52 protein-coding genes (1 of these 52 running past the window's edge) are annotated in these 57,671 nt (G+C 63.9%); 17 read left to right on the top strand and 35 right to left on the bottom strand.

Translation table 11 applies throughout. The annotated features are described in order from the left end of the window. On the top strand, positions 1-802 hold the 3' portion of the coding sequence (locus tag M9890_03555; GenBank protein MCO5176039.1) for a DEAD/DEAH box helicase. It extends 2,132 nt beyond the left edge of the window; only the last 802 of its 2,934 coding nucleotides appear in the window; the start codon falls outside the window, past its left edge; its stop codon occupies positions 800-802. A 13-nt stretch (positions 803-815) separates the two neighbouring features. Here M9890_03555 and M9890_03550 read toward each other — a convergent pair whose 3' ends face one another. Genes M9890_03550 through M9890_03540 form a run of 3 tightly spaced genes read right to left on the bottom strand, consistent with a single transcriptional unit; the run spans position 816 to position 3,731 of the window. After that, positions 816-1,388, bottom strand: a complete 573-nt coding sequence (locus M9890_03550; protein ID MCO5176038.1) for a flavin reductase family protein — start codon at positions 1,386-1,388, stop codon at positions 816-818. Further along, positions 1,378-2,559, bottom strand: coding sequence for a glycosyltransferase family 4 protein (locus M9890_03545; protein ID MCO5176037.1), 1,182 nt, complete (start codon positions 2,557-2,559; stop codon positions 1,378-1,380). Before M9890_03545 ends, M9890_03550 begins: the two co-directional genes overlap by 11 nt. Next, positions 2,547-3,731, bottom strand: coding sequence for a glycosyltransferase family 4 protein (locus M9890_03540; protein MCO5176036.1), 1,185 nt, complete (start codon positions 3,729-3,731; stop codon positions 2,547-2,549). Before M9890_03540 ends, M9890_03545 begins: the two co-directional genes overlap by 13 nt. Before the next feature lie 110 nt (positions 3,732-3,841). On the opposite strand from M9890_03540, the gene trxA reads away from it, so the two are divergent. Further along, on the top strand, positions 3,842-4,165 hold the full coding sequence (trxA, locus tag M9890_03535; protein ID MCO5176035.1) for a thioredoxin: 324 nt from the start codon (positions 3,842-3,844) through the stop codon (positions 4,163-4,165). 64 nt (positions 4,166-4,229) lie between these two features. On the opposite strand, the gene M9890_03530 is transcribed toward trxA, so the two are convergent. The 16 genes from M9890_03530 to mraZ all read right to left on the bottom strand — a co-directional run bounded on the left by M9890_03530 (position 4,230) and on the right by mraZ (position 22,362). Next, entirely contained in the window at positions 4,230-5,285 is a 1,056-nt protein-coding gene (locus tag M9890_03530) for a hypothetical protein (protein ID MCO5176034.1), read from the bottom strand. 680 nt (positions 5,286-5,965) lie between these two features. Next, complete coding sequence (nrdR, locus tag M9890_03525; GenBank protein MCO5176033.1) at positions 5,966-6,442, bottom strand: transcriptional regulator NrdR; 477 nt, start codon at positions 6,440-6,442, stop codon at positions 5,966-5,968. Positions 6,443-6,550: 108 nt separating this feature from the next. Further along, on the bottom strand, positions 6,551-7,660 hold the full coding sequence (gene ftsZ, locus M9890_03520; GenBank protein MCO5176032.1) for a cell division protein FtsZ: 1,110 nt from the start codon (positions 7,658-7,660) through the stop codon (positions 6,551-6,553). A gap of 81 nt (positions 7,661-7,741) precedes the next feature. Beyond that, positions 7,742-9,082: a cell division protein FtsA gene (ftsA, locus tag M9890_03515; GenBank protein MCO5176031.1), complete on the bottom strand. Its 1,341-nt coding sequence runs from the start codon at positions 9,080-9,082 to the stop codon at positions 7,742-7,744. Between the two features lie 135 nt (positions 9,083-9,217). After that, positions 9,218-9,967: an FtsQ-type POTRA domain-containing protein gene (locus tag M9890_03510; protein MCO5176030.1), complete on the bottom strand. Its 750-nt coding sequence runs from the start codon at positions 9,965-9,967 to the stop codon at positions 9,218-9,220. Next, entirely contained in the window at positions 9,954-11,084 is a 1,131-nt protein-coding gene (locus M9890_03505; GenBank protein MCO5176029.1) for a D-alanine--D-alanine ligase, read from the bottom strand. Before M9890_03505 ends, M9890_03510 begins: the two co-directional genes overlap by 14 nt. Beyond that, positions 11,081-12,049 (bottom strand): UDP-N-acetylmuramate dehydrogenase, encoded by a 969-nt coding sequence (murB, locus tag M9890_03500; protein MCO5176028.1) that lies wholly within the window; start codon positions 12,047-12,049, stop codon positions 11,081-11,083. The genes M9890_03505 and murB overlap by 4 nt, the downstream gene beginning before the upstream one ends. Positions 12,050-12,099: 50 nt before the next feature. Further along, entirely contained in the window at positions 12,100-13,500 is a 1,401-nt protein-coding gene (gene murC / locus M9890_03495) for a UDP-N-acetylmuramate--L-alanine ligase (GenBank protein ID MCO5176027.1), read from the bottom strand. After that, positions 13,497-14,837 (bottom strand): putative lipid II flippase FtsW, encoded by a 1,341-nt coding sequence (ftsW, locus tag M9890_03490; GenBank protein ID MCO5176026.1) that lies wholly within the window; start codon positions 14,835-14,837, stop codon positions 13,497-13,499. Before ftsW ends, murC begins: the two co-directional genes overlap by 4 nt. Beyond that, positions 14,834-16,246: a UDP-N-acetylmuramoyl-L-alanine--D-glutamate ligase gene (gene murD, locus M9890_03485; protein MCO5176025.1), complete on the bottom strand. Its 1,413-nt coding sequence runs from the start codon at positions 16,244-16,246 to the stop codon at positions 14,834-14,836. Before murD ends, ftsW begins: the two co-directional genes overlap by 4 nt. Then, positions 16,243-17,301: a phospho-N-acetylmuramoyl-pentapeptide-transferase gene (gene mraY / locus M9890_03480; GenBank protein ID MCO5176024.1), complete on the bottom strand. Its 1,059-nt coding sequence runs from the start codon at positions 17,299-17,301 to the stop codon at positions 16,243-16,245. Before mraY ends, murD begins: the two co-directional genes overlap by 4 nt. After that, positions 17,298-18,695, bottom strand: a complete 1,398-nt coding sequence (locus tag M9890_03475; protein MCO5176023.1) for a UDP-N-acetylmuramoyl-tripeptide--D-alanyl-D-alanine ligase — start codon at positions 18,693-18,695, stop codon at positions 17,298-17,300. The genes mraY and M9890_03475 overlap by 4 nt, the downstream gene beginning before the upstream one ends. After that, positions 18,692-20,407, bottom strand: a complete 1,716-nt coding sequence (locus M9890_03470) for a penicillin-binding transpeptidase domain-containing protein (GenBank protein ID MCO5176022.1) — start codon at positions 20,405-20,407, stop codon at positions 18,692-18,694. The genes M9890_03475 and M9890_03470 overlap by 4 nt, the downstream gene beginning before the upstream one ends. Next, positions 20,404-20,571, bottom strand: a complete 168-nt coding sequence (locus M9890_03465) for a hypothetical protein (GenBank protein MCO5176021.1) — start codon at positions 20,569-20,571, stop codon at positions 20,404-20,406. Before M9890_03465 ends, M9890_03470 begins: the two co-directional genes overlap by 4 nt. Before the next feature lie 303 nt (positions 20,572-20,874). Then, on the bottom strand, positions 20,875-21,822 hold the full coding sequence (gene rsmH, locus M9890_03460) for a 16S rRNA (cytosine(1402)-N(4))-methyltransferase RsmH (protein ID MCO5176020.1): 948 nt from the start codon (positions 21,820-21,822) through the stop codon (positions 20,875-20,877). A gap of 111 nt (positions 21,823-21,933) precedes the next feature. Continuing rightward, on the bottom strand, positions 21,934-22,362 hold the full coding sequence (gene mraZ, locus M9890_03455) for a division/cell wall cluster transcriptional repressor MraZ (GenBank protein MCO5176019.1): 429 nt from the start codon (positions 22,360-22,362) through the stop codon (positions 21,934-21,936). A 342-nt stretch (positions 22,363-22,704) separates the two neighbouring features. On the opposite strand from mraZ, the gene M9890_03450 reads away from it, so the two are divergent. Further along, positions 22,705-22,950, top strand: a complete 246-nt coding sequence (locus M9890_03450) for a hypothetical protein (protein ID MCO5176018.1) — start codon at positions 22,705-22,707, stop codon at positions 22,948-22,950. A gap of 28 nt (positions 22,951-22,978) precedes the next feature. On the opposite strand, the gene M9890_03445 is transcribed toward M9890_03450, so the two are convergent. The 8 genes from M9890_03445 to M9890_03410 form a co-directional block, all read right to left on the bottom strand. Continuing rightward, entirely contained in the window at positions 22,979-24,721 is a 1,743-nt protein-coding gene (locus M9890_03445) for a carbamoyl phosphate synthase (protein MCO5176017.1), read from the bottom strand. A gap of 148 nt (positions 24,722-24,869) precedes the next feature. Then, a complete protein-coding gene (locus tag M9890_03440) occupies positions 24,870-25,040 on the bottom strand; it encodes a hypothetical protein (GenBank protein MCO5176016.1) in 171 nt (56 codons plus the stop codon). Then, positions 25,037-26,605 carry an acyl-CoA carboxylase subunit beta gene (locus M9890_03435; protein MCO5176015.1) on the bottom strand — a complete coding sequence of 523 codons (1,569 nt, stop codon included), beginning with the start codon at positions 26,603-26,605 and terminating at the stop codon, positions 25,037-25,039. The genes M9890_03440 and M9890_03435 overlap by 4 nt, the downstream gene beginning before the upstream one ends. Before the next feature lie 55 nt (positions 26,606-26,660). Beyond that, a complete protein-coding gene (locus M9890_03430) occupies positions 26,661-27,272 on the bottom strand; it encodes a hypothetical protein (protein ID MCO5176014.1) in 612 nt (203 codons plus the stop codon). A 64-nt stretch (positions 27,273-27,336) separates the two neighbouring features. Then, positions 27,337-29,955, bottom strand: a complete 2,619-nt coding sequence (locus tag M9890_03425) for a hypothetical protein (protein ID MCO5176013.1) — start codon at positions 29,953-29,955, stop codon at positions 27,337-27,339. Positions 29,956-30,096: 141 nt separating this feature from the next. Continuing rightward, entirely contained in the window at positions 30,097-31,914 is a 1,818-nt protein-coding gene (gene pepF / locus M9890_03420; GenBank protein MCO5176012.1) for an oligoendopeptidase F, read from the bottom strand. A 73-nt stretch (positions 31,915-31,987) separates the two neighbouring features. After that, complete coding sequence (locus M9890_03415) at positions 31,988-33,088, bottom strand: alanine racemase (protein MCO5176011.1); 1,101 nt, start codon at positions 33,086-33,088, stop codon at positions 31,988-31,990. A gap of 68 nt (positions 33,089-33,156) precedes the next feature. Then, positions 33,157-34,290, bottom strand: a complete 1,134-nt coding sequence (locus tag M9890_03410) for a Gfo/Idh/MocA family oxidoreductase (GenBank protein MCO5176010.1) — start codon at positions 34,288-34,290, stop codon at positions 33,157-33,159. A gap of 144 nt (positions 34,291-34,434) precedes the next feature. Between M9890_03410 and M9890_03405 the strand changes: the two genes are divergently transcribed. Then, a complete protein-coding gene (locus M9890_03405; protein MCO5176009.1) occupies positions 34,435-34,797 on the top strand; it encodes a PspC domain-containing protein in 363 nt (120 codons plus the stop codon). A gap of 1 nt (position 34,798) precedes the next feature. Here the strand turns inward: M9890_03405 and purN are convergent, their stop codons facing one another. After that, positions 34,799-35,428 (bottom strand): phosphoribosylglycinamide formyltransferase, encoded by a 630-nt coding sequence (gene purN, locus M9890_03400; protein MCO5176008.1) that lies wholly within the window; start codon positions 35,426-35,428, stop codon positions 34,799-34,801. Positions 35,429-35,496: 68 nt separating this feature from the next. Here purN and M9890_03395 point away from each other — a divergent pair, with 68 nt between their 5' ends. Continuing rightward, the gene (locus M9890_03395; protein ID MCO5176007.1) at positions 35,497-35,925 is read left to right on the top strand and encodes a RusA family crossover junction endodeoxyribonuclease; all 429 of its coding nucleotides are present in this window, start codon (positions 35,497-35,499) and stop codon (positions 35,923-35,925) included. A gap of 15 nt (positions 35,926-35,940) precedes the next feature. On the opposite strand, the gene M9890_03390 is transcribed toward M9890_03395, so the two are convergent. Next, positions 35,941-37,623 (bottom strand): cellulase family glycosylhydrolase, encoded by a 1,683-nt coding sequence (locus tag M9890_03390; GenBank protein MCO5176006.1) that lies wholly within the window; start codon positions 37,621-37,623, stop codon positions 35,941-35,943. A gap of 156 nt (positions 37,624-37,779) precedes the next feature. Between M9890_03390 and apbC the strand changes: the two genes are divergently transcribed. The 4 genes from apbC (at position 37,780) to M9890_03370 (ending at position 42,942) form a co-directional block, all read left to right on the top strand. Next, entirely contained in the window at positions 37,780-38,871 is a 1,092-nt protein-coding gene (apbC, locus tag M9890_03385) for an iron-sulfur cluster carrier protein ApbC (protein ID MCO5176005.1), read from the top strand. Positions 38,872-39,022: 151 nt separating this feature from the next. Then, the gene (locus tag M9890_03380) at positions 39,023-39,958 is read left to right on the top strand and encodes a fumarylacetoacetate hydrolase family protein (protein ID MCO5176004.1); all 936 of its coding nucleotides are present in this window, start codon (positions 39,023-39,025) and stop codon (positions 39,956-39,958) included. Beyond that, the gene (locus tag M9890_03375) at positions 39,955-41,232 is read left to right on the top strand and encodes a fumarylacetoacetate hydrolase family protein (protein ID MCO5176003.1); all 1,278 of its coding nucleotides are present in this window, start codon (positions 39,955-39,957) and stop codon (positions 41,230-41,232) included. Before M9890_03380 ends, M9890_03375 begins: the two co-directional genes overlap by 4 nt. 1,149 nt (positions 41,233-42,381) lie before the next feature. Next, positions 42,382-42,942: a CAP domain-containing protein gene (locus M9890_03370; protein MCO5176002.1), complete on the top strand. Its 561-nt coding sequence runs from the start codon at positions 42,382-42,384 to the stop codon at positions 42,940-42,942. A 313-nt stretch (positions 42,943-43,255) separates the two neighbouring features. On the opposite strand, the gene M9890_03365 is transcribed toward M9890_03370, so the two are convergent. Beyond that, a complete protein-coding gene (locus M9890_03365; protein MCO5176001.1) occupies positions 43,256-44,515 on the bottom strand; it encodes a hypothetical protein in 1,260 nt (419 codons plus the stop codon). Between the two features lie 297 nt (positions 44,516-44,812). On the opposite strand from M9890_03365, the gene M9890_03360 reads away from it, so the two are divergent. Beyond that, a complete protein-coding gene (locus M9890_03360; GenBank protein MCO5176000.1) occupies positions 44,813-45,298 on the top strand; it encodes a hypothetical protein in 486 nt (161 codons plus the stop codon). 4 nt (positions 45,299-45,302) lie between these two features. Further along, entirely contained in the window at positions 45,303-45,779 is a 477-nt protein-coding gene (locus M9890_03355; GenBank protein MCO5175999.1) for a hypothetical protein, read from the top strand. 7 nt (positions 45,780-45,786) lie between these two features. Here the strand turns inward: M9890_03355 and M9890_03350 are convergent, their stop codons facing one another. After that, positions 45,787-45,999 (bottom strand): hypothetical protein, encoded by a 213-nt coding sequence (locus M9890_03350; protein MCO5175998.1) that lies wholly within the window; start codon positions 45,997-45,999, stop codon positions 45,787-45,789. Between the two features lie 83 nt (positions 46,000-46,082). Here M9890_03350 and hisIE point away from each other — a divergent pair, with 83 nt between their 5' ends. The 6 genes from hisIE (at position 46,083) to M9890_03320 (ending at position 51,806) form a co-directional block, all read left to right on the top strand. Beyond that, the gene (hisIE, locus tag M9890_03345) at positions 46,083-46,760 is read left to right on the top strand and encodes a bifunctional phosphoribosyl-AMP cyclohydrolase/phosphoribosyl-ATP diphosphatase HisIE (GenBank protein MCO5175997.1); all 678 of its coding nucleotides are present in this window, start codon (positions 46,083-46,085) and stop codon (positions 46,758-46,760) included. Next, positions 46,757-47,431 (top strand): HAD family hydrolase, encoded by a 675-nt coding sequence (locus tag M9890_03340; GenBank protein ID MCO5175996.1) that lies wholly within the window; start codon positions 46,757-46,759, stop codon positions 47,429-47,431. The genes hisIE and M9890_03340 overlap by 4 nt, the downstream gene beginning before the upstream one ends. Before the next feature lie 420 nt (positions 47,432-47,851). Then, positions 47,852-48,604 (top strand): hypothetical protein, encoded by a 753-nt coding sequence (locus M9890_03335; GenBank protein MCO5175995.1) that lies wholly within the window; start codon positions 47,852-47,854, stop codon positions 48,602-48,604. Continuing rightward, positions 48,595-50,655 carry a ScyD/ScyE family protein gene (locus M9890_03330; GenBank protein ID MCO5175994.1) on the top strand — a complete coding sequence of 687 codons (2,061 nt, stop codon included), beginning with the start codon at positions 48,595-48,597 and terminating at the stop codon, positions 50,653-50,655. The genes M9890_03335 and M9890_03330 overlap by 10 nt, the downstream gene beginning before the upstream one ends. Positions 50,656-50,806: 151 nt before the next feature. Beyond that, entirely contained in the window at positions 50,807-51,007 is a 201-nt protein-coding gene (locus M9890_03325) for a hypothetical protein (protein ID MCO5175993.1), read from the top strand. Positions 51,008-51,026: 19 nt separating this feature from the next. Next, a complete protein-coding gene (locus M9890_03320) occupies positions 51,027-51,806 on the top strand; it encodes a sugar phosphate nucleotidyltransferase (GenBank protein ID MCO5175992.1) in 780 nt (259 codons plus the stop codon). A gap of 40 nt (positions 51,807-51,846) precedes the next feature. Here the strand turns inward: M9890_03320 and M9890_03315 are convergent, their stop codons facing one another. The 4 genes from M9890_03315 to M9890_03300 all read right to left on the bottom strand — a co-directional run. Then, positions 51,847-53,472: a long-chain fatty acid--CoA ligase gene (locus M9890_03315; GenBank protein MCO5175991.1), complete on the bottom strand. Its 1,626-nt coding sequence runs from the start codon at positions 53,470-53,472 to the stop codon at positions 51,847-51,849. A 54-nt stretch (positions 53,473-53,526) separates the two neighbouring features. Further along, complete coding sequence (locus M9890_03310) at positions 53,527-54,699, bottom strand: thiolase family protein (protein ID MCO5175990.1); 1,173 nt, start codon at positions 54,697-54,699, stop codon at positions 53,527-53,529. A gap of 18 nt (positions 54,700-54,717) precedes the next feature. Beyond that, positions 54,718-57,024, bottom strand: coding sequence for a 3-hydroxyacyl-CoA dehydrogenase/enoyl-CoA hydratase family protein (locus M9890_03305; protein ID MCO5175989.1), 2,307 nt, complete (start codon positions 57,022-57,024; stop codon positions 54,718-54,720). Between the two features lie 172 nt (positions 57,025-57,196). After that, positions 57,197-57,671: acyl-CoA dehydrogenase (locus M9890_03300; GenBank protein MCO5175988.1), on the bottom strand; the 475-nt coding region annotated here is incomplete at its 5' end.

Raw genomic sequence — 57,671 nt, 5'->3', positions numbered from 1 at the left:
GCACGAGACTCGCAACACGCACCCCTGCCACGCCTGCCCGCGACGCAAGGAGCATCAGAACAATATGCGTCGCGTCGATGTGCTGGTGCGCGAGCGTGCCCACGTGGAGGCGCAACTGCACGAGGAGCGCGAGGCGGAGCTGGAGCGCATTCGCGGGATCATCAACGGCATCCGCAACGTGCTGCACCGCTTCAACTACCTGCACCGCGGCTACCCGACGGCCAAGGCCGACCTGCTGGCCGACGTGTTCGACTCAAACGGCCTCGTCGTCTGCGAGATGATCGACCGTGGGCTGGTGGACAAGCTGGACCCGGCCGATGCCGCCGAGGTGTTCTCGTGGTTCGCCTACGATCGCGATTCGCGCTTTTCGAACGACTACAGCCTGCCGAACAACCTCGTCCTACTGCGCCGCCGTCTGGAAGACATGGAGCAGCAGATCCTCGCCACCGAACGTCGCAACGGATTGTTCATCTCGCACGGCCACAACGTCGGGTTCTACGGCGCAATGCGCGCATGGTGCCACGGCGCGACGATGGCGGATATCACCGAGACGATCGCGCTGTCGGAAGGCGACATGGTCCTGACGTTCAACAAGACGATCGACCTGATGCGCCAGGTGCGGGAGATGTTGTCGCACGTCGACCCGACACATCCGATCCGCGAGACGCTGCGCGAGGCCGAGCGCCTCGTCCGCCGCGACATCGTTGCCCAGTCGCTCGCTCTCGGCTTCCTGCCGATCGAGGACGAGGAGACAACGACCGAGATCGACGACAACGTCGATACGCCCGACGACCCCGAGTAAGCGGGCTCCCGACCTACTCCTCGTCCAGCTCCAGCCGCGCCTGATACGGGCGTGAGAGCGTCGCATAGTAGTCGGCGCGCAAGTGGTGCAGTACCTGACCGGCGTCGGTTTCAACCAACCAGCGTCCATCGAACGCCTCGGCAGCAGCGGACACAGCCAGTGGCTGGCCGATGAACAGATCGTGGTCGCCAATCGTGTGTCGGCCAACGACGCCGCACTCGATGTGCGCGACGCACTCCTCGACGAGTGGTGATTCGATCGCCTGAGCATCTGCCGGCGTCAACCCGGCTGCCTCGAACTTGTCGCCATTGCGGCCAGTCATCATTCCGCAGCGATGCACTGCGACGAGCAGCTCAGCCGTCGGGATGTTCAGCGCGAAGAACTCGCTGCCAGTGACGAGCTCGTGCGTCAGCCGACCGGAGTGAATTGCGACGCCAACCAGCGGCGGATCGAAGCTCAGTGGCGCGAGCCAGGCTGCCGTCATGATGTTGTCAGTCGAACGAAACCGACTGGTCACCAGCGCCAGCGGCCCTGGCTGCAGCAACCGCAAGGCGTCCATCCCCTCGCGCTCGACCTTACTCGCCATGCGCTAATTCACCCGACATGTCGTCTGCATCGGCGGCATTCTCGCTATCGCGCTCCGGAATACCGGCTTTCAGTACGTCGCGATAGAGCGCGACGGTGCGCGCCGCGACCTGCCGTTGCGTGTAGTTGTCGAGCACGCGCTGCCGTCCGGCGCTGGAGTAGTGCGAGAGCAGTGCGGGATCAGCGAGCAAGCGTCCCAGCTGCGTCGTCAGCGCCGCGACATCCCCCTCAGGGAAGATCAGCCCGGCATCGCCGACGACATTCGGAATCTCACCAGAGTCGGAGCCAACGACGGCCACGCCGCACGACATCGCCTCGATGATGACGCGCCCAAACTGTTCCTTCCAGTTCGGCCTGGTGAGCGACGGAACAACAACGATATCCAGCTCATGGAGGAATGCGGGTATCTGCGCGCTCGGCATCGTGCCGCGAAACGTCACCCTGTCCCCGAGTCCGCGCTGCACTGCTCTTTCCTTCAAGTCGTTCAGGCTCTCGCCGGCCCCGACGATGACGAGTTGCGGATGCTGCGGCAGCAGCGCGATCGCGTCGATCAGCGTGTCGACGCCCTTCTCCGGCACTAGCCGACCGTAGTATCCGATCGTGATCGGCTGATCACTCGGCGGCGGCGTGGTCGGCGGCGAGAAGATGTCCGGATCCACGCCGAATTGCGGGATGATCTTGACCGGCTTGCGAAAGCCCTTGCGTCGCAGCACATCAACGGCGTCGGCGTTACCGGCAATGGCAGCGTCGGCGTTGCGATAGGCGTACAGCTCGAACAGCCGAAATGGCGGTGGGTAGCGACGGTAGAGATTCTGCCAGGTGAAGAAGATCGTCTTCGCACCGGCCCGTTTGGCCAGCCGCGTCGCCTGCGCAGCAACGAAGTTGTACGGCTCCTCATCGATGTGAACCAGCTCCGGCTGAAAGCGCTCGACGACCTTACTCAGATCCGGGTAGTAGTGCAGATGATGGCGCCCGTTGAATCTCATCCGCTGCACCTCAAGCTCGTATCCGGTCGTGAACAGCCGATCCAGCTCCAGCGTGCCGACCCGCCCCTCGATCCACTTCGGCGGTACGACGACCAGTAGCTCCAGATCCGGCGCAGTCGCCATCTCCTCCAGCTTCTTCTGATACACGCCGGTGACAAGCGCCTTGGACAGCATCAGGACGCGCACTGGCTACCCCCGTCCAGAACCTCGCGATACGCCTCAACTGTCTGGGCGGCCGTCCGCCCCCACGAGAACTTCGCCGCTTGCCGCAGCGACCGCGCCGCCAGATCCGCGCGCAACGCCGGGTCGGCAAACACCGTGATCAACGCCCGTCCGATCGCCTCCGACTCCGGATCAATCAACAATCCAGCGTTGCCGACAACCTCCGGCAGGCTCGTCATCCGTGAGCAGATGACCGGTGCGCCACAGGCCATCGCCTCCAGCGGATTGAGGCCGAACCCCTCGTACGCAGACACGAACGCGAAGACATGACACGCGCGATACAGGTTGATCTTATCCGACTCGCTGACGAAGCCGGTCTGAATCACCCTGTCGGTCAGGCTCAGGTCGCGAATCAGACCGTCCAGCGGCGGATTGAGACGCGCATTTGCGGTGTGCGGTCGGCCGGTGATGACGAGCGAGCAGTCACTCGGCAGCGACGGTAGCGCGCGCGCGAATCCTCTGACAAGCTCCGGCAGACGCTTGCGGATGTCGTAGCCGCCGACGTTCAGCACGAACGGCCGCCGAATACCGAGCCGCGTCAGCGCCTCATCGACCGACGCCTGCTCTGCGGCTGTCTGCGCCGGACGCATGTCATCGTGCGCGGCAAGCAGCGTCACGCGGATGCGTTCGGGATCAATCCCCAGATGGTCGCTGATGTCGGATTTGGAATAGGCGGAGTCGGTCAGGATCAGCGCCGCATTGCGCACCGCGCGGCTGACCAGGCGCGTGTAGCTACGCATCTGGCGCGAGCCGGCGTATTCCGGCAACACGAGCGGAATCACGTCATGGACAGTCACGACATACGGCACTCGCTGCAGCATTGGTGCGGAGAAATACGGCACATGCACGAGCCGCACATCCGCCTGCCGCGTCGCAGATGGCAAGCCCACCTGCTCCCAGAGCAGCTTGCGCGCCTTGCCAGGAAGTCGAGGCCGCGGCATTGCCCCGCGGACGACTGCATCGCTCGGCATCGTATGTGCGGAGAGGTCGCAGTCAGAAGGCGCGAGGAGCACTGGCTCAATGCCGCCGGGGATGTCACGCAGCGCCCGCCACAGATGCGTGGCGTACTGCCCAGCGCCGGTCATTGGCTGCTCAAAGAAGAGCGCGTCAAATCCAACGCGCGAGGAGGCGCTCATAGTACGCGAGTATAGCAATTGGGCTATTGGGAATGCTGACAACCGGGCTGCGTTAGAATACATTGAGCGCCCATGCGACGCTCTATCAGATTACCAGGAGGATTGATTTCATGTCCAAGCCCGTTGATGTCACCGATGCCACGTTCGACACAGAGGTGATCAACGCCGATACGCCGGTTCTTGTCGACTTCTGGGCATCCTGGTGCGGCCCCTGCCGCATCGTTGGTCCGATTCTCGAAGAGATCGCGACCGAGAAGGATGGCAAGCTGAAGATCGCCAAGGTCAACATTGACGAGAACAACCAGATGGCGGCCCAGCTGGGTATCAGCTCGATCCCGACCATGATTCTCTACAAGAACGGCCAGCCGGTCGAGAAGATCATCGGTGCCTATCCGAAGCCACGCATTCTCGAGAAGGTCGAGCCGCACCTCTAGGATCGTTTCTGCACCACATCGGATGCACTGCTGCCCGGACGAGCTCGTCCGGGCAGCATCTTCGTCATCCGTCTCGCCGGCCGCCCACCCGCAGCAACGACTTTAGCGCCGAGCCAATCGTCGCCAGAACTGCCGATCGCTTCCCCATATAGACATCCTGCCGGACAGCGACGATCCCGACGTTGTCCTGATCGAACGACACCTTCGTGCCATAGGCATAGCGATCCCGACGCAGGTCGAATTCGATCATCCGTGGCTCGTCAGAATCGATCAGATCGGGCCGGTTCGGATCGTAGACCGCGATCCAGCCATAGTCATCGCTCTCCTGGACAAGGTGATACGGAACGACCGTATGGCCCTGCTCGACGACTGCTTGCAGCACGTCGCGCCGCCACGGCTTCGGCACCGCAATGTCCAGCGCCCGGTCCGTCGTGCCGCTGCGCAGCAGATCGTCGCGCACCGCATAGAACGCCGCCCGCGGCGAGGCGCGGAAGAACCAGCCCGCCGCCGCCAGTAGCGCGCGATCGAACAGTTGTCGCCCATGGAAGACGACGATGCGCTCCAGCGCAACCGCCTCATTCACCGGCTCCGGCTCGCGACCCAGCCCACGCGCAATCGCCCAGCGCGCCATGCCGGTACATAACCCGCCCGTCCGCGCGCCCGGACGAATGAAGACGATGTCGGAATAGAGACCACGAAACAGGATGTTCTTCAGGGCCTGCGGCATCGAGGCATAGGTCGCGTCAAAGATTCGGCGGTCTGGATCGATCGTGCCGAGTGCAGCGGCGCTATTCGGCTTGCCAAACGCATGGCGCTTGATCTCAAACGAGCTGCGCAGGTTGTAGGTGACAGGCACGCGGATGGAATCCCGCGTCACGCCATCGGCATCTACAAGCACAACGTCAGCGCCCCGCCGCACGTGCAGGCGCGTCGGCCGAATGCCCCACGTGCCATCACCAAGCGTCTCGACATCCCAACCGTTGGGCACCCTGATCTGTCCACCAACAACGTCGGCTGCCGCGAACATCGACCTGTCGATCTCGATCCAGCCACCTTCAACCTTCGTCGGCGCGAGTCCGGTGCGCGTGATGTGCAATGCATTCAGCGGTTCGCCAGCCACCATCATCCTCCTGCAGGGCCGATTCTTCGCCACATCCTACACGGTCGCGGACACAGCGACGCCAATACTGACAAACGCAAATTCCTGATTCCCGATCCTATAGGAATCAAGAAATCGGGAATTCTGGCATTCAGGAGCATGAGCCAGTTCGTAGGTGCTGCGTTTCGGCTATGCACCAGCCCCCGCTTCCTGTCATTTCGAGTGCGCACGCGAGAAGTCTCCCGGCGGTCGGACGGGGGAACGGATCGTTCACTCCGTTCAGTGGGTCGTCAACGTCAGATTGTCCGATCGTTGAAGGCGGCAGCCACCAATTTGTCCTGTCATCTGTCGCCCGGAGGGCACCCGGCAGCGAAAGATCTCCCACTCGTTTGAGGCTGTCAGACGGGGATGAGCGGATCCTTCACTTCGTTCAGGATGACAGAGGAAGGGGCAGGGGCGAGGCTGCGCTCGTCGGTATGAGGCCGGGGGAGATCTCTCGGCTGCGGCCTCGAGATGACAGGACAAAAGGTTGGCTACCGACCCGGGATGTCGTCCGGCACCACGGGATCGCGTCGTTCCCCAAGTTCCTGAGTTCCCGATTCCTTGATCCGTATAGGATCGGGAATCAGGAATTTGGGGAATGGATGCGGCGGTCGTGCCCAATCCGACTGCCTATCGGGCCGCCGTGGGCGCGTCGGCCGTCAGGCCGACTCATCCACCGCCCCACGTGCCGTGTCGAGCGACGCCATCTCGCGCCGCCAGTCATCGAGGTCGCGGAACTCGCGGTAGACCGAGGCGAAGCGGATGTAGGCGATGTGGTCGAGCTCCTTGAGCTTGGCCAGAACCAGCTCGCCAATGTCGGTGCTCGACACCTCGCTGACATTCCGGTCGAGCAGCTCGGTCTCGATCTCGCGGACGATGCTCTCGACCGACTCCATCGGCACTGGCCGCTTAGTTAGCGCGATCAGCAGCTTGTCGGTGAGCTTACGTGGAGAAAACGGCTCGCGGCGACCGTCGCGCTTGACGACGATCAACTCGCGCGCCTCGACCTTCTCGTAGGTCGTGAAGCGCCGACCGCAGACAGCACATTCCCGGCGACGGCGGACGGACTCGCCTTCGCGTACATCGCGTGAATCGACAACGCGCGAGTCCGGTTTGCCACAGAACGGACACTTCATTGCTCCCCCTCGCCGGGAATAACGAAAGAAGCGAACCAGATCATCGCGATCTCAATCATCGCCACGCTCCAGTCCGCTTCATATCATCGCGTCGTCGCGCGAACGAGCCTACTGGCGCTCGCGCAGGAATCGCAGAATAGCAGGCTCGGCCCACTCGTCGTCCGGCAGCACCGGCGTTCGTGGCGGCGCGCTGCCTTCCAGAGCTCGCTGCGAGCGGCGCTCGGAACGCTCCTCGCGCGGTCGCTGGCGCGTCGGTCGCGCTCCCTGGAAGCCGGTCGCGATCAGTGTAATCGTCACATCGCGGCCTAGCGACTCGTCGATCGACGTACCGAAGATGATTTCGGCGTCGTCGTCTGCTGCCTGCCGGATGATCTCGGCCGCCTCGCCAACCTCGGAGATCGTCAGGTCACTGCTGGCGGCGATGTTGTAGAGCACGCCGGTTGCGCCGTCGATGCTCATCTCCAGCAGCGGGCTCTCGATCGCCATCCGGGCAGCATCGGTGGTGCGGCTGTCACCGCCGCCGTGGCCGATCGCCATCAGCGCCGAACCCGCGTCACGCATGATCGTCTTGACGTCGGCGAAGTCGAGGTTAATCATGCCCGGCTTCACGATCAGGTCGGAGATGCCCTGGATACCTTGCCGCAGCACGTCATCGGCGATGCGGAAGGCTTCCGAGAAGGGCGTCTTCGGATCGACCATCTGCATCAGGCGCTGGTTCGGAATCGTGATCAACGCATCGACATGCTCGCGCAGCGTAGCGATCGACTCATCCGCGACCCGACGGCGCTTCGCACCCTCGAAGTCGAACGGCTTGGTCACGACGCCAACCGTCAGTGCGCCGGACTCGCGAGCGAGTTTGGCTACGATCGGTGATGCGCCACTACCGGTGCCACCGCCCATACCGGCGGTGATGAAGACCATGTCTGCGCCGCGAATGACCTCGGCCAGCGTCTCCATGCTCTCTTCGGCTGCGCGCTCGCCGACCTCAGGCCGCCCGCCAGCGCCAAGCCCCTTCGTGAGCTTGTCGCCAATGCGCAGCGTGATCGGCGCGTTGGAGTTGATCAGCATCTGCGCGTCGGTGTTAATCGCGACGAACTCGACGCCATCAACTGCGGATTCGATCATGCGGTTAACGGCGTTGCCACCACCGCCGCCGACGCCTACAACCTTAATCCTCGCGAAATTCGCTGCGTATTCGTCCTCGTGCCCGTCAAACATGCGCTTTCCCTCCGGGCTACCCTGCCGCATTCGGTCAGGTCACAATCCAGTTGGCGCACCTGGCGCCGGCTTGATGTGGTGTTAGTCGGCCGGACTGACCGGAATAAACTCTCGCACCCAGCCCTTCACAATCGTGCCCCAGCCCCGCTGGTTCGGTTGCCGTGTTCGCTGTCGGCGCGTTACGTCAATTGTAGCGCCTCCAGCGAGCGGATTCATTACCAGCGGATGCACGATGCCGGCCGTCGCCGGGCTCCGTTGCCGCGTCGGCGACATCCCTACCGATCTGCCAGTCACGTAGCGGATCAGGCCGACCGCAGAGCTGACGCCGGGATCCCCAATACTGGGGAAGCCGCCACCCGGGAGCACGTGCCCCTCACGCACGGCCGTCCCCATAATCGCCCGCGTGATATCGACGATGCCGGTCAACTGCGCCGTACCGCCGGTCAGCACAACACCGGCCCGCAAGCGCCGTGTGTCGTCCAGATCGTCGAGCGTCGCCTTGACCTGATCGATGATCTGCACCGTCCGGGCGGCAGTGATCGACCGCACCGCTGAGCCAGGCAGATTGCCGTACTTCGCCTGCCGTTGCAGCGCGGCGATCGTGCGCGGCGACCAGTCGATCAGCTCTTCGTCAACGTCTTCGCTGATCGCGCCGTGCTCAATCTTCAGCCGGTCGGCCTCCTCAATCGGGATCTCCAGAATCGAGGCAACATCGGCGGTGATGTGGTGGCCACCGAGCGGGAACGAGACCAGGTGCTGCAGCTCACCACCGAGATAGGCAGCAATATCCGTCGTCGCGCTGCCGATATCGACGACGGCGATCCCGGCGTCACGCTCCGTCTGGGATGTCACGGCGGCGGCAACAGCAACGCCAGTCGGCACGAGCGTATGCACGCGAATGCCAGCGAGATCTGCAGCTCGACGCAGCCCCTCGGTGATTACGGTCTGCACCGCGAAGTCGCGCGTCCAGACATCCAGCCGCCGACCGTAGCGTCCAGACGGATCGTCAACCGGCTCGCCATCAACAGCAAACGCGCGCACGACCCGATGGATCGTCGCCATGCCGTCCGGATCACGACCGCGCGCATCGTCCAGCGCACGCCGAATATCGCGTGCCGCAACTGGTCGGCTGCCGTCGATGTCGACGCCGCCCATGCGCTCAAGCGTCTGGATGCGAGCGCCAGCAATCGTTGCGACGACATCCTCAACATTGACGCCAATGAGATAGCGCGCCTCTTCAACGGCGCGACGCAATGCTGCGCCAAGGGACTCGGGGTCGGATACTTCACCGGCACGCAATCCACCGGACGCGGTACTGCCATGGCCGACGTACCGCACCCCGCCCTCCGGATCGCGGAGCGCCACGGCCGAGCAGAGCTTGCTCGAGCCGATGTCGATACCGACGATAAACTGGTCAGGCACGGCTGCTACTCCGGTCGTTCCTCGTTTCGCGGCACGGGCAAATGCGTTCCCTTCGTCACATGACGATGATGCCCATCACCATTCCTCGTACAGAGCCGCCTGATACCATCGTACCACACTGTACGTACACTGTCCCTACTTATAGTACGGACGGTCCGGTTCGCGCAAGTCCAGGACTTCCCAGACCGACCCACCGGCTGCAACGGTCTGATAGACGGCGAGCTTCATCGGCATACGATCCGGCGAGCCGAAGATGACCTGGCGATCGTCGCGCAAGGCAGCGACCAGGCCGTCGTCGGTCGTCCAGCGCAACGCATCGGCAACCTCACCAAGCGTATCGGCAGCGGCAATGACGGACGCGACAATCGCTGGATCGAGCGTCTGCCCCACGCTCGGTGCTTCCAGCTCGTTGATGACGCTGGGCAAACCATCGGGGAGCGGTCGACTGTCGGTCAGGACATGACCGCGCTGATCGATCAGCGCGATGCTGTCGCCTGTCTTCCAGGCGACGACCGGCTGGCGTTCGATAACGGCAATCGTGACCTTGTCTGGAAAGCTCGTCCGGACGCTGACGTGCTCAACATACGGCAGCAGCGCAACACGGTCCGCCGCCGCCCCGGCATCAATGCTGAAGATCGGCTCACCGATGGCATCCGCAGTCGTCGCGACCTCGGCCGGATCACCCAGCTCCACGCCGCGCACCACGACCGACGCCACCAGGAAGTCACCCGACAGCAGAAAGCCATACAGCAGGATGCCGCAGGCGACAACGATGACCGCAGCCGGAATCCGACCACTGCGCAACATGCCGATGCGCTGCGGACTGCGCTCACGCACCGGTGCGCCGGGCATCGCCGCAGCAGGCTGCGGCTCAGGCACCGCCACCCCGTTGCTCCTCATGGCGCTCGATTGCCAGATCAACCAGCTGCCGCACCAGATCCGCTATCGGCACGCCGGTCGCCTCCCAGAGCTTTGGGTACATGCTGATGCCGGTAAAGCCGGGGATCGTGTTGACCTCGTTCAGCAGGACCCGCATGGTGTCGCGTTCGAGGAAGAAATCGACGCGAGCCATACCGGCGCAGTCCAGCATTTTGAACGCACGAACAGCCAACCCGCGCACTTCTTCGGACACCTCGTCCGGGATCGGCGCGGGAATGAGAAGCTGCGAAGAATCGTCAACGTACTTATCTTCGTAGTCATAGAAGTCGTGGCCAGGGATGACCTCGCCAACGACTGAGGCGACTGGCTCGTCATTGCCCAGCACCGACACCTCTAGCTCGCGCGCGTTGATGCCCTTCTCGATCAGGATCTTGCGATCGTGTCGACCCGCTTCGGCCATCGCAGCGGCCAGCTCGTTCACGTCGTTGACCTTCGAGACGCCGACGCTGGACCCGAGGTTCGCCGGCTTCACGAAGCAGGGATAGCCCAGCTCACGCTCAACATCAGCGATGACCGCATCCGGGAAACGCGCCCACTCCTTGCGCAGGACCGTCAGCCACGGTGCCTGCGGCAGTCCGGACTGCGCCATGATCTGCTTGGCGACCGACTTGTCCATCGCTACGGCAGACGCCATCACTCCCGCGCCGACGTAGGGCAGACCAGCCAGCTCGAAGAGGCCCTGAACGGTGCCGTCCTCGCCCATCGGCCCGTGCAAAACGGGGAAGATGACGTCGATGCTGCCGGCCCAGCCGTTGGCCGGGATTACGGCAACTTCGCCAGATTTCTGCGCCGACAGCGCCAGGTTCTCGACCTCATCGAGAACCGAGCCGCGCTGCCGCTCGCCGGAGGGCAGCGCAAACAGTGGCGACTGGGCTTGCAGCTCACCCATCGGGTCGCCACTGGTGAGCCAGGCCCCCTGGCGACTGACGCCGATCGGCACAACGTCGTGTCCCGCAGCCTCAAGCGCCGCCATCACCGTCTGCGCCGAGCGCAGTGACACGTCGTGCTCGCCCGAACGACCGCCGAAGACAACCCCGACGCGAACGCGTCTGGCTTGGGTCATGTCCAGTCTCCAATCCGCTCGACCTCGGGGTCGAGCTGCACGCCGGTCTGCCGCCGCACTTCCGCCTGCACAACGCGGATCAGCTCGACGATGTCTGCGGCGGAACCCTTCGCATCGTTGACGATGAAATTGGCGTGCTTCGTCGAGACAGTGGCACCACCAACCCGCGTGCCCTTCAAGCCAGCCGCCTCGATCAATCGACCCGAGAAGTCACCTTCAGGGTTCTTGAAGATCGATCCGGCACACGCGCCCGTCGGTTGCGTCCGGTGCCGGTAGTCGGCATACTCGTCAGCTTCGCGCGTCAGCTCGTTCGGTGAGCCCTTCGCGAAGCGGAATGTCGCGTCAACGACGACCAGGACATCGTCGTCCTCGGGATATTTCAGGCGCGTGCCGCGATAGCGCGGCTGGAGCCACTCACGATCGTGCTCGACCAGTACGCCGTCTGCGCCGACCACCCGCAGCGAGACGAGATAGTCCTTGATCTCGCCGCCGTGGGCACCGGCGTTGTTGACCACAGCGCCGCCGACGTTGCCGGGCAGGCCCACCAGCCAGGCCAGACCGGCCCAGCCGCGCTCGGCTGCCGTCCGTCCGAACCAGTTGGACGGCGCGGCGGCCGGCACGCGGACGAGAACGTCGTTGTCCGTCTCCTGTACCACTTCCAGGCCCGCTTCAGCGTCCTTACCAGGACGGCGGACGACGATGACCAGACCGCGTATGCCGCGGTCACTCACCAGCATGTTCGAGCCACCACCGAAGATCGTGATCGGCAGCGACCGCTCGCGAGCCCAGCGCAAGGCGAGCCCGATCTGCTCGGCGCTGCCGGCCCGGACCAGGTAATCCGCCGGCCCGCCGACGCGGAACGTGTTGTACAGGTCGGTGCGTGCTTCCGGCTGGATCGCGATGGTTACGTCGCCCTCGGTCACCTCTATCGGCGGGGCGCCCTTGACTCGCCCTCGTGCGCTCATTGTCGTTCGCCTGCCTTCCGCCGGAGAGGTCGCGTCGCGTGATCCTCCGGTCAGTTGAGTGAAGTATCTGTATCTGCCAGCGTCTCGGCTGCCAGGTAGATGTCGCCGGCCCCCATGACCAGCACGACATCTCCGGATCGCAGCATCTCGCGCACCACCTGCGCGCTCTCGGCTGGATCGCTCGCCACTTGCACCGCTGCCGTCATCCTGGCCGCAATGTCGCCCGACGAGACGCCGAGCGAATCAACCTCTCTGGCTCGATAGATGTCAGCCAGCACCACCTGATCAGCCGCGTCGAGCGCGTGGGCGAACTCATCCAGCAAGGCGCGCGTCCGCGAATAGGTGTGCGGCTGAAAGACGGCGACAATACGTCGATCTGGAAAGCGTTCGCGCGCCGCCGCAATCGTCGCCGCAATCTCGGTCGGGTGGTGCGCGTAGTCGCTCACAACCGCGATTTCGTCGTCCCGGCACACCTCGAACCGACGACTGACGCCGCCAAACTCAGCCAGCCCCGCCAGCAGCGCATCCGGCTCCAGCCCAAGCCCCTCGGCAGACGCCAGGACCGCCAGCGCATTCAACAGATTGTGCCTACCTGGCACAGACAGCCGCAACTCGAACACCTGTCCGGACGGCGACACCGCTGTCGAAACATCCGCTCCAGTGTTCAGTCGCCAATCGCCAACCGACTCGCCAAATGTCACGATTCTGGGCGCGAAGGCGTCGCGATCGATGCGTTTCAGGAGCGCCCGACAGCCTTCGTCCTCGGCTGAAAGCACCACCGTACCGTTGGGTGCGATGCCGTCCGCAAATCGAGCGAACGCATCGAGGATCTGGACGAGGTCAGCGAAGATGTCGGGGTGGTCGTGCTCGATGTTGGTGATGATCGCGACACGCGGGCGCAGCCAGAGGAACGAGTAATCGTACTCATCAGCCTCGACGACGATATGCTGTCCATCGCTCAGTCGCGCGTTCGTGCCGAGCTCCCGCACCGTCGCACCAACGGCGAACGACGGCTGCACGCCGGCGCGATCGAGCGCCAGTGCAGCCATGCCGGACGTCGTCGACTTTCCGTGCGACCCCGCCACGGCCAGACACACAGCCGGATTCGCCAGCAACCCCAGCACTGCTGCACGTTTGACGACGTGGATGCCATGTCGCTCCGCCTCAACCAGTTCGGGATTATCCGGCTTTAGCGCTGCGGTGATGACAACCAGATCAGCGTCACCGACATTCTCGGCGGCGTGCCCGATTGCGACAGGTATCCCCTCGGCACGCAAGTCGCGAACGATCGGCGAGTCGTTGATATCGGAGCCGGACACCGAGTAGCCACGACGGACGAGCATGCGCGCCAGCCCGCTGACACCCACCCCGCCGATGCCGACCATATGGACGTGCGCCGGTGGATCGGGCAACTGAACGTCGTGCAGATCGTATGGTCCGCGCTGACTCATTCCCACGGCTCCGGCCAATCTCGCTCCTGCGTCCGTTGCGGTCGCGCCTCTATCGGTCGCCGCTCAACACTGGTCGTGCGTCGCGCCCGGCGATAGTGCGCCGGTGCGGGATGCTGCCGACGCGGTTGCGGCGTCGGTGGCGTTGGGACATTCGCGACTGGCTGAGCTACAGCGACCACTCTCGGACGCATCTCGGCCTCGGATAGCGTCTGTCTCGATATGTTGAGCAGGATGCCGGTGGCAGTCATGGCCACGACAAGTGACGAGCCGCCTGCCGAAATGAACGGCAGTGGGATGCCGGTGAACGGGATCGCCAGCGTCACGCCGCCGATGTTGTAGGCCGCCTGGAAGACCAGCCAGGTTGTAATGCCGACCGCAACCAGCGTCCCGAACGTGTCCGGCGCGCGCATCGCGATCCGGTAGCCGTGATAGCCCAGCGCCACGAAGAGCCCGACGACAACCGCGCAGCCGATCAGCCCGAGCTCCTCGCCGATGACGGCGAAGATCGCGTCGTTGTGTGCGGCGGGCAGCCACGAAAACTTCTGGCGGCTCGCTCCCAGACCAACACCGAACAGGCCGCCGGAACCGAGCGCCAGGCGCGCCTGATAGAGCTGCCAGCCCAGATTCTTCAGGTCAGAGTCCGGATTGAGGAACAGCAGCAGACGGTCGCGCCGGTATGACGCGCTCAGCGCCATCGTCAGGAAGCCGATGGCACCGACAATCAGCAGCCCGGCAAATTGCACTGGCGCTGCACCGGCCACGAAGAACATCGCTACGCCGATCGTCGCCACGAGCGATGCAGTGCCGAGGTCCGGCTCCAGCATCAACAGCCCGATCAGCAAACCCATGACGACGCAGAACTGCGCCAGCCCCGACGACACCGAGCGAACCTTGCCGCCCTTGCCGGCGAACCAGGCAGCCATGTAGAGAATCATGGCCAACTTGGCGACCTCACTCGGCTGGATTGAGATCGGTCCAACGAAGATCCACGCCTTCGCCCCATACACCTCAGTGCCGACCCCAGGGATCAGCACCAGCGCCGCCAGCACCAGCAGCACCGCCGCCATGCCATGCACCGCCCAGCGCGCGTAGCGGTGGTAATCCACCTGCATCGCCACCAACAGCCCGGCTGTGCCGACCAGCACGTAGATAAGCTGGCGTATCAGGCCGCTGTACTGACTGAGTCCGACATCGCCGACGGTCTCCGGGAAGGTAGCCGAGAAGATCATGACCGTGCCGAACATCACCAGCGTCAGCAGAATGGCGAAGAGCCACCAGTCAGGATCATGATAGCGAACACTCGTCTTCGGCTGTTGCCGAGCACGCCATCGCATCATGACGCGTCCTCAGCCAGCCGCTCGACAGCCTCACGAAAGGCATCGCCGCGATGGAACTCATCGCGGAACAGCCCAAAGCTCGCGCATCCCGGTGACAGCAAAACGACGTCGCCTGGACGAGCCAGGGACGCCGCGCGTTCGACCGCCTCATCCATCGACATCGCCGGTTCGCCAACCGGCTCGACACCTCGCGCCGCCAGCAGCTTCGTAAGCTGCGGCGTGACCGTGCCATCCAGCAGCACGACAGCCCGTGCAGAGCGAGCGAGCTCGTCAGCGACATCGTCCATCGCCAGGAGCTTGTCATAGCCACCGGAGATCGCGACGATGCCGCGCCCCGCATAGGCACGCAGCGCGGCAACAGCCGCCGATGGCGCAGTCGCCGCGCTGTCGTTGACCCAGGCCACGCCATCGATCGTGGCGACAGGCTCAAGCCGATGGGCAACTCCGGTGAAGCCAGCTATTGCTCGGCGGATCTCTGCTTCCGACACGCCGACGGCCAGCGCTGCCGCCGCTGCAGCGAGTGCATTGCGCTGCGCGTGCTCGCCGGGGACCTGTAGTGCATCGACAGGACCCAGACTCACCGGCTCGTTAGTCCAGGCAGCCCAAAACTCGCCATCCTCGACCCACACGTCCGGATGGAGACCGGGGCGGTAGCCGCTGCCGAATAGCACCCACTGCCCAGGCGCAGCGTTGGTCAGCATCTTCACCAGTGGATCGCCCGGATCGTAGACGGCGAAGTCCACACGCGGCGTTTGCCAGCGGAAGATCGTCGCTTTCGTCGCGGCGTACTCATCGAAGCTGTCGTAGCGATCAAGATGATCGGGCGCGATATTGGTCAGCACGGCCACGTGCGGGGCGAGATGGTGCTCGTCCAGTCCTTCGAGCTGGAACGACGACAGCTCCAACGTGATCGGCACTTCGGCACGCAGATCGGGCAGTTGCGCCAGTGCCGAGACGCCCATATTGCCGGCCAGCACCGCCTCTGGCCAATGCTCGCGCAGCATGGCGTGCAGCAACGTCGTCGTCGTCGTCTTACCCTTCGTGCCGGTGACGCCGATGATCGGCGCTGGGCAGGCGCGGAAAAAGAGCGTCATCTCCATCTCGACCGGCTTGCCCTGGTCGCGCGCACGGGCCAGCCACGGTGACGACGCCGGGACAGCCGGATTGCGCACGACGATGTCGGCCCAGTCGATGTCCTCTTCGCGATGCTCACCAAGCGTCCAGCCGATCGGCAGGCCATCCAGATCGGCCAGCGAGGCGGCCAACTGTTCGGCGCTGCGCAGATCGGTCACGCGGACCTCAGCGCCCTGCCCGATCAGATACCGCGCGACCCCGACCCCGCCTTTGCGTGCGCCAAGGCCGATCAGCAGGACGCGCTTGCCGCGCAGGGCAAGCGGGGCGGCGTTCATGCCGGTCCCCCGACCGCCAGCGCGACACCGAGCAGTCCGGCCATCATGCCGGCCAGCCAGAAGCGCAAGGTTACCTGCGTCTCACTCCAGCCGAGCAGCTCGAAGTGATGATGGAGCGGTGTCATCCTGAACAGGCGTTTACCGCCGGTGCGCTTGAACCACGCCACCTGCAACATGACTGACGTCGTCTCGGCGACGAACACGGCTCCGACAATCGGCAGCAACAGCCACTGCCCGGTCATGAACGCGACTGTCGCCAGCGACGCGCCGAGCGCCAGCGCGCCACAGTCACCCATAATGACCTGCGCCGGGTGCGCGTTGAACCACAAGAAGCCGAAGAGCGCGCCAACCATCGTGAAGCAGAAGGTGACGACCTGTACCTGCCCCTGCAGGAAGGCGATGATGCCGTAGGCCGTGAATGCCACCGCTGCCGTGCCGCCCGCCAGCGTATCCAGCCCATCGGTCAGGTTCACCGCGTTCGCCGTCCCGGAAATACTGAACAGCGCGATTGGAATGTAGAGCAGGCCGATGTTGTACTGCCCGATGAACGGGATATAGATGCTGTGCAATCCGAGCGGGAAATAGAGCACCAGGGAACTGACCGCCGCGAACAGCAGCAACCACACCATCTTGAACCGCGCCGTCAGTCCGGTGGACTGCCCGCCGACCAGATTCAGCCGATCGTCGATCCCGCCCAGCACCGCGGTGAACGTCAGCACGCCAAGCGGCAACAACATGGACAGCCGCCCGATGAGGTTGAACACAATTGTCAGCACGATCACGGTCGCGATGAAGATCACGCCTCCCATCGTCGGCGTGCCGGTCTTGGTCATGTGCCCTTCCGGGCCATCAATCCGGATCTTCTTGCCGATCCCGCGCGCTCGCAACAGATCGATGTACGGCCTGCCGAACGCCAGCGCGATGATGAAGGCGACACCGGAGAGACCCAGCGAGATGGCCAGATTGTCGAGTGGGTCGAGCGGCAGCAACGAGTTCGTGACCACCCCGTGACGAAGCGAGTCGAAGAGCTCGACCGCATAGGCCGGCGTTATCAATCCGAATCCCCAGTCGTTTCCGTCCGGAGCGCTGCTACCAGCGTCTCCAGCTCCAATCCCCGTGATCCCTTGATCAAGACCAGATCCCCCGGTTTCAGGTCCCGACGCAATGCGTCTTCCAACGCGCGCTTGTCATCAAACATTTCGACCGGCAGGTTGGGCTTCGCCCGCACTGCCTCGGCGGCGATCAGCCGCGCCCGCGGCCCCATCGTGTAAAGCGCATCGACCGTCTCAGCCGCGCGCCCACCAACCAGCCGGTGGCCCTCTTCCTCATACGAGCCGAGCTCGTACATGTCCCCGAAGACGGCGACACGGCGTGTCGCATCCAGCTCGACAAGCAGATTCAGCGCGGCCACGCAGGAGGCCGGGTTGGCGTTGTAGCTGTCGTCCAGCACAGTCGAGCCATTCACGCCCGGCAGCAACAGCAACCTCAACTGAATGTCCGGCGTCTGGAAACCGCGCAAGATGTCAGCCAGCGAGAGACCAAGCTCAGTGCCAACCGCAATGCCGACCAGTGCCATGTGGACGCTGTGGCGACCCATCAGCGGCACGCTGATGTAGCTCTGGACCTCGCCGTGGTGCAGGGTGAACGAGATACCGTCCATCCCACGGCTCTCCAGATCGGTCGCGTAGTACTCAGCCTCCGGATCGATGCCGTAGTAGACAACCCGACAGGACGCGTGTTCGGCCATCGCGCGGACGCGCTCATCGTCGATGTTGAGGACGGCCAGGCCGTCAGCCGGCAGCGCCTCGACCAGCTCAGTCTTGGTCTGGGCGATGGCATCCAGCGAACCCATCCGGCCCAGGTGGGAGTGCGAGACGTTCGTCACGACGCCGATCGTCGGCTGGGCGATCGTTGCCAGTTGGGTGATCTCGCCGAATGCGTACGCACCGCCCATCTCCAGTACGGATATGTCGGTGTCGGGCGTGATCTCCAGCACCGAAATCGGCAGACCGACTTCGTTGTTGTAGCTCTTGCGGCTGCGCGTCACCTGATAGCGCTGCGACAGCACCGCCGACAACACCTCTTTGGTGCTCGACTTGCCGATGCTGCCGGTGATACCGATCACCTGCGTATCACTGAACAGTGTGCGCCAATATTTCGCTAGCGATTGCAGCGCAACCAGTGTGTCCGGCACGACGATAACCGGCAGATCGCCGAGGTCGAAGCGGCGAAACCACTCCTCGTTCACCATCACTGCCCCGGCTCCGGCCTCCAGCGCATCCGGCACGAAGCGATGGGCATCCACGCGCTCGCCCTGCAGCGCGACAAACAGATCACCTTCACCGACATCACGCGAGTCGTGGACCACGCGGTTTAGCAGATCGTTGCGCGAGATGCTGCCAAACATGCGCCCGCCCGTCCCAGCCAGGATGTCATGGACGCGAATCACGGTGCCGCCTCCAGATCATCGGGTGGAATCCCGTACAGCAGGAACAGCTGCTCGAATACCTTCTGCAAGACCGGTCCGCTGACTTCCAGGCCAGTGCCCTCCTCTTTCGGCCAGTCGATCTTGACCAGCACGCTGAACTGAGGATTCTCGACCGGCCCGAAGCCGACAATCGACGCGATCGTTGCGCCATCAATATAGCCACCTGCCGGCGAAGGAATCTGCGCCGTGCCGGTCTTGGCCCCGATTCGATAACCGGGGACGGATGGATAGAGGCTATCGGGATTGTCAACGACATCTTCGAGCATTGTCCGCATCGTTGACGATGACTGTTCTGAAATGACCTGCCGCACGACCGTCGGCTGAGTAACCGTCGTGCCATCGTCCGAATGAACCTGCGCGACGACGTACGGCTGCATCAGCTTGCCGCCATTGACGATCGCCGAGACAGCGTTCACCAGTTGCAACGGCGTGCAGGCGATGCCTTGGCCGAAGGCGTTGGTCGCGTAGAGCGCATCGTTCCAGCCGCTTTCGCCGGGCAACGTCAGGATGCCCTGCTCCTCGCCCTGCAGATCGACTCCAGTTGGTGTGCCAAACCCGAACGCCTGCAAGCCCTCATAGAACTTCTCGCGCCCGATCTTGTCGGCCACGAAGATCGCGCCGAGGTTGGCCGAGCGCTGGAGAACTTGCGTCATCGTCTCGGTGCCCCAGACGACGCCCTCGAAGTTCGTGATCCGGCTGCCGTCGGGCAATTCCAGATAGCCCGGCTCGTCGTTATGCGTGGTTTCCGGCGTCACCGCGCCGGAGTCAATGCCGATCGACATCACGACCGACTTGAACGTCGAGCCTGGCTCGTAGACGGCCGAGATCGCCGGGTTCAGATAGGTCGATGGATTCGAGACATCGGCGAAGTCGTTTGGATCGTAGCCCGGCTCGCTGGCCATCCCGAGAATCGCGCCGGTATTCGGATCCTGGACAATGATCGTCCCGCCGATCGCGCGCTGTTCCTTGATCGTGTCCTGCAGAATGCGCTCGATCGTTTCCTGTACGGCACTATCAATGGTCAGCGTCACATCCGAGCCATCAACCGGTGGGTTCCAGGTCGATTCGGTCACCGCGATGACGTTGCCTTCGCCGTCGCGCTCTCCAACAAGCTCGCCCGGCTCTCCGGCCAGCAGTGAATCGTACTCACCCTCTACACCATAGTTCCCGACCAGCGCATCATTGGTGAAGCCGAGCAGTTGCGAGGCGAAATCGCCGAACGGGTAGACGCGGCTCGGCTCGGAATCCAGCACGATACCGGCAAGGGCGAGGTTGGTAATCTGATCGCCCACCTCGGGCGCGAGATGGCGCGCGAGCACGACCCACTCAATCCCGGGCTGGTTCAGCGCATCCAGAATATCGGCCGCAGAACGCCCGATCAGCGGCGCAAGCTGCGCGGACGCAGCATTGCGATCGACGATCTGATCGACAATTGCCGACACCCGCACCGCCGGGACGTTGGTCGCCAGCCGAACGCCGCGACTGTCATAGATCTCGCCGCGCCGCGCTGGGACGATGTCCTCCTGCATCCGCTCGGAGACCGCCCACTGGCTGTATTCGCTCGATCGCACGACCTGGACGGCGACGACTCGATAGCCGATCAGGACCATCAGCAGCATGAAGACGATGAACAGGATCGTGATCCGGTTGTGTGGCGCCGCGTGTTGATTCATGGCGCACCCTCCACTGGATGATTGGCCTCGGCCTCGCCGGTCAGGCGATCCAGAATGCGTTCTGCCAACGAGCGCGTGCGACCCTCCTGCGGAGACGGCAGCGCAAGCTGCTCGGTCGCTGGTGCCGGGACGGTCAGGTAGACGTGCGCATCCATCGGCTGCATATCTAGCTGGTCGCGGGCGATCTGTTCAATCGTGGGCAGCGACTGTCGCGCTGGGCGACTGACAGGTAACGCGCTGATTTTCCAGCGCGTTCATGCGCTACGCTCCAGTCGGCTGACTCGCGAAGCCGAGCCTTTGCGACGTGGCTGGTCTGGATCGTGATAGAGCAGCCCAACGATCGAGATGGTCAACGAACATCATGTTGTTGACCCGCCGTGGACGCGCGTTCAGCGGAGCAGGTCGTTCGGGGATTGGAGGCGACTCAGTCTCGACCGGCGTCCAGCTTGTCGTCTGCTGCGTACGGTTCATGGCAGACGCTCCACGACGCGGAGCTTCGCGCTGCGCGAGCGCGGGTTAGCGGCGATTTCATCGGCGCTCGGCTTGATCGCCTTGCCGACGAGGCGGACGGTCGGTACTCGGCCGCAGACGCAGACCGGCACATCCCGCGGACAGATGCAGCCGCGCGCTGCATCGGCAAAGGCACGCTTCACGATCCGGTCTTCAAGCGAGTGAAACGTGATGACAGCCATGCGGCCGCCGGTCGCCAGCAGGTCGATACCGGCCTGAACGCCGCTCTCGACCTCATCAAGCTCGTCGTTCACTGCAATGCGGAGCGCCTGAAATGTCTTCGTGGCTGGGTGAATGCGCGTGCCGGGCCGTCGGCCGATCGTGCGCTCGACCAACCCGGCCAGCGCTGCAGTTGTCTCAATAGGCCCTCGCTCACGCTCGGCGACGATCGCCCGCACAATCCGACGCGCCTTCGACTCCTCGCCGTACTCGAACAGAATCCGCACCAGCTCGGCCTCGTCGGCTGTCGCGATCAGCTCGGCGGCACTCGCGCCGCGCGTCGGGTCGAAACGCATATCCAGCGGCCCATCGGACTGAAAGCTGAACCCGCGATCCGCCCGATCCAGCTGCATCGACGACACGCCGAGGTCGAGCAAGATGCCATCGACCGACGCGAATCCGAGACGGTTGGCGATTGCGGCTGCCTCACTATGTGAGCCAGGCACGAACGTGAAGACATCCGGGAAATCCGCTGCAAGGGCATCGGCGAACGGTGCAACATCCGGGTCGCGGTCGATCCCGATAACGCGCCCGGCATCTCCGACGCACTCAGCAATCCGCCGCGCGTGACCGCCCGCGCCGAACGTGCCATCGATGTAGACGCCGTCGCTCCGAATGGCGAGCGCATCGACAGCTTCGTCAGCGAGCACGCTGATGTGACTCTGCGTCACAGGTTCAGACGGCAAGAAACACTCGCCCGCCCCAGCCGCACCCGGCTGGATCGTGTCAGGATCAAGGTCGTACACATTCATGCTTCTTTGTCGCGTCCCGCCTGCAACGAGACCGCGACGCAGTACTTAGACGAGCGCCGCCAACCGCTCAGCGATCGACGCCCCATCGCGCTCGACCAGCTCGTCCTGCCCGGCCCATTCGTCGGGCGACCAAATCTCAAGAAACGTGTGCATGCCCGCGACAACCGCCTCGCGCTCCAGCCCGGCATGGTCTCGTAGCTCAGACGGAATCAGGATCCGACCTTGCCGATCGAGCTGGGCGTCGACCGCGTTCGCAAACAGCATGCGGCGTAGAACTCTGCCATCCGGGTCGCCAATCGACAATGCAGAAACACGTTCGGCGAGCGGAATCCAGGCAGCCATCGGATAGACCAGCAGGCAGCGGTCGAAACCGCGCGTCAGGACGACACCGTCCTGCAACTGGTCGCGGTACTTGGCGGGCAACGCCAGTCGCCCCTTATCATCGAGATTGTGCTGGTGACGTCCGAGAAACACCGGTCGCCTGCCTCATCCCGTCACGTACCGAATCGTCCAACGCCAGGGTGGAAGTTATCCACAAACCACCCCACTTATCCCCACTTTCCCCCACAGTTGTCCACAGTATGACACGAACGGGGTGTACGTACAAGATCCAGCCCCGCTTTTGCCCTCGCGGCGGCGCTCGTCGCTGACGACCCCGGCTTTCGTTCGTGCGCTCGGCGTCGGGCAATCCCGAGACGGCGATCGAACCACACAGGCCTCGCATCTTCGACTTACGGATTCCGCGTACGTACGCATATTTGCTTCACTTGTATAGAACATATGTTCTGTTACAATGAGCATTGAAAGGAGTTGCACATGTTTCTTGGCTGGTATGACCCTGACAAGAAGAAGACGATGCAGGAGAAGATCGCAGCTGCGGCGCGACGCTATGAGCGCAAGCGCGGGCAACTACCGGCAATTGCGCTGGTTAATCCGTCGCAGCTCGTGGATATTGAAGAGATGGATGTCCGACCGGCAGCGCACGTCGCGGTCAACACGATCTATGTTGGAGCCGCTGAAGACGCCGAACTGGAGCGCTCACCCACTCAGGAAGCGGCCTGATTGCGCTGAAACCGTCGCCGGACGCGCGCTACTCCGCTGCCACCTGCGGCTCGATAACCGCCACAGTCGCGCCTGGCTGGACCGTCTCCCCGGCCTGCACGCCGATTTCGGTCACGACGCCCGACTGATGGGCCGTGATCTCGTTCTCCATCTTCATCGCCTCAATGACGCAGATGAGCTGTCCACGCTCGACCGTTGCGCCCGGCTCGACCGCGACAGACAGCACCGTGCCCTGAATTGGGCTACGCAGCGCATTGCCGGTCGGCGCGACAACCGCGCCGCCGCCCGAGCTGCGCCGTGCTGGCTGCCGCGCCGCGCGACCACCTGCAGCGACACTCAGTCCCTCCGGCAGGCGCACGCGATAGCTCGCGCCGTTCACCTCGACCGTCAGTACCGCGCCGTCCTGCTCGACCGGCTCCGGCATCTGGAACGGTGCCAGCCGCGCCGCCAGACCCGACTGCTCCAGCGAGCGCGTGTTGTAGTCGCCGTCGGCGAACCACGGCGTCCGGATCAGCGAACGAAAGAGCGGGATCGTCGTCGCGACGCCTTCGACCTGAAAATCCTCTAGCGCCCGACCCAGCCGCGAGAGCGCCTCGTCGCGGTCGCGCCCCCAGACGATCAGCTTGGCGATCAGCGAATCGAAGCGCGGGTCGATCTCGCCGCCCTCGTCGAAGCCAGTATCGACGCGAACGCCAAACCCATCTGGCCGCCGGAACGCTCTCAATGGTCCGGGCGTCGGCTTGAAATCAGCCGCCGGGTCTTCGGCGTTGATCCGACACTCGATCGCGTGGCCCCACAGCGTCGGTGCGGCGGCGAACGACAGTGGCTTGCCGGCCGCCACTCGCAACTGCTCGCGCACAAGGTCAATGCCGGTGACCTGTTCAGTCACTGGATGCTCAACCTGAATGCGGGTATTCATCTCAAGAAAGAAGTACTCGCCGTCCTGCGCCAGGAACTCAAGCGTCCCTGCGCCAACGTAATCAACTGCCCGAGCCAGCCCCTCGGCCGTCTGATTCATCGCCGCGCGCATCGCCGCGTCGATTGCCGGTGATGGGCTCTCCTCAACCAGCTTCTGATGTCGCCGCTGTATCGAGCAATCGCGCTCACCCAGCCCGACAACATTCCCGTGCGCATCGGCCATCACCTGAATCTCGATATGGCGCGGATGATCGAAGTAGCGCTCGGCGTAGACAGCGGGATTGCTGAAGTAGCGCTGCGCTTCACCGCTCGCACCATTCCAGGCATCCTTGACCTCGTCCGCAGACCAGGCGACGCGGAAGCCGCGACCGCCACCGCCGGCCGTCGCCTTCATCGCGATCGGGTAGCCGATCTCATCGCCGAACGCGCGCGCCCCGGCAGCATCGACCTCGCCGTCGGTCCCCGGCACGACCGGCACGCCAGCCGCCAGCGCAGCCTCACGCGCTCGCACCTTGTCGCCCATCGTCGAAATCGCCGACGGCGCTGGACCGACGAACACAAACCCGGCATCGGCACAGGCTTGCGCGAACCCGGCGTTCTCAGCCAGAAAGCCATAGCCGGGATGGATCGCGTCCGCGCCAGTCGCGGTCGCAGCGCGGAGGATGGCGTCAATGTCGAGATACGGCAGCGGGTGCGTCGAATCGAGCGTAACGGCCTCATCGGCGTAGCGCGCATGACGCGGATCGCCCTCGCCGGACGATACGACCGCCACGCTGGCCAGTCGCTCCTCACGGCAAGCCCGCATCACCCGAATCGCAATCTCGCCCCGATTCGCCACCAGCACCTTGCGCATGGACCTCACCCCCCGGCCCCCTCTCCTCGGAGGAGAAGGGGTGTCAAGTTTCATGTTAGCTAGTCGCCAATACGAACAATGGCAATTGCAGTATCTCAATTCTCAATCTCCCCCTCTCCCCACGGGAGAGGGGGCGGGGGGGGTGAGGTCAGCCCCACTCCCCATCGCCGCGCCAGTCGCAGGCCACACGCCCCGACCGCGCCCACGCGGAAACATCCGGCTCGTCATCATCAGCCTCGGCAGTTAGGCGCGCGAGGATGGCGACGATGGCGGCGACGACCTCTTCGGACAATTCGCCGTCGTGCGGGTCGCGGCTCACAGCGGGATGTTCCCGTGTTTGCGCTTCGGGCGATCCTCGCGCTTGTTGCGCAGCATCTCCAGCGCACGGATGAGTTGGCGGCGCGTCTCGCGCGGCGGGATGACGGCCTCGATGTATCCTCGTCCGGCTGCCTGCCACGGACTGGCGAACTGCTCGCGATAGGCAGCGATCAGCTCGCGCTCCTTCGCAGCGGGGTCGTCAGCCGCGGCGATCTCGCGGCGTGAGATCAGACGGACGGCTGCCTCAGAGCCCATGACGGCGATTTCCGCAGTCGGCCAGGCGACGCTGAAGTCGGAGCGGATCGAGCGCGAGTTCATGACGACGTAGGCACCGCCGTACGCTTTGCGCGTGATGACCGTCAGCTTCGGCACCGTCGCTTCGCAATATGCGTAGAGCAGCTTCGAGCCGTGCCGGATGATGCCGCTGTGCTCCTGATTGACGCCCGGCAGGAAGCCAGGGACGTCCTCGAACGTCACCAGCGGGATGTTGAATGCATCACAGAAGCGCACGAATCGCGCGGCCTTCTCCGACGCGTCGATGTCGAGCGTCCCGGCCAGCACCCGCGGCTGGTTCGCCACAATCCCGACCGGCGAGCCATTCAGCCGAGCAAAGCCGATCAGGATGTTGCCGGCCCAGAGCGGCTGCACTTCCAGGAACTCGCCATCGTCGACGACCAGTTGGATGACATCGTGCATGTCATATGGCTTGGTCGACTCTTCCGGGACGATCGAATCAAGCTCCGGCGACTCACGCTCGGGATCGTCGCTCGGCGCGTAGGTCGGTAGTCGATCGAGGTTGTTCGACGGCAGGTACGACAGCACCGCCCGGACGAGGTCGAACGTGTCAGCCTCATCGTGTCCCACGAAATGCGCGACGCCGGAGACTGAGTTGTGCGTCATCGCGCCGCCCAGCTGCTCGTGGGTGACGTCCTCGCCGGTAACGGTCTTGATGACATCAGGACCGGTGATGAACATCTGCGAGATGTCCTGCACCATGAAGACGAAGTCGGTCATGGCCGGGGAATAGACCGCGCCGCCTGCGCACGGCCCGGCGATGATCGAGAGTTGCGGCACGACGCCGCTGGCCTGTACGTTGCGCCAGAAGACCTCGCCGTACCCGGCCAGCCCCTCAACGCCCTCCTGAATGCGCGCCCCGGCCGAATCGTTAATGCCGATGATCGGGCAGCCGATCTTCAGCGCCAGATCCATGATCTTGACCATCTTCTCGGCAAACGCTTCACCGAGCGAGCCACCAAAGACGGTGAAATCCTGCGAGAACACGGCGACATCGCGGCCGTCGATCTTGCCGACGCCGGTGATGACGCCATCGCCGTACGGCCGACGCTCCTGCATGCCGAAGTAGGTCGAGCGATGCTGGACGAAGGCGTCATATTCAACGAACGAATCTGGATCGAGCAACTGCTCGACGCGCTCGCGCGCCGACAGCTTGCCGCGCCCTGCCTGCTTTTCGGCAGCGGTCGCGCTCTGGCGCTCCAGCTCGTCGTGCCGCTCGATGTACTGTCCGGCTCGCGAAGGAGAGCCGGTTTCTTCCGGTGTTTGCACCACGCTGACTACTCCCCGGTCCCGCTGAGATCAACAGTCCAGAGTCTAGCAGCCATCGTCAGCGCGTAGCGTCTCTCCGCTGTGCGGCCAGCGACCAGAGCCAGATCGCCGTGCCCAGCACAATCAGCCCAGCGGCCCAGATCGCCAGGCTCGTAGCGCCTTCGGCGACGGTGATGTAGTCGCTCGAACTGTGCGAGGAGTTCGGGGTGCTCCATGAGTGCGGGTCGTCGTTCATGAACAGGACGAGGAACGCTGAGACGCCGATGACGAAGAGCCAGATCGGAATCAGCACCACCGGCCACTCCGGCGAGGTATCGGTGACGCGCAACGACGCGATTGCCGCAGCAATGAGCAGGCCGCCGGGGATCAGCAGCACCAGACTCACACCGGAGAACGCAATCACCGACCCGGCGATGCCCAACGCGCCGCTTCCAAGCCAGATCGCCGCTCGCATCGTCGAGCGATCCAGACGCAGCGCACTCAGCGCAAGGACAAACGGCAAGACGAAGGTGAGCAGGAACGCGACATTGCCCAGACCGAACGCCTCCGGCGAACCATCAAGCAGCATCCGCAGCGAACCCAGCCCGCCACCGGCCAGTATCCCGATCAACGCTCCGGCACGCCCGAGCGACACGCCGTCATCGGAGTTGCGAGTCAGTGTCTCAGCCATTGCAGCACTCCCTTCCGCTCGATCGTACTCCGCATGACCAGGAAGCGCCGCGCCGGCAGGCCGCTCACCAGCCGCGCTGAGCAACCTCCTCAGCCCCAAGGCGGCGCAGCAGAACCTGCCATTCCGCCGGGTTTTCGGGGTGCCACTCGAACACGGCGCGCTCGAAGTACTGCGTCAACACCGTGTCGCCGTCGGCATTGGTTTCGAGCATCGGCTCAGTCAGCGGATAGCCGAAGAGCGCCAGCGACTCGCGGAACGAAACGCCCGCGTCGCCGAGATCCAGCCCGTGGCCAGACCAGTACGCCCAGAATCGTTCGTCAATCGCATGGCCAGTGGCCGGCTGATAGTGTGGTGCGCTCGGATCAGCTTGCGGCAGATCGCGCCAGTCGCGCCCCTGACTCACCAGCAGCTCCGCGCCGAGCCGACCCAGCAGCACCTCGTACGGCGTGCCCACGTTCTCGGCATGCCACTCAAATCGCTGGCGCTCGAAGAACTGCGCCGGACGCCCGTCGCCCTCGTTGAGCGCCTGAGTGAACTCGTCGGTCAGTGGATGCCCAAACACCGGCAACCCACCGTTTGCCTCCCAGAAGTCGCGGAACCCCCAGCCGACACCGTGCCCGGTTTCGGGATGCCAGGTCACGTTCGGGTTTGACGGTGACTCGGCTCGCGGTGCAGTCGGAAGCAGTTGCCGCAGGGGAAATGCGTGCACCTCACGCATATCGTCGCCGATCACCATGTCCGAGACAACCGTCCGATCCTGCAATGCGAACCAGGTCGGCGCTCCCGGCGCATCGAAGCGGCTCCAGTTCACCAGATCGACACCTACAACGCCACGACCGCGCTGCGCCCAGAAAACGTACTGCGCGTCTGCGCTCAGCCAACTCGCATCGCTCTCGCCGAGCGCCACGACCGAGCCGTCCGTCGCCGACCAGGAGACGATCGCGCCGGTCTTCGCTTCGCGATAGATGACTTCATCCCCGGACACGGCAATGTCGGAGACAAGCACACCAACAGAGACGACCACCGGACTGCTCTCGCTGACCAGCATCGTGTACACCGTCGACGAGCCTGCCACCAACGGCGGCGCTGGCCCGTCGTTGACACTCCAGACAAGGCGCTGGCCGTCGAACATCAGGTTCGAGAGATGCACGACGCCGCTCGGGTCGTTGAGTTCGTCCGGCAGGACAGCCAGCAGAACCGGCTCCGCACCAGCCACGAGATCACGCAACATCAGCCGCCACTCGCCATCATGCTGCTCAACATAGACGAGCCGACCGGCGCGATAGACGAGCCCGCCAATCGGCAGCGTCACATCACCCTGCGCCGCGTCGATCTTCGTCACAACACCGCTGCGCAGATCTTTGCTGAGAATACGCAGGCAGAGATGGGCAGCACAGCCATCCGCCCACGTCGTCAGCTCACGCCAGACCACAACGCCGTCATCAATTCCGATGATGCCCGCACTCCCCGGCCCGGTCGCGACCGAAACAAACTGGCGATCCGCGAGGCGCGCGCCGAAGATGGCGCTGGGGCCGTGCAAATCGTCCGTCGCCGGCTGCGTCCAGATCACCCACTCACCGTCCGTCGCGTACCCCGAACCTGCGGACTTGATCGTTGTGATCCACGTACCGAACGTCGGAGCAATCAGCACATCGCTGACACGCGCGGCGCGCAGCAGCCCCGGCTGATCAGCGCCGAAGATGTCAGCGTCAGGTTGTTGCCAGATGAGCACACCATTGGCAACATCCGGCCGCAGGTTGAAGGTGTGGGACGTGTCAATATCCACCGCTGCATTCGCCGCGAGGTCAAATCCTTTGAGATCAACCTGTCCCGCTTGCGGCGCTTCCCAGATAGCAACCTCGCCGTCGAGCGTCGGATGCCGCCCCTGACCGATGACTCGGCTGGCACTGCTGGCAACGTCGATGAGCGTGATATCGAGAAACGTGCCGGCCACGATGAGCCGGTCGCCATCGAGATCGAAGCCGGTCGGATTGCCCGGCTCGTCGAATGCAACCGTGGCAGACGCCTCACCGAAGCGCTTTGTCAGAATGCGGTAGTTCGGGTAGGCATTCGGGTCGGGAACTTCCGGCTCGTAGCACTCCATCCAGACAACGCGGTCGCCGCTCACCACCGGCGCAAACCGCTGGTAGCAGCTCTCGCCGTTCGTCGTCGCCACAATCTCAGCCGGACTCATCGAAGCGATGTCACGCATCCAGACCGTATCGGTCGTCGCCCAGACCACCAGATTGCCGGAGATGGAAGGTTGATACAGCGCGCCCAGCACGACATCGTTGGCAACAACGAACTCACGCCCGCTCGCCAGATCGCGCCCGACAATCGCAGCGCGGCAGACAGGGCACTCACGAGTTGGCCGATTCTCCAGCCAGACAACCACCCCGCGATCGATCGACGGCCAGCCGCGTGCATTCAGCGACTCAGTCAGCAGTACCGGCTCGCCGCCGTCCACCCGCCGCGCCCAGAGCCGCGCCGATGCCTCGAACGCTGTACCGCTGCCCTCAACCCAGACCAGCCACTCGCCATCAGTCCGCGCCATCATCCCCGACGCCGCAACAACCTCGCCGGCCTCAGCCGATGCCACACCGCCAAAGCCAACCGTCGGCAACATAGCCGTGCACAGCAGCACAGCGCTCAAGACCCCAACGACAACCCGCCGCGCGCTCACCCCTGCACCTCCACCCCACTAATCCACGATGTCCAACATCATAGATCAACAATTGCTTGCATTTACAAAAACACCCCCTCTCCCAACGTTGGGAGAGGGGGCCGGGTGCCCTTTGGGCGGTGTTGAGGGCCACTTGCGCCACTACCCCACAAGTTGCTCCAGTCGATCCACGTAACTGGCAAGAATATCGAACGCAGCCTGAATTGGCGCGGGCGTGCTCATGTCGATGCCGGCCAGCTTCAGCGCCTCGACCGGATACGCACCGTCGCCGGTCTTGAGGAACTCGATGTAGCGCGCGGCTGCCTCCGGTCCGCCCTCGCGCACCTGCTGCGCGAGCTGAGCAGCCGCAGCGATACCGGTCGCGTACTGGAAGACGTAGAAGTTCGCAAAGAGATGCGGGAACCGTGCCCAGGTGATGCCAGAGCGCGGCCGGTCGAGCACGACGGCATCGCCGTATGCCTGCGCGTATAGGTCCGCCATCAGGTCGATCATGCCGTCTGCCGTCAGCGCCTCGCCGTTTTCAACCAGCGTGTGCGTCTCCAGCTCGAACTTCGCCAGAATCGGCATCGTGAACAGGTAGCGCAGGTTGTTGCCCATGCGCTCCTCGATCACGGTTGTCAGGAAGTGCGGGTCGTCGACGGTCTCCAGCAGATGCGCGCCCATCAGCGCCTGATTCATGTTGGACGCCACTTCGGCGACGAACATGCTGTAGTTGGCATAGGCGAGCGGCTGCGTCTCCCAGGTGTAGTAGGAGTGCAGCGAGTGGCCCAGCTCGTGAATCAGCGTCGACACGCTGCCCAGATCGTCGTGCCAGCTCATCATGATGAATGGGTGATGGCCGGGCATACCGGTCGAGAACGCGCCGCCGACCTTGCCGGCATTCACGGCGTAATCGACCCAGCGGCACTCGATGCCCTGCTGGACCTGACGAACGTACTCCTCGCCGAGCGGCGCGACCGCCGCGCTGACGATGTCGATGCCCTCGTTGAACGTGATCTTGCGCTGCGGTGGCGCGCCGACCGGCTGCAATGGCGACTCCGAAATGTCCCAGACGTGCGCCTGCTCGACACCGAGCAGCTTCGCCCGCACCTTGAAGTAGCGCTGCCAGGTCGGGAAGTTCTTCCAGACCGTATCCAGCAGATTGTGGAAGACCTCCAGCGGGATGGCGTTCGGTGACAGCGACGCCTCCAGCGCAGTGTCGTAGTTCCGCACCCGCGCCATCATCACCGCCTGCTTGACCGCGCCGGAGTAGTTGGCGGCAAACGTGTTCTTCATCGACAGGTAGGCGTCGGCGGATGTCTCCCAGGCAGCCTGGCGGATCTTCCGGTCGGCGTTGTGGATGAATGAGTCGAGGTTGCCCTGACCGAGCTCGACCGTCTCACCAGTTCCGATATCGATTGACCCGAGCTTGAGATCAGCTTCAGCGAGCGCCATGCGCACCGACGAGAAGACGGAGAGCGGTTCGCTCGCCATCGCCAGCACCTGCTCGACCTCAGCCGAGCGGACGTGATCACGCCGCCGTCCAAGCTTGTCGAAGTAGTGCGTATACGGTTTCAGGTTGTCGTCCGTCGCAACCCATGACGCCAGCGTCTCGGGATCGATTGCCAGAATCTCTGGCTCGACGAACGCTGCCGCCGCCTCAACGCGCGCGAACATGCCGTCGGCGCGATCACCGAGTGCGAGCGAGGCCGGATTGGTCGCGTCCTCGGCAACACGCATGTGCGCGTACAGCTCCAGTTCCCAGGCTGCCTTCATCAGGTCCTCAAGGCGCTGGATCGCCGCATACAACGTCGCAGCTGATTCGCCGAGCCGATCGCGGAACTCATCCAGTTCGCCGAGACGGCTTGCCAGAGCGTTGAATGCAGCTTCCCAGTCGGACGGAGTGGCGAAGATACTCTCGACATCCCATGTCTGCTCGGGTGCTACCTCGGATCGTTTCGGCAGGGTCGAGTTGGGCATGATTCCTCCGTCTTACTGATTGCCCGCTCCTGCCAACCGCATCTACGTGTCGGAGCGGGAATTGGCATATGTGCTAGCGTATCTTGCCGCGCGCAATGACCGGCCAGGTCTCGACAACCTCACCGTCGCGGACGACATACATCTCGTCCTGCAGGTTCACGGTCGGGCAGACGTGGTTCGGGATGATCTCGACCTTGTCGCCAACCTTGAGTCCTTGCGCAGACGGCGGCAGCTCGACGACGCCGTGCTCTTCGCTGATGCGCACGATCACCGCCTCCGGGTAGTCAACGATCAGTCCGTGACCTGCCGCACCGGGGGCCATGTCGCTGGTCAGCGTCTTGGACCCGGCATCGACAATCGCGCGATCCGGTGCCGGGCGGCTCGTCACCGTCGCGAGGATACGCATCGCGCAGTCGTCCGGGCTGAGTCCGAAGCGCAGGTAGGCCCGGTCGTTGAACACGTAGGTGCCGGGCCGCATCTCGGTGACACCGTCGATCGTCGTCGTCGTAAACGCCGCCGGCGTCGAGCCGACGCTGACGACCTGAATGTCGAAGCCGTGCTCGCGCAGCAGTTCGGCCGAGTCGATGATCGCGTGGCCGGCCGAGAGCGCCGTCTCGGTCATCCCTTCGACGCCGTCGGTCGAGTTCACCTGACCCTCGTGCGTCATCAGCCCGATGACACGCAGATTCGGCATGTCGGCGCGGATGGTTTCAGCCAGGCGCAACGCCTCGTCACCCGGCTTGACACCGGCACGATCCTGGCCGGTGTTCAGCTCGATAATGACGTCGAGCGTCTTTCCCGCATCGCCCATCGCAGAGTTCAGACCAGCAGCAACCTCGGGCGTGTCGACGGCCACGCGAACCTTGGCGCGATCCATCAATGCAACGAGGCGACGCAGCTTGATCGGCCCAACGATCTGGTTGGCGATGAAGAAGTCGTTGTAGACACCTGCATCAGCGAGCGCCTCAGCCTCGCCGAGCTTCGCGCAGGTAATGCCGGTCGCCCCGCCCTGCTTCTGCAGTTCGGCAATCGCAGCTGTCTTGTGCGTCTTGAAGTGCGGACGCAACGCGATGCCCTTCGATGCAGCGTAATCCGCCATGCGGCTCAAGTTGTGCTGAAGAATCTCCTCGTGCACGACCAGTGCCGGGGTGTCGAGCTCGTCTCGGTATCCCATTCTCACGCTCCTCATTCAGCGAGCAGCGCTCGCCAACTATTGCCACCGATCAGGTGCATTTCCGGCTGTCAGACCGGCCACTTGTTTCCACTGAGATCGATCCAGCGACTGAGCTGCTGCGACCGCGACACCGCGTCCAGCACCTCCTGGACCTTGGCACCGTCGTCGAACGACGGCTCGGCCTCGGTGCCGGTGCGCATCGCCAGCACCCACTCGCCAACCAGGATTGAGAACCCGCGAATGTGCCGCGCCGAGCCGGTGCGGTTGCCGCTGCCCGGCATGTAGGCCGGCATCAGATTCTCGATGCGTGCGCCGTGCTGCGCGCCGAAGAGCTTGCCGTTGTCCTGGATGATCAGCACACCGTCACTGCCGGTGGCGAGGATCTGCTCGCCCACCTCGGCGGCAGCCGTGTACGAGATATGCACCGAGCCAATCGCACCGTTGGCAAAACGGACGACGAACGCGGTGTTGTCGTCGGCGTCCACGGCTACCTGGCCTTCGCGACCACTGATCGCGCGCTCCGGCACGGCGGTCTCGACGGCACCAGCAACCCAGTGAATGTCACCAAACCACCAACGCAGTGCGTCAATGTAGTGCGACCCGATCGCCGACAGCACACCACCGGCGCTGGACGCGTCGGCCAGCCAGGCCGGTGTCCGCCGGCCAGGATCAGAAAGCGCCGCGCGAAAGACCACGACCGACACCGAATGCAGCCGGCCAATGAACCCCTCGTCATACAAATCCTTGAACCGACGTCGGGCCGGATCATGGCGCATCTGGTGTGCGACAGCGTGGCAGATGCCGGCTTCACGAGCCATGCGCAACATGTCGCGCGCCTCGGCGACGCTGCGCGCCATCGGCTTCTCGCATAGCACGTGCAAGCCGGCATCGCAGGCCGCCAGCACCATCGGGTGGTGCAGATGCGGAGGCGAGGCCACCGTCACTGCGTCGATCGAGCCGGACTCGAACATTTCGCGATAGTCGGTAAACGACGTCGGTATGTCCAGGTCGGACGCGACGTCTCGCGCTCGCCCGGCGTGTGCGCTGCAGATCGCGACGACATCCACGCCTGGCACGCGACGCAGGGCAGGGACGTGCACAGTCGCTCCGAATCCGGCTCCAACTACACCAACCCTGATCGTCTCGCGCTCCAGCGGCCGCCTGACGACGGTACCGGGAGTCATCTGTCCCGAAAGGCTCACAAGCGGCTCTCATTCCGCTGCATCATGGGGCATTCCCTACTCTCTGCCTTCGGGAACGTATACATCCGACCATGCCGAGGCGCAACCACAGCCAACTGGTTCTGCGGTTGTATCATCTAAACGTACATTGAATAGGAGGAACCCTTGGACGAGCAGCTACCTCCGAGCGTTGATGCTCCAACACCCGGTCCCTCATCATCCAGTCCGAAGCGCCTGCACCGTAGCTCATCGAACAAAATGCTAATGGGTGTCTGCGGCGGACTTGGCGAGCACTTCGACATTGACCCAACAATCCTGCGGCTGATCTTCGCCATCGGTGTTGTTCTGGGTGGCACCACGATTGTGCTCTATATCGTTCTTGCGATCGTCATGCCGTCGGACGCGGGTATGGTCATGGAGCCGCGTGACGCAGCCAAGCACACCGTTGACGAAGCAGTCGAAGACCTGAAGTCCGCGTCCGACAAGCTGGTCGCCAAGGTCAAGGAATTCACCGGACGCCTCGGCTAGATCAGGCATCCAGCACGTGCACGCGTCGACCGTCAATCCGCAAGCGCCCGGCCTGAAACAGGCGAATCGCTTCGGGATAGGCTTGGCATTCGGCCTGAAAGACACGCGCGCCGAGCGATTCGGGCGTGTCGTCCTCAGCCACCGGTACGCAGCGTTGCAGGATGATCGGGCCGGAGTCGTACTCCGCATTCACGAAATGGACCGAGCACCCGGACACCTTCATACCGGACGCCAGCACCGCCTCGTGAACGCGACCACCATACAGACCATGACCGCCAAACAAAGGTAGCAGCGAAGGGTGGATGTTGATCATCCGCCCTTCCCATTCCGGCAGGATGTCGAGTTGCGAGAGGAACCCGGCCAGCACAATCAGCTCAACCTGATGTGGCGCGAACAGCGCGGCGATACGGACGCTGAGCTCGGCCGGCGTCTGGTACTGCCGCCGCGACACGACGTGCGTCTCGATCCCGGCAGCACGAGCAACCTCAACGCCACGCACCGTCGAGCGCGAGGAGATGACGATCGGGATGTCGATCGCCAGCTCTCCGAGATCTCGCAGCGCAATCAGGTTCTCCAGCGTCCGACCAGAGCCGGACAACAGCACCGCCACGCGCAATCGGTCTTCAGCCATCCACCCGCCCACTCACGTTCCGTGTATCGTCACAGCGTACCCCGGCGCGATGATACATGGGAGCGCCCATGAGGACGCTCTGCGTCACGTTGCCGCTGCCGCCCAGTGTGAACAACCAGTACGTCACGGTCGGGCGGCGACGGGTTCTCAGCCGCGCTGCGAAAGTGTTCCGCAAGGATGCTGGTGTCATCATCGACCGCCTGCTCGCCGACGGCGCAATCACCGAAGCGTGGCTGGACACGTTGCGCGGCCAGCCGTTGGCCTGCGATCTCGTCTTCTTCTTCGAAACGCCCTTCAAGCGCGACCTCGACGGAGGTCTGAAGATCTCGCTCGACGCGCTCTGCGAACGCCTCGGCCTCGACGACCGCTACGTCGTCTCGCTCACCCTCGCCAAGCAGCTCGACCCGCTCCGCCCGCGCGTTGAGATCGAGCTCGGCCCGGCATCCGACTGGCAAATGGACCAGACCTACGTTCTCCTTGATAAGGAAGACACGTAGTCCGATCCACAGAGGCTATTCGTTATCTACTGACTCCACCTTCGGCTGCCTCCGCTCGCGATAATCCGACACCATCCACCAGACCGACGCCAGATTGAGCGCAATAGCCACCGCCAGCGCCGCATTGATCCACGGATAGATCCAGCTATGGATTGTGCCGTTCGACACGATGAAGCCAATCGGCGCAACCTGCGCCGCATCAGTGTCGTCCGACAACCTCAGCGTTATGTCATGAACTCTGCCGCCTGGCCCATCCGCCACCCGCGCCCGGCCATCGGCATTGAGCGGCGCTGTCGACGCCTTGCCATCGTCCATCTCGACGACAAACGCACCATCGCCCCCTGACAGCACGTCAACCCGCTGCCCGCGCACTCGCAGCGTGACGCTATCGCCCGCGCTCAGCGCATCCACCTGCGCGTCGGAGAAGCGATACGATCCAGTCCCGGCGGCCTGAATGGTCGCAGCCGCTCGCTGAAGCGCGAGATAGGCAGGTCGCGGAGTGAAGTCGTTCTCGACGATCGCGAATCCCTGCGTCGGGTTGCCGACCTGATCCGGCGCGTCCGGTCCACGCGGGAAGCGGAACGACCAGACCGCCATCTTCCCCATCCATGGCCACTCGCGCTGCGCGCGCAGATAGCCGTTGACCAGGTACTCTGCCTGCTGCTCCTCTGACACCGGCGTGCCCCACGGCGAGTCGTGACCGTCCCAGTTTTGCGGCAGCGACACCCAGCCGTATTCGACCGCCCAGACCGGCGTATCGGCATCGCCGTTGCGCTCCATGATCTCGCGCGTCTGGATCGGTCGGGAAAAGTTGTTGCGTCCGAAATCGACCCGGCGGTCGTAGGGCGAGTAGCCGTAGCCATAGACCATTGCCGCTGCGATATCGAAGTAATCGGCGGCCCCGGCGTCGTACATCTGCTGCAGGAACAGCAGGTCACTCAGATTCGACGGACCCAGCTGATCGGTCGGCGCAAGCCCGGCCATCACGACAACGACGGTCGGATCAGCGCGCTTCGCCGCCTCGTAGCCAACCTTCAGCAAGTCGACATATGCAGCCGGATCGATCGGCCCACCACCCCACTCACCTTCCAGGTTCGGCTCGTTCCAGATCTGGACGAACTGCACCCTGCCGCGATAGCGCTCGACCACCTGCTCGACAAACGCACCGTAGTCGTCCAGGTCGTCCGGCGGCCCCTCGATCTCCGGGTTCGGCCGACCCTCCAGTGCCCACGCTGGCGGCTTCTCCAGCCGCGCCAGAATCTGGATACCGCGCTCGGACGCGGCGTCGACGATGCGGTCGTACTTCGCCCAGGTCGAGTTGCCCTCTGCATCAACGAAGACGCCCGGCTCCGGCTCGATCTCAAACCAGCCGAACAGCTGGCGGATCATCCCGAACCCGCCATCGCGAATCATGTCGAGCGACTGTTCGACGACTGCCGGATCGGGCTCCTCATTCAGGAAGGTGTTGACCGCCATCGGATTCCCATCGGTCCAGAGAATCGGATGCCAGTCATTACCGGTCGCGACACCGCGAGTGAAATACGGCTGGGCGAACGAGGAAGCAACGACGGCCAGCGCCAACCCGACGAGCGCGCCGACGTGCAACAGAACGCGCAGCACGCCGAACAGGCGCATCTCGCCCAGACGGCGGCGCTTCGTTCGCTCGTCTCCAGGTTGCTCGTCCAGTTTCGTTGCCATCGGCGCGAGTGTACTCCGTCGCGCATCAGCCATTTCGCAACGTCGCGGTTGAGAAATGTGTTCAACTGCGGCAGAATTGGCATAACGCCCGGGTCGATGCCACAATCCGCTCGGCAGAACCCACAGCGGATGGTCACGGGAGGGAAAGACAGCCGCATGGCAGGACTCACCCAGGAACAAGTCATTGAGGCAATTCGGCCAGTCCAGGATCCGGACTTCCGTCGTAGCCTCGTCGAACTGAACATGATTAAAGGTGTTGACATTGATGGCGGGGCCATCACGATCCACGTTGAGTTGACCACTCCGGCCTGTCCATTGAAGGACAAGATCGAGAGCGACCTGCGGGAAGCCGCCGCGCCGCTCCCCGGGCTCACCAACGTTGATATCGAATTCACCTCGCGGGTACGCTCAAGCGGTCGCGGCGCGCCGGACAAGACGCCGATTCCCGGCGTCAAGAACACCATCGCCGTCGCCTCCGGCAAGGGCGGCGTCGGCAAGTCGACCGTCGCCGTCAATCTCGCCGCAGCGCTCGCCCAGGATGGCGCGCGCGTCGGCCTGCTGGATGCCGACGTCTACGGACCAAGCATCCCGCTCATGATGGGCACCAGCGCCCGACCATTCATGAACAACAACAAGATCGTGCCGCTGGAGGCCTTCGGCGTGAAGCTGATGTCAATCGGCTTCCTGCTCGACGCGAACCGCGCCCTGATCTGGCGTGGCCCGCTCGTCGCCCAGCTCATCAACCAGTTCCTCAACGAGGTCAACTGGGGCGAGCTCGACTACCTGATCATCGACCTGCCACCTGGCACCGGCGATGTTCAGCTGACCCTCGTGCAGAAGATCCCGCTCTCCGGCGCGGTCATCGTCACCACGCCGCAGGACGTCGCGCTGGCCGACGCGGTCAAGGGCATCCAGATGTTCCAGGAGGTAAAGACACCGATCCTGGGCATCGTCGAGAACATGTCCTACTTCGTCTGCCCCGGCTGCGGCGAGCGCACCGAGATCTTCGGCTACGGTGGCGGCGAACGCACCGCCGAGCGTTACGATGTACCCCTGTTGGGCCGCATCCCGCTCGACACCGCCATCCGTCAGGGTGGCGACATCGGCCACCCGATCGTCGTCTCCGAGCCGGAATCACCGCCGGCCGAAGCATTCCGCGCCGCATCGCGCGAAGCCGCCCGCAAGCTCGCCGTCGACGCCGTCGAAAAGCCGCGCCGCCCAACGATCATGCTGAAGCAGGCGCAGTAGCACTTCACCGACACTCCTTGCTGCCCCCGTCGAAGTGGACGGGGGCAGCAGCATCTCCAGCTAATTGACATCCTCCCTCTTCCCATGTGAACATCGCGGCCAGGTATCCATTCGATAGACCCCCGGATTGATCGAGGGATGAGGAGGCCGCATGCGCGTTGCCATGTTTGGCGACAGCAGGATCGGCGTCGTCGCGGCGGATGATACCGTCGTTGATGTCACTGACCTGCTTGAGCAATTTGATCCGCCAGGACCTGAACATCTGCTGCCCGACCTGATCGATAACTTCGAGGCGCTGAGAGACGACCTCACACAGCGCGCGGCAACCGGAGGCGGGACACCGGCCGGCGAGGCTCAGTTGCACTCGCCAGTCACCCGCCCGTCCAAGCTCATCTGCCTGATCGGGAACTATCGAGAGGGCACCGATCGACCGCTCCAGATTCTCGATGTGTTCTTCAAATCGCCAGAAGCGATCGTCGGCCATAACGACACCGTCGTCCTGCCGCGCCATCAGGCGAGCATCTTCCATCACGAGGCGGAGATTGCCGTCGTGGTTGGCAAAGAGGCAAAGGATCTGACGCCGGAGTCGGCGATGGATGCGGTGTTCGGCTACACGATTTTCGAGGACATCTCAGCACGCGGGACAGGCCGCCCCGGGATCGTCAGCTTCCTCGGCAAGTCGCACGACACGTTTGCTGGTTTCGGCCCCTGGATCGTCACCCGCGATGAGGTTCCCGATCCGCAGGCACTGCACATCACGGTCGATGTCAACGGCGAGCGTCGCCAGGACTACACGACGGCTGACATGGAGCGTCCGATTAGCGAGTTGATGACGTATCTGTCGTCGATCACAACACTCCGCCCGGGCGATGTCATCTGCTGCGGCACCAATCACCAGGGACTTGGCGCGGTGCAGGATGGCGACGAGGTTATCACCGCAATCGACAGCATCGGTTCATTCACGCTGCACGTCCGCGACGATATGGAGCGTGCCTGGCAGCGCGGGATCGACACGGAGATGGCCGAACGAGTGAAGGCGATGGCCCAACAGCCGGAGCATCAGGCGAACGGAGGGCAGGCGTCATGAGACTCGTACTGACCGGCGACGACCGCATCGCTGTCCTTAAAGACGACGGGATCGTCGATGTCTCGGGAGCGTTTGCTGACCTGAAGTACCGCACCGCCGCCGACCGCATGCCGCGTGTGCTGGCTGCCCTGCATGATCGACGCGAGCAGGTTGCCGAAGCAGCAGCAAGCGGCACTGTGGCGCCGCTCGTTGCGTTGCAAGCGCCCGTGCCGCGGCCGCCGAAGCTGATCGCGGCGTTCGGCAACTATCGGGAAGGGACCGACCGCGAGCGGCAGGAGCAGGACATGTTCCTGGAGAGCCCGGATTCAGTCACCGGTCCGGGCAGCACGGTCGTGCTGCCGAACCACCCGGCGACGATCTTCCATCACGAAGCCGAGCTGGCGCTGGTCATCGGGCAGAGGGCGAAGGATCTGCCGGCCGACGACCGCGCGCTGGAGGCGCTGGCCGGCTACACCTGTGCGATCGACGTCTCGGGACGCGGCATCGGTCGCATGCCGCCAAGCCGCATGGGCAAGTCGTTTGACACGTTCACCCCGCTCGGCCCAGCCATCGTCACGCCGGATGAGGTACCCGATCCGCAGAACCTGCGCGTCACCCTGTCGGTCAACGGGGAGGCGCGGCAGGAGTACACAACCGCCGACATGGAGTATTCGGTGGTCGAGATTCTGGCCTTCCTGAGCGGCTACATGACGCTCGTTCCCGGCGACGTCAGTCTCTGCGGCACGAACCATCAAGGCCTCGGCGCGCTGCAGCACGGCGATCAGGTGCGGATGGAGATCGAAGGCGTCGGCGTGCTGAACGTTGATGTCAACGACCCGCTCGGTCGTGAATGGCCGCGTGGCGTCGACGAAGCGATGGCCGCCCGCGTGCGAAACGCCGCCGATAACGACCACTCAAATCGATTGATCGAAAGCCCGCTGGATATTCATTCAGCGGGCTTTCGGGTATCGCACTACTTGACAGTTGACTCATCTCGTACATACTGTGCGTGGGGAAATCCAACAGCAACAGGTGGCCACACTCTTTTCGCGCTCTGGCAGTCAGGGAGGCGAGTTGCGCGTGTCACTGTCTACGCCACGGCGGCTGATCGCGTTGGCGGCAATCGTGCTCATCGTCGCCCAGATCCTCGCGATCCGTGTCAGCACAACACAGGATGCCCGTGCCGCGTCAATCGCCGTGCCGGCATTCGAGCGTGTCTGGTCGCGGACGGACGGACCCATCGCGGCCGGCAAGGTCGCCCGCACCTGGATGTGGGGACCAGAGGCCGTCGCTGACGCTCGCTACGAGCCGTACGCCGAATCGCCAGGTAGTCAGCGCCTCGTCCAGTACTTCGACAAGTCGCGCATGGAGATCAGCCAGCCAGGCGCACCGGACGACGGACTCTGGTATGTCACGAACGGTCTGCTGGTGGTCGAAATGGTCACCGGCCGGCGTCAGATCGGCGATGCTTCGTTCGAGCAACGCATACCAGCCAACGTCAATGTCGCTGGCGACGCCGACGATCCGAACGGCCCGACCTACGCCTCGTTCTCTCACGCTCTCGATCTGCCACCGACCGCTGAAGGCAGCATCATTACTGCTCGACTGGCGCGTGATGGCAGCGTATCCGTCGATCCGCTGCTCGCAGGCTGGAACGCCACGGCGGGCGTGCTGGACGACATCACGCATCACACAATCGCTGCACCATTCTGGACATTTATGACAGCCGACGGGCTGGTGTCCGAGAACAGTGTGCTCGTGCAGGCACCGCTGTTCGTCAACCCGTACTACGCGACCGGCCGGCCGATCAGCGAGGCATATTGGGCAACGGTGAGGGTCGGCGGCACCGCGCACGATGTGCTGATGCAGTGCTTCGAGCGCCGCTGCCTGACCTGGACACCGACCAATCCGACCGCCTGGCAGACCGAAGCGGGCAACGTCGGCCGACACTATCTGGACTGGCTTAGCGGCGAGCCTTCGACGCAGCCGGGCACAGCGACCGCGGTGCCGCCATCATCACCAAGCTGCGATCCGGCCTACCCCGACATCTGCATTGCGCCGCCGCCTCCCGATCTCAACTGCTCCGATATTCCGTATGGCAACTTCACCGTGCTGTCGCCCGATCCACACGGATTCGACCCGGACAAGGACGGTCTCGGCTGCGAAGGCAACACGACCGCGCCCACCGCCACAAGCGGCGGCGGCGGAGCCCAGCCGACCGCCACGAAGACGCCAACGCCAACGCGCACACCAACGCCATTACCCACCGCACCGTCGGCCCGCAGCACGGCGACGGCTGGTTCACCGATGGCACCTGGAACGTCGGCGAAGACATCGCTGCCGGAACCTATCGCAACACCGACTCGTCGGCCGGTTGCCACTGGGAGCGGCTTGTCAGTCTGAATTCCGTCATCGTCGAGAACTTCGCCCACACCATTCAGGACGTGACGATCGAGCCGGGCGATGCATACTTCCGCTCAGAGAACTGTGGCACCTGGAATATGACGGCGGCCTACCCAACCCCGACGCCGATCGGCGACACCGGCGGCGAAGCAGCCTGCCTCAGTGGCATCGAGCGCGAAGTCCTGCAACTGCTGAATGCGGCCCGGCTGGATGCCGGTCTCTCGCTGTTGACCAACTCGCGCGCGCTGAACATCTCCGCCTACACCCACAGCCTCGACATGACCACCCGCGACTACTACAACATGAACACGCAGGCACCGCTCCCAACCGGGCAGTCCGGCCCAACGCCGGTCGACCGCATGCGCGACGCAGGTTACCCGTTCCCCGCCACCGGCTGGGCCGCTGGAGAGAACATCGCCTGGGGTTACTCCAATGCACAGTCACTCGTGAACGCCTGGATGAGCTCGCAGCCATACCGCGACAAGATCCTCAACCCGCTGTTCACTCAAGTCGGCATCGGCACTGCGTCGAACCCTGACGCGTACTATCAGAACGTCTGGGTGACGGACTTCGGCAACGGCAACGACGGCCCCGGCTGCTGAGTGGGCTGTCAACTTCAGGCTGGCAAGCCGCGCGGGCTTTCTGCGTCAGCAAGCTAAACAGCCCGGTCCGACAGCGAACCTCGAAGCCTGTCATTTCGAGCGCGAACGCGAGAAATCTCCCACACGTTCGATGCGGTCAAACGCAGAGGAGATTTCTCACTGCGGTTCGAAATGACAGAGAAAATGGAATGCTGCCGAATAGACAATTCAGCCCTGACAGCGCACTGAGTCTCAATCAACGAGCGTACATGTGCGAAAGCGCCGATCATTGCAGAGTGGGGCTCTGGCGGTCGGCGCTCCCGCGTGGAGGGAATCAGTTGAAGGACAGGCTGACGAGGTCGAAGTTGATCGTGCCGCCATCTTCCGTTTGCAGAATTATCGTGGTGCCCTCGACATCGACGATCGTCAGTGGGCCGACTTCGCCGGGTGCCTCGTAGACATCCGGAACACCAGTCGAGCTGTACCAGCCATCGTCATCGGGCGAGAGCGTCAGGATCGCGACGATGCCGACGCTAGATGGACCGCCGGTTTCCGCTTTTCGCGCGCCAGCATTCACCTGGATGTAGTTCACGCCGTCATCGGTTGGTGCCTGCCAGTAGTTGCTGACGTAGAGGCCATACGGAACAGCGCCACCCTGATGCGAATCCTGGATGCCGACCGGCGGCAGATGCGAGGTGCCATCGTCTGCATCCACCGCGTCATCAGCGACCTCAGTTGGATCGTCGGCTACGCTCGTATCAACGTCGGACTCGCTTGAGTCAGCCTCTGCGTCACTCGTATCGACGCCTGCGTCGGTTGGCTCATCGGCGACCAACTCGTCAGCCGGTGCAGGAGCGGCGGGTTGCGCGACGTCGACTGGCTCAGTTGGGGCAGGCGCAGCCGAAGATTGCTGCGACTGGAACGCGCGGCTGGTCAGATCGAACGTGATCGTGTCGCCCTGGGCTGTTGTCAGCAAGACGGTGTTGCCGTCTACAGAAGCGATCGTCAGCGGGCCGACGTTGCCGGGTGCCTCGTAGACCGCGAAATCATCCAACGGCACGATGTATCCATGATCGTCCGGTACCAGCGTCACGACCGCGACGATGCCGACATCGGTCAGGCTGCCGGTGTCCGCCTTCGTCGCTCCGGCACTCACCTGCAGGAAGGCTGGTCGATCGTCGATCTGTCCCTGCCAGAGATTGCTGACGTAGTAGCCGCGAATCGACGCTGAGCTCTGGTGCATGTCGAGAATGCCGAGTTCCGGCAATGATGGCTTCAAGCTGTCCGCCGTTGGTGTCATCGGCTCGGACGGCTTTGTTGGCTTTGCGGGGTTGGCGACGGCAGTCTGCCGGGCGAGCTCCTGTTGCTGCAGCGCCGTCGCCTTGGCATCTGCCGCGCCGGGGCTTGTCGTAACGGTCGGTGCGGCCATCGGCGTCGGTGGAACGGCGGTCGGCGGCTGCGACGCCTGGCCCGATCCTGACCGTGATGCCGCAAACAAAAGGAACACGCCGATAGCAATGATGACCATTGCGGCGACCCAGATCACCGCCTTCGGTCGAGAGTCCGATTCCACTTCGCCCTGGTTGTTGTTCATGCACTTGCCTGAATGAGCCCGCAGCACCGGCACGTCACGTTGATGCTCCGTCAGCCTGTGATCGACCACTCAATAGATCGTATACCGATATGCTACTGCACCGGGGGGGGTGTCAACCTCAATTTCTGCGTGGAACGTGGCGAACGTACTACCAGGTTGGTCCAAATTCCGAACATAGTTGCCTAACTGACCGCGCGATTCCCGACATCGACCTGTCGACGTACCCGACTAGCCAGAGTCGCCGCCCTCGGCTACCCTTTCTCGGGCGCAGGCTGGCCGCCTGCCGAGGGGAGACACATGCGCTGGTTCTGGCTCATCATCGGAATCTCCGGGCTGCTGGGTGCCACGGGCATCTGGGCGGTCGCTGAGGGCATTTCGCAATACAACGGCACGCTGCGCGCCTATGCGTCGATGGAAGTGCGCTACGTGCCCGATTCCTTCGTCTGGAATGATCCCGCGTTCAGCAGCGGTCGTGCCCAGATCCGCTTCACGAATGGGTCGCCTTCGACGGCGACCGTCGAGGCGATGCAGATGTTCCTGCGCTTTGACGGCGTGTTCGCCGGCGCAACCTACGAGCCGTTCGAGAAGATCACGCTGCGCCCGGATGAGACGCAGGTCGTCGAAATCACCTTCACCGTCACCTCCGGCAGCCAGCAACCGCGCGGCGGCGAGGCGAACCTGACCATCGACGGCTGGATGCGGCTGGATTACATCGATCTCGACCGGACGGTCACCCTCGACATCGGAGATCGCGTCGGCGTCGTCAATCGGGTTGAGGAGTAGCACGATGACACGACCGCTCTCGCCGCTCGCCTACTGGCTCATCATCACGCTGCAATGGCTCGCCCTGACGTTCATGCAGGCGGCCGCGATCATCTGGTCGTCGCGCGCGCTGGAGAAGTACATCGCACCGACACAATCAACGCTGCTCTTCCTCGGTACGGCGCTGGTCGGCTCGTTCCTGCTCGGCCTGACTGTCCGACGCGGCGTCGTCCTCGGCGTGCTGACGATCCTGTTCTGCCTCGGAGCGGCGGCGATTTTCGGGGCGACGATCTACTCGCCGGCCTGGGAGGGCACCATCGCCCGCGTCGTCAGCTTCCAGAACTACGCGACACAGCAGGCGATGTTCGTCTTCATCTGGTCAATGCTGCCGGCGTCACTTGGCGCGTTCGCTGGAAACATGATCGGTGTCGGCATCCGGCAGGAGCTGGAGCCGCGCTCCAACGATGAACCTGCACCGTGGTGGGAAACTCGCGACGACTGAGCACGGCTCACATCTGCGAAACGGCAGCAGTCGTTCGCTCAACTTCTTCGCCGTCCGGCCAGCGATGCGGCCCGTCATGGCTGCTGTCGCACAGAAGCTCGCGAGCATCGCGCCGGTCGACGACCGTAGCGTGCAGCGTGGCGAAATCCGTGCGGGGTGAAACAGGGAACTGCGTCGGCATCGCCGGACGATACCGCGTGCAGTACTGACGATCGATCATCGTCACCTCCTCTGATCAACGTACGCCACTCGCAGCGGAGGTGGCCGTCTCGCGGTTGTACACTCAGCGCTGGGATGCGGTGAGTGGCGGACGGAGAAGCGATGACCGGCGACGAACAGCAGGCGATCACGATTGAGCAGATCAAATGGGATGACGACGGGCTGATCCCCGGCATCGTGCAGGACGCGCGCACCGGCGAGGTCAGGATGCTGGGCTACCTCAGCGCCGAGTCGCTCGACCTGACCATCCAGAGCGGCATCGTTCATTTCTATAGTCGCTCCCGCCAGACCATCTGGAAAAAGGGCGAAACGTCCGGCAACATCCTGCAACTGGTCGATGCCCGACCCGATTGTGATGGCGACACGTTGCTGCTGCGCGTGATCCCGGCCGGGCCGACCTGCCATACCGGCGAGCAGTCCTGCTTCTTCAGCCCGCCGATCGCGCAGACCGCCGAGCGTGCCGACGGCCCGGTCATCATTAGCCGCATCGCCAAGGTGGTTGACGAGCGCCACGCCGAGCGACCGGAGGGCTCCTACACGACCTATCTGTTTGAGCAGGGTGTCGACAAGATCGGCAAGAAGATCGGCGAAGAGGCCGCCGAAGTCATCATTGCGTCAAAGAACGACGACCCCGATGCACTGGCCGGTGAAGCCGCCGACCTGCTCTATCATCTGCTGGTGATGCTGCGCGCACGCGACCTGCCGCTGGACATGGTCTGGAATGTTCTGGAGACGCGCCATGCCGGGAAGCAGGAACGATGAGCGCACAGCAGTGGGAAGCGGTGCTGTTCGACTGGGACGACACGCTCTGCGGCGCTGAGCCGCATCGGTTCGTCTACGCACAGCAGGTTGCCGCCGAGTTTGGTATTTCGCTGAACATGGCCGACGTCTATGCCGCGTTCGTCCGTGCCGGCGATTCCGCTGCCGGTGCCTGGGGCGAGTTCATTGTTCGCCTGCCACAGGCTCTCGGCGTCCCGTCGCAACAGGCTGATGCCTTCCTGGAGCGTTATCAACGGCGCGACACGATCAAGACGTTCCAGCTCTTCGACGACGTGCTCGACGCGCTGGCGGAGATCCGCGAGCGCGGCATGCGCGTCGGCATCATCTCGAACAACGACGAAGCCGAAGACCGACTGCACGAGCTTGAGGTTCGCCATCTCGTTGAGGTCGTCGTCTCGCCGCGCACGTTCGGCGTCGGTAAGCCAGACCCGCGCATCTTCACCAGCACGCTCACGCAGATGCAGATCGCACCACAGCGCGCGCTCTACGTCGGCGATTCGTGGGACAACGACGTCGTCGGGGCACGCGCAGCCGGACTGACGCCGGTCCTCATTGACCGCTGGGAAGTCAACGCGCTCACCGACACACCGCTGCGCGTGACGAGCCTCAGCGATCTCCTCGCGGTCGCACTGGACACCGCGTCACCGTACTAGCCGGGTCTCCGCTGCCCCATCACGGTGACACGCACGAGCGTTCATCGAACTCCGCTGGTGCCGGATTCCAGCACGTCCACCACTTGCGCAATTGGCTGTATCCGCAACATGCAACCCCAGCAATCAATTTTCATCCTTACAGCACATGTCATGCACATATGCGGACATGCACGTGCAGGGATTGACAGTCGCAACATCAAGGCGTAGCGTAGAAACATACACGACTACCTGTCCTCTAGTACAGGCATCGTGCCTCCGATGGGACGGCGACACACGCGCAATCTCACCCGATCCTGTGGGTGTGTTGTATGCACTCGTGCGCCAGCGTGCCATGAAACAGCGTGGAGGGAGGGTAGCAGGGGTATCTACGTGCAATGTTCGACCCGGTCGCGTTGTCTAAATTGGTTGAAAGGACAGTAAATGGTGCGCAAGTTCGCCACCATCGTTGCAGCAATTTCGCTGTTGAGCTTGCTCGTTCCTTTCGCAGCTGCCGCAGAAGAAGGTTCGACGGACGACTCGTGTGAGATGTTCGACGTCACCGGCTTCAGCATTTGCGATGAGTTTCTCGACTTCTGGAATGCCAACGGTGGACTGCCGGTCTTCGGCTATCCGCTAACAGACGCCCACGATGAGGTCAACCCGGACACCGGGCAGACCCTTCTGGTGCAGTACTTCGAGCGCCAGCGCTTCGAGTTGCATCCAGAGAATGCGGGTACTGTCTATAACGTTCTCTTCGGACGCCTCGGCGCCCAGACTCTCGACATGCAGGGTCGCGACTGGATGACCTTCCCACAGGCCGATCCGAGCTCCGACAACTTCTTCGAGACAACTGGTCACGCCATCGCACCAGAGTTCATCGGCTACTGGTCCAGCCACGGCCTCGACTTCGGCGATGAGGGCATTTCCCTCCGCGAGTCACTGCTCCTCTTCGGCTATCCGATTTCGGAGCCGGACATGGAGACCAACAGCGACGGCGACACCGTGCTGACCCAGTGGTTCGAGCGCGCGGTGTTCGAATACCACCCGAACAATGACGATCAGTACAAGGTGCTCCTCCGCCGCGTCGGTGCCGAGCTGCTTGAGTCGATGACGCCGCAGTTCGATGTCGTCAACGACGGCCTGGAACTTCGCCGCGCGGCATCGCATTCGACGCCGCTGGCGCGATGTATCTGACCGACGCCGGCTCACCGGACGCCGCATCACCGGATGACTGCCTCCAGGTTGGCGACCCGGCCGACGACCTGACGGTCTGCTTCACCAACTCCGGATCCGTCATCAAGGTCGTTGATGGCACCGCCACGACGGTCGCCTCCGGCCTGCCCGGCACGGTCGCCGACATCCAGATCGCTCCGGACGGAACAATCTACGTCCTGACCGGCCTTGGTGCCGATCCTTCGCAGGTTCGCCCGATCGCTGGTGACAAGGCCAACGGCTTCGGTGCGATTCTCAAGGTCGATACCGACACCAACACCTGGACTGAAGTAGCCGATGTTTCCGGCTACGAAGTCGACGCCAATCCTGACGGCGGCGCGATCGACACGAACCCGTACGGGTTCACGATGGTCGATGGCGGCTTCCTGGTTGCTGACGCCGGTGCAAATGCCGTGCTGAGCGTGACCGCAGAGGGCGACGTTTCCACGTTCGCCGTCTTCCCGCCACAAATGGTTGACGCCCCACCGTTCCTCGGCCTCGATCCGGGCGCGCAGATCCCGATGGAAGCTGTGCCAACCTCGGTTGCCCAGGGACCGGATGGCGCGTTCTACGTCAGTGAGCTCACCGGATTCCCGTTCAATGTTGGCTCGGCGCGCATCTGGCGCGTTGCTGACAATGACGGCGATGGCGATGCACTTGAAGATGGCGAGATGACGGTCGCTGCTACCGGCTTCACCAATCTCGTCGATCTCGGCTTCGACGACCTCGGCCACCTCTACGCGCTCGAGATCGCATCCGGCGGTCTACTGGCTGCTGAGAGCTCGGAAGATCCTGCCGCATTCGCCGGCGCGGTCGTCCGCGTCGAGGCCGACGGCTCACATACTGTCCTCGCTGACAACGGCCTGATCGCTCCGACTGGGATGACGATCAACAACGGCGGCATCTACGTCGCCAACTTCGGCGTCATGCCGGGCATGGGCCAGATCGTCAAGCTGCGTGCAGCCGCCTCAACGGTCGCTGTCGTAGCCACCGGTCTGCAGGGCCCACGCGGCCTGACCGTTGCCAGTGATGGCGCGGTCTACGTCGCCGAAGCAGGCACTGCCGGCGATGCCTGCGCCACCATCGGCGAAGGCGACGACGCCGTGACGGTCTGCGCTGGCACCAGTGGCGCGATCACTCGCGTCGCCAACGGCACGCAGGAGCAGGTCGTGACCGGCCTGCCATCGGTTAACTTCGGTGAAGATGTCACGGGCCCGCACGACGTCGTCGTCGGTGACATGGGACAGCTCTACACCATCATCGGCCTCGGCACGTCGGCCGAGAACCGCGACGCCGTCGGCCCAGCACTGGTTGGCGACGCGGCGAGTGAATTCGGCACCATCCTGGCAATCAACGACGATGGCACGTGGGACAGCATCGCTGACGTTTCCGCCTACGAGTCCTCGGCGAACCCCGACGGTGGCGCAATCGACTCCAACCCGTTCTCGCTCGTCCTGACTGAGAGCGGCTTCGTCGTTGCTGACTCCGGTATGAACGGCATTGTCAACGTCCATCCGGACGGCGACAACACCACCTTCGAGACGCTGGGCGTCATCGATGACCGCATGGTCGATGCCCCACCGTTCCTCGGCCTGCCGGATGGTGTTCAGATCCCGATGCAGGGCGTCCCGACCGGTATCGTTCAGGGACCGGACGGTGCGTACTACGTCGGTGAGCTGACCGGCTTCCCGTTCGAGGTCGGTGCCGCTCGCGTCTGGCGCATCGCCGGGCCGGACGACATGTCGGTTGTGGCAGAAGGCTTCACCAACATCCTCGACATCGCCTTCGACAGCCACGGCAACATGTACGTGCTGGAGATGGCCCAGAACGGTCTGCTGGCAGTCAACCCGGATGATCCATCAACGATGACCGGCGCGCTCGTCAAGGTTGCATCGGACGGCACGCAGACGACGATCATGTCCAACGGGCTGGTCATGCCAACCGGCATGGCAATCGGATCCGACGATTCGATCTATATCTCGAACTTCGGCGTTGTCCCGGGCATGGGTCAGGTCATCAAGATCAACCAGTAGCTCGTGCGCCTCGCGCACCTCGTCAGCGACGCCCCTGCCGGCCAGGTGGGGGCGTCGCTGCGTCTGGTCGGCCGTACGCCGGTGCTATACTCCGGCCGGCGCTGAGTCCGGCTTTTCGTTGATGACAACGGCAGACAGGGGGCACCAGGCGATGCGCGAACAGATAGCGTTTGCCGCCTACGCCGTGCTGGTCATTGGCGTGCTCATCCTGCTTGCGTCGCTCTTTGCTGACCCGCTGGCCCTGGGCCGACCGGGCACCGGATTCGGCTGGAAGCAGCTGCTCGGCGTCCTGATCGGTCTGGCGATAACGTACGGTGGCTATCGACTCGTGCGCCGCGTCGAGCGTGGCTGACAGATAACGGGAGGCGACGGTGAAAGGGATCATCCTTGCCGGCGGACTCGGCAGCCGGCTCTACCCACTGACGCACGCAACCAACAAGCATCTCCTGCCGGTCTACGACCAGCCAATGGTCTACTACCCGATCACGACACTCGTCTCGGCCGGGGTCGACGAGATCATGGTCGTGACCGGTGGCCCACATGCCGGGCACTTCCTGCCGGTCCTTCAGACAGGCAGGAAGTTCGGCGTCCGCCATCTGGAATACACCTATCAGGAGAACGAAGGTGGCATCGCTGAGGCGCTCGGGCTCTGCGAGGAGTTCGCCGACGGCGAGCCGATCTGCGTCATTCTCGGCGACAACACGACCGACGCCGACATCCGGCCGGCCGTCGAGGAGTTCGACGGCGGCGCACTGCTGTTCCTCAAGACCGTGCCCGATCCGCAACGCTTCGGCTGCCCGGTGTTCGACGAAGCCGACCCGCAGCGCATCATTACCATCGAGGAGAAGCCGCGGAACCCGCGAAGCAACTTCGCGGTCACCGGCCTCTACATTTTCGACGAGCAGGTGTTCGATCTGATCCGTCAGCTCGAGCCTTCCGACCGTGGCGAGCTGGAGATCACCGACGTCAACAACTTCTACCTCAACGCCGGGCAGCTCCGCTGGGTCGAGCTCGATGGCTTCTGGAGCGACGCGGGCACGTTCGAGAGCCTCTACCGTACGAACCGCTACTGGGCAGAACGCAAGATGGCCCTCGCCGCCGAGGGCCGCACCTGGGGCCACGCGATGTCAGCGCCGACTGACGACGAGTAGCCCGCTCACAAAGGTGCGTATTCGGCACCGGCGCAGCGCTCTAGCTCACTCCTCCGCCATACGCATCCGCGTACTGCTCGCGCAGCACCGACTTCTGAAACTTGCCGGTCGAGGTGCGCGGGATAGCATCCACGACATCAATGCGGTCCGGCAACCACCACTTCGGGAACTGTTCGGCCAGATAGGTTTGTAGCTCTTCGGCATCGACCGACACGCCATCGCGCAGGACGACAACCGCCATCGGGCGCTCCAGCCAGCGCGGATGCGGCACGGCGAACGCCGCCGCCTCGACGATGGCCGGGTGGCCCATCAGCGCGTTCTCCAGCGCCACCGAGCTGATCCACTCGCCGCCCGACTTGACGACGTCCTTGGCGCGATCCTGAATCTGGATGAAGCCATGGGCATCAATGGAGACGATGTCGCCGGTGCGGAACCAGCCATCTTCGGTGAACGACACCTCCGCGTCCGGGTTGTCGTAGTAGTGACCGGCGATCCACGGCCCGCGCACCTCCAGCTCGCCCATCGTTTTGCCGTCCCACGGCACCAGACCGTCCTCGCCGCTGGCGCGAATCTCGACGAACGGGACAGGGCGACCCTGCTTGGCGCGGAAGTTGTCCTGCTCGGCGATCGGCAGATCCTCCATGTCCGAGGTGAGGATCGCAACGCTGCCAAGCGGCGTCGTCTCGGTCATGCCCCAGGCATGGACAACTTCCAGCCCGTGGCGATCGCGGAACCCCTGGATCATGCTCTTCGGCGCGGCCTGTCCACCGACCAGCAGCGTCCGCATGCTGCTGAGATCCCAGGCGTCGGGGTCCTTGTCGAGCGTCTGCAAAAGGCCCAGCCAGATCGTCGGCACACCGGCGGTCAGGGTGACGCGCTCACTCTGGTACAGCTCCAGCAGACTCTGGGCATCGAGGAACGGGCCGGGCATCACCTGCGTTGCGCCGACCATCGTTGAAGTGAATGGCAATCCCCAGGCATTGACATGGAACATCGGCACGACCGGAAGGACGACATCGCGCTCCTGAACGCCGCAAGTGTCCGCCGCAGCGGATGCCAACGAATGCAGCGCCAGTGCGCGGTGCGAGTAGACCGCACCCTTCGGCCGCCCGGTCGTGCCAGAGCTGTAGCACATCGCAGCCGCCTGGCCCTCGTCGATCTCCGGCTGGCGGAAGTCCGCCGCATCGTGGCCGGCGATGAAGTCCTCGTAGTTCGTCATCCCCTCCGGCGCGCTGCCATCCGGCGCAATGACGATGACGTGCTCGATGTTGCTGTTGCTGCGAATGCGCTCGACGAGCGGCAGCAGCGCCTGATCGACGATCAGGACACGGTCGTCCGCGTGGTTAACGATGTAGACGAGATCTTCTGGCGGCAGGCGCAGGTTCAGCGTATGCAGCACGCCGCCCATGATCGGGATGCCGAAATAGGCTTCGAGGTGCTGGTAGTGATTCCAGGCGAGCGTCGCCACGCGGTCGCCCGGCTGAACGCCCAACTCGGCGAGCGCCATGGCGAGCTGCTTGGCGCGGCCCACAAAGTCGGCATAGGTATATCGATGCAAGTCGCGGTCCGGCATGCGGGTGACGATCTCCTTATGCGCGAAGAACGTTTCCGCCCGCCGGAGAATCGCATCGAGGGTGAGCTGGTAGTCCATCATCAGACCGTGCATCATGAGCCTCCCTGCTGATACATCGCACATCGAGATTGCATGCGAGAGCGAGATTCAGTCAGCCCCGTAGACCTCGAGAACCGCGGCAGCACCCATCCCGCCGCCGACGCACATCGTCACCAGCCCATTGCCGCCGCCGCGCCGCCGCAGCTCGTGGATCAGGCTGGCCGTCAGCTTCGCGCCGGTCGCGCCGAGCGGATGACCGAGCGCGATTGCGCCGCCGTTGACGTTGATCTTCTCCTCAGGCAGGTTGATCTCCTGAATCACTGCCAGCACCTGAGCGGCGAAGGCTTCGTTGAATTCGATCAGGTCGATGTCGTCCAGCGACATGCCCAGCCGATCGAGCAGCTTCGGCACCGCCTTCGCCGGCCCGATGCCCATGATGTCCGGATCGACACCGGCGGTCGCGAAGCTGACGAAACGCGCCAGCGGCGTCAGGCCGCGCGCCTCGGCGTCCTCCCGACTCATTAGCAGAACCGCCGCCGAACCGTCGCTAAACGGGCTGGCGTTGCCGGCAGTCACCGAGCCGTTGGCCTTGAACGCTGGCCGCAGCTTTGCCAAACCCTCGACCGTCGTTTCCGGCCGCATCGTCTCGTCGCGGCGCACCGGCTCGTCCTCGATCTCACGCTCTGCGCCATGCCAGACGATCCGCTGCACCGGTACGGTGACGATCTCGTCGGCGAAGGCGTCACGCTGCCAGGCTTCGGCAGCCTTGCGCTGGCTGTTGTACGCGTATTCGTCCTGCTGCGCGCGGGTGATGCCCCAGCGCTGGGCCACGCGCTCGGCGGTGTAACCCATGCCGATGTAGCTCTCGATGTCTTCGGGATTGATGCGCGTGTGGTAGCCGGTCATTGGCACCTGGCTCATCATCTCGACGCCACCAGCCAGCACCACATCAGCCATTTCGGTCATGATCGCCTGCGCACCCATTGCGATCGTTTGCAGCCCGGACGAGCAGAATCGATTGACGGTCGTGCCAGACGTCTCGACCGGCATGCCGGCCCGCAACAGCGCCAAACGGGCGATGTTGAGGCCCTGTGCCGCCTCCGGCATCGCGCAGCCCCAGACCACATCCTCGACGTCGGCTGGTGCGACACCAGCCTGCTCGACGGCAGCGCGCATGACCGTCGCCGAGAGCTCGACCGGGTGGACGCCGGCCAGAGCGCCGTCGGCTTTCCCGCGCGCCGTCGGACTGCGCATTGCACTGACGATGACTGCCTCGCGCATTGGTGTCTCCCTGCTTTCTCAGTTGCGGAGCGGTTTGCCGGTCTGCAGCATATGGTCGATGCGTTGTTGCGTCTTCTGGGTGCCGAGCAGACTGAGGAACGCCTCGCGCTCGAAGTCGAGCAGATCCTGCTCGCTGACCTCGCGTGGCGGTCCGTCTCCGGCCGCCAGCACCCAGGCTAGCTTCTCGCCAATGATCACGTCGTGGTCGCTGGCCTGCCCGGCCTCGCGGAACGTCCAGAGCGCCATGCGCAGATTGCCCAGCGCCTCCTGCCCCAGCGCCCGAATGCGTCGATCGACTGGGGCAACGTAGCCCGGCGCGAGCGCCAGCACCGCCGCTTTAGCATCGCCGATCAGTCGGTCGCGATTCATCGTGATGCGGTCGTGTGGACGGAGAAACCCGATCGCTCGCGCTTCGTGTGCGCTCTGGCTGGTCTGCGCCAGCGCAATCGGCATGAACGCGCGGCGGACCGCCTCGAACGGATCAGCTTCGATGTATGGCTCAAGCTCCTGGGTGAAGCGGACCAACAGCTCCTTCGTCCCGCCACCAGCCGGTATCAGCCCAACGCCGACCTCGACGAGGCCGATGTTCAGCTCGGCGGCAGCCTGGACATGGTCGCTGTGCATCGCGACCTCGGCCCCACCACCGAGCGCCAACCCAAAGGCCGCCGCCACAACCGGGAACGGCGCACGCCGCAGGCTCATCGTGGCCTGCTGGAATGTGTCCACATCACGTTCGGCTGCGGCCCAGTCCCCCTCACGGGCCAGGCTGGCGATCTGGTTCAGATTCGCGCCGGCCGAAAACGCGCGCGCATCATCGCTGCCGATCACCAGGCCGACATAGCCCTGCTGGTCGACCAGCTCCAGCGCCTGCCGCAGGATCGAGAACGTCCGCTCGCCGAGCGTGTTCAGCCTGGAGTGCAGTTCCAGCATCGCCACGCCATCGCCCAGATCGATCACCGACGCATCGTCACCTGCGATGAGCGTGCGGCCTTCAGACTTGCGTGTCGGCAGGCTCACAACACCGGGGCGATCACGCAGCGGCTGTAGCGTGCCATCCAGCGCTCGCGCCGACGGCAACCCGTCAGCATCGTCATAAAAGCGCTCGCCCGCAGTGCGCAACAGCGTCGGCTCATCCAGCCCCGCACTCCGCAGGCCGTCGCGAACGACATCCAGCCCGACGGCGTCCATCTGCCGGAATGGACCCATCTCCCAGGCGAAGCCCCACTCCAGCGCGTGATCGACCGACGGGACATCCCAGGCGATCTGCGGCGTGAGCGTCAGCGTCTGATGGCTCGTGGTGAAGAACAGGGATCGCAGGAACTCGCCGTGCGCGCCGGGCAGATCCAGCGCACCGCGCAAGCGCTCCGCCAGCGGTCGACGAGCGAGTGCCCCCAGCTCCGGCGACTCGACCGCCGCACGCGGTTCATAGTCCATCGTCGTTGGGTTGAGCGTCAGGATGTCGCGACCGACACGCTTGTAGAAGCCAGCCCCACTCTTTTCACCCAGCCGCCCGTCAGCGACGAGCGCGCGCACCCAGTCCGGCAAGCCGTAGTCTTCGCCGGTCGCCTCGGAGAGTCCGTCGGCGACATGCAGCAGAATATCCAGTCCGGTCAGGTCGGCAGTGCGGAACGTGGCCGACCGCGGACGGCCAATGAGCGGGCCAGTCAGCGCGTCGACCTCGTCAATCGACAGGCCGGTCTGCTCCATCAGCCGGATCGCCTGCAGCATCCCGTAGACGCCGAGTCGGTTGCCGATGAAGCCGGGCACGTCCTTTGCCCGCACCGTGCCCTTGCCAAGCACGACATCGGCGAACTGCTCGACCGTCTCGATGATGACCGGGTCGGTCTCCGGTCCGGGGATGATCTCCAGCAAGTGCAGGTAGCGCGGTGGATTGAAGAAGTGAGTGCCGAAGAAGCGCTTGCGGAACGCCGGACTGCGGCCTTCGGTCAGCACCTGCATCGGGATGCCGGACGTGTTCGAGGAGATGATCGTGTCTGCGCCCAGCAGCGGCTCAAGCTGTGCATAGAGCGCGCGTTTCGGCCCGGGCTGCTCGACGACCGCTTCGATGATCCAGTCGCAGCCTGCCAGCAAGGGCAGGTCGTCCTCGATGTTGCCGAGTGTGATCAGCCGCGCGCTGCGTGCATCCAGGAACGACGGCGGGCGAGATTTCAGTGCCCGATCGAGGCCGCGCTTAGCCGGCTCGTTGCGATCGCGATTTCCGGCGACATCGAGCAGCACGACCGGAATGCCGACCGACGCCGCCAACGCGGCGATACCACCACCCATCGTCCCTGCGCCGACGACGCCGATCGACCTGATCCGCATGGCGAACTCTCCGTCCGCGCCACATGTGGCGCTCTGGCCGGATCGTCGCGGATCGCTGGCGTGTCATCGCGCGGCAGAGCCACCGCGAATCGCGTCTTCCGCCACGATCACTCTCGAAGAAAGGTAGGTCTATAGTACTGCACGGTTTGGCAGAACGCCTATGTGAATCACGTCATTTCGTCGTGCGCGCGCGAATCAGCTCGCGGCGAATGACGTGATGCTGAATCTCGCTGGTGCCCTCGTAGATCTGCAGCAACTTCGCGTCACGGAATAGCTTGGCGACCGGGAACTCTTCGGAATAGCCGTTGCCGCCAAAGACCTGCACCGCCTCTGTCGCCGCCCACATTGCGCTGTCCGCACCGAACACCTTGGCGTACGCCGACTCCAGCGTGTTGCGTTCTCCGGCGTCGTAGCGCGCGGCAGACTGGTAGGTCAGCAACCGTGCCGCCTCGGCGCGCACCGCCATCTGCGCGATCTTGTCGCCGACCGACTGGTGCTGGATGATTGGCTGTCCCATCGTCTGGCGCTCCATCGCGTAGGCGATCGATTCGTCCAGACAGCGCTGGATGACGCCAACCGCAATCGCGGCGATCATCGGGCGCGAGCGGTCGAACACACCCATCGCGATCAGGAAACCGGCACCCTCT

Source organism: Thermomicrobiales bacterium (assembly GCA_023954495.1).
Classification (GTDB): Bacteria; Chloroflexota; Chloroflexia; order Thermomicrobiales; family CFX8; genus JAMLIA01.
This window is presented reverse-complemented; position numbering and strand designations above follow the sequence as displayed.

Coding starts and splice junctions, on each gene's coding strand:
- M9890_03550 (MCO5176038.1), bottom strand. CDS start 1,388: ATGGCGAGTAAGGTCGAGCGCGAGGGGATGGACGCCTTGCGGTTGCTG.
- M9890_03540 (MCO5176036.1), bottom strand. CDS start 3,731: ATGAGCGCCTCCTCGCGCGTTGGATTTGACGCGCTCTTCTTTGAGCAG.
- trxA (MCO5176035.1), top strand. CDS start 3,842: ATGTCCAAGCCCGTTGATGTCACCGATGCCACGTTCGACACAGAGGTG.
- nrdR (MCO5176033.1), bottom strand. CDS start 6,442: ATGAAGTGTCCGTTCTGTGGCAAACCGGACTCGCGCGTTGTCGATTCA.
- ftsZ (MCO5176032.1), bottom strand. CDS start 7,660: ATGTTTGACGGGCACGAGGACGAATACGCAGCGAATTTCGCGAGGATT.
- M9890_03505 (MCO5176029.1), bottom strand. CDS start 11,084: ATGACCCAAGCCAGACGCGTTCGCGTCGGGGTTGTCTTCGGCGGTCGT.
- murB (MCO5176028.1), bottom strand. CDS start 12,049: ATGAGCGCACGAGGGCGAGTCAAGGGCGCCCCGCCGATAGAGGTGACC.
- murC (MCO5176027.1), bottom strand. CDS start 13,500: ATGAGTCAGCGCGGACCATACGATCTGCACGACGTTCAGTTGCCCGAT.
- ftsW (MCO5176026.1), bottom strand. CDS start 14,837: ATGATGCGATGGCGTGCTCGGCAACAGCCGAAGACGAGTGTTCGCTAT.
- murD (MCO5176025.1), bottom strand. CDS start 16,246: ATGAACGCCGCCCCGCTTGCCCTGCGCGGCAAGCGCGTCCTGCTGATC.
- M9890_03470 (MCO5176022.1), bottom strand. CDS start 20,407: ATGAATCAACACGCGGCGCCACACAACCGGATCACGATCCTGTTCATC.
- M9890_03465 (MCO5176021.1), bottom strand. CDS start 20,571: ATGCAGCCGATGGATGCGCACGTCTACCTGACCGTCCCGGCACCAGCG.
- M9890_03450 (MCO5176018.1), top strand. CDS start 22,705: ATGTTTCTTGGCTGGTATGACCCTGACAAGAAGAAGACGATGCAGGAG.
- M9890_03445 (MCO5176017.1), bottom strand. CDS start 24,721: ATGCGCAAGGTGCTGGTGGCGAATCGGGGCGAGATTGCGATTCGGGTG.
- M9890_03430 (MCO5176014.1), bottom strand. CDS start 27,272: ATGGCTGAGACACTGACTCGCAACTCCGATGACGGCGTGTCGCTCGGG.
- pepF (MCO5176012.1), bottom strand. CDS start 31,914: ATGCCCAACTCGACCCTGCCGAAACGATCCGAGGTAGCACCCGAGCAG.
- M9890_03415 (MCO5176011.1), bottom strand. CDS start 33,088: ATGGGATACCGAGACGAGCTCGACACCCCGGCACTGGTCGTGCACGAG.
- purN (MCO5176008.1), bottom strand. CDS start 35,428: ATGGCTGAAGACCGATTGCGCGTGGCGGTGCTGTTGTCCGGCTCTGGT.
- M9890_03395 (MCO5176007.1), top strand. CDS start 35,497: ATGAGGACGCTCTGCGTCACGTTGCCGCTGCCGCCCAGTGTGAACAAC.
- M9890_03390 (MCO5176006.1), bottom strand. CDS start 37,623: ATGGCAACGAAACTGGACGAGCAACCTGGAGACGAGCGAACGAAGCGC.
- apbC (MCO5176005.1), top strand. CDS start 37,780: ATGGCAGGACTCACCCAGGAACAAGTCATTGAGGCAATTCGGCCAGTC.
- M9890_03380 (MCO5176004.1), top strand. CDS start 39,023: ATGCGCGTTGCCATGTTTGGCGACAGCAGGATCGGCGTCGTCGCGGCG.
- M9890_03375 (MCO5176003.1), top strand. CDS start 39,955: ATGAGACTCGTACTGACCGGCGACGACCGCATCGCTGTCCTTAAAGAC.
- M9890_03365 (MCO5176001.1), bottom strand. CDS start 44,515: ATGAACAACAACCAGGGCGAAGTGGAATCGGACTCTCGACCGAAGGCG.
- M9890_03360 (MCO5176000.1), top strand. CDS start 44,813: ATGCGCTGGTTCTGGCTCATCATCGGAATCTCCGGGCTGCTGGGTGCC.
- M9890_03355 (MCO5175999.1), top strand. CDS start 45,303: ATGACACGACCGCTCTCGCCGCTCGCCTACTGGCTCATCATCACGCTG.
- M9890_03350 (MCO5175998.1), bottom strand. CDS start 45,999: ATGATCGATCGTCAGTACTGCACGCGGTATCGTCCGGCGATGCCGACG.
- M9890_03340 (MCO5175996.1), top strand. CDS start 46,757: ATGAGCGCACAGCAGTGGGAAGCGGTGCTGTTCGACTGGGACGACACG.
- M9890_03335 (MCO5175995.1), top strand. CDS start 47,852: ATGGTGCGCAAGTTCGCCACCATCGTTGCAGCAATTTCGCTGTTGAGC.
- M9890_03330 (MCO5175994.1), top strand. CDS start 48,595: ATGTATCTGACCGACGCCGGCTCACCGGACGCCGCATCACCGGATGAC.
- M9890_03325 (MCO5175993.1), top strand. CDS start 50,807: ATGCGCGAACAGATAGCGTTTGCCGCCTACGCCGTGCTGGTCATTGGC.
- M9890_03315 (MCO5175991.1), bottom strand. CDS start 53,472: ATGCACGGTCTGATGATGGACTACCAGCTCACCCTCGATGCGATTCTC.
- M9890_03310 (MCO5175990.1), bottom strand. CDS start 54,699: ATGCGCGAGGCAGTCATCGTCAGTGCAATGCGCAGTCCGACGGCGCGC.
- M9890_03305 (MCO5175989.1), bottom strand. CDS start 57,024: ATGCGGATCAGGTCGATCGGCGTCGTCGGCGCAGGGACGATGGGTGGT.